We start from the raw sequence: 56,805 nt of genomic DNA, 5'->3' as shown, positions 1-56,805 counted from the left end.
TCATGATGGGGAAAGGCCCTTTGTCCGTGAAGATATACTTGCCCGTGGTGCCGACCGGCGGGTTGACGCTCAACTGCGTGCCCCAGGGGCTCTGCACACGCGTGGGAACCGGTACGCTGGCCGCTGTAGACTGGCCGACGCCCGGTATCAGTCCGCGATAAACGTTATCGCCGCTCGGGGCCAGCATGATTGACAGACGCGGGTCTTTGGCCCCGTTCAGCACGGTGCCATCCAGTAGACGAAGGATAAACGCTGACTGGCCAAATGCCTGGAGGTTCTGCCGTAGCGGTCCGAAGAAGCTGCCATCTGCCGTGCTGAGGCCGTTGAACGTAAACAGGGCGTCATCGGCGTTGCCGGTGAAAGCGCTGTCTACATAAGCAATAACCTGGTCAGGCTTGTAGAGGCTTTTCTTGTTGGCCAGACGATGGGCGTTGACGGCAAGCAGGCCATAGGCGAAACGTTTCCATTTCAGCCGGTCGCCTTTGTAGATCAGGTCCCCGCGCTGAAGCTGCACCTGCGAAACCTTCCCGTCGGCCCGGTTCAGGTTTTTGATGCCTTCGGTCAGCAGACGCTGGACTTCCGTATACACTTTGTCCTGGGTATCGTAGTCAAACGTCCGTTTGTTGGGGTCATTCGGATAAGCCTCCGACAGGATAATCTCCCCGTGCACGTCGGTCAGCATCTGCCAGCCCCACGCTTTGGTGACCTGACCCACGCCGAGGTAATCCCATTTCTGGCCCTTCTCCGCGTCCGCGAGCAGGTTTTCGAGGTTTCGGCCCCCTTTAAAATAAACGTTCCGCCAGATTTCGCCACCGGCATCCGAGTTGGCTACGTAACCGTGCAAATCCCAGGTATCCCCACCGCCGGCCGCCTGCCAGTTCTGAACATACCGGCCAATGTAGCGGGCGTCGAACTGCACACCCAGCACGAAGCTGTTGTGGATCGGCGGGAGCAGCAGGGCCGCTTCCACCTCGTCCGGGTTGTTGGGGTTTTTATTGATATCGAGGTACTTGTCGCAGCCACTGAAGGTCAGGGCGAGTCCGGCGAGCAGAATACCACCTATGAATTTTTTCATGAGTCAAGTTTGTCTTTCAAAATCCTAAATCACAGTCCGATGCTGATGCCGACGTTGTAGGCGCGGGGCAGCGGCAGGTTACCGAAGTCGATGCCGTAGCCGCCTGAGCCACCCACTGTAGCGGTCGTAGCGTTAACGCCCGGGTCGCCGCCGGTGTAGTTGGTCAGCATGAACAGGTCCGTTCCCGTAAAGAACACACTCGCCGATTTGAAAATCTTGCTGTTGCCAAAGGCGCTCGTCGGCAGGTTGTAGCGAACGGTTACGTCTTTCAGGCGCACCCAGTTCACATCCCGCTCGATGAAGTTTTCGTCGGCCGGCGCGGTGTAATAGCTGTTGTTGTAGTACGGAATCACCTGGATGGTGTTGGGGGTCGGCGTGGCCGTGTTTTCCAGACCATCTTTCAGCACGCCTCTGAAAATGCGCGGCGTTTCGCGGTCGAGCGTCCGCTTGCTGAGGCCGCGGTTGTAGAGGAACAGTTCCGTGGCATTGTATACGTCGCCGCCCTGCCGAACGTCAAACAGGAAGCTCACCGCCAGATTTTTGTAATTGAACTGGTTGCTCCAGCCAATGACGAAATCCGGGTTCCGGTCGCCCACAATGTTCCAGACCGTTTCGGTGATCGGCAGACCCGTCAGGGGACTGATGAGGATGTCGCCCTGCGTGTTCCGCTGGTAGGAGTTACCCGTCAGCGTCGTCAGCGGGCCACCCGGACGGGCACCGTTCCGGATGTTGCTGTATACCCAGGTGTCCGACATGTAGAATTCGGGCAGACCCGGCATCAGGCTCACGAGGCGGCTGTTGGTCTTCGTAAAGTTGACGATGGTGTTCCAGGAGAAGTTGGCCGCCCGGATGGGTTCCGCGTTCAGCGAAAGTTCGACCCCGTTGTTCCACATTTCACCGCCGTTGACCACGTTCAGGACGAAGCCCGTGCCGTAGCTGGCCCGCAGGTCGCGGATGATCTGGTCGCGGCTGGTCGTTTTGTAGTAAGCGGCGTCGATGCCGAGGCGGTTGTTGAAGAACTTCAGTTCGGTACCTACTTCAAACGAATTCACCTTTTCGGGTTTCAGGTTCGGGTTCGGTCCGGTGAAGCCGTAACTGAATCCGCCGCCCGTGGTCGTCTGGCTTTCGTAGGCCTGTGAGGTCGAGTACGGGGGAGCTTCCTTACCCACCTGCGCCAGCGACGCCCGGAGTTTGCCGTAGCTCAACACATCCCGCAGCGCGCCTTCCTTCACCAGTTCCGTGAAGACAAAGCTCAGCGAGGCGGAAGGATAGAAGAACGAACGGTACGCTTTGGGGAAGGTCGAAGACCAGTCATTACGGCCCGTTACGGTCAGGAACAGCGTGTTGTTGTAATCGACCGTTACGTCGCCAAACGCCCCGACCAGGCGGCGCTGCTCCATGCGGGACAGCGATTTCTGCGTCAGCGGGTCGGTGTTGTTGATGGATTCAAATTCCGGCACCAGGAACTTCTCACCGCGCGTCGACAGAACTTTGTACTGGTTGTCGTAGAGGGCGCTGCCGAGGCGCATGGTGCCCGTAAACTTACCCACTTTGTGCTTCAGCGTGGCAAAATACTGCATCGTCAGGTTGCGGGAGTTGTCGGTCGCCTGGTCGATGGAGCCGCCGATCACGCCGCCCGAACGGTTGGATTCCGGGTGGAATTTGATCAGGTACTGCGTTGACGACACGTCGACCCCCACGCGTCCGGAAAGCGTCAGCCAGCTGGTCGGCACATAATTGAGGCCCACGTTGGCAATCACGCGGTTGCCGAGGTCGCGCAGCCGGTTTTTATTGACATCAAAATACGGGTTTTCAATCTCGCTGCCCGTCGTGACCTTCTTGCGCAGGCCCGTTGCCGGGTCGATGTACACGCTCATGTCGTCGGTCATGGGCCACTGCAGCATGCCCAGCATGAAGCTGTTCTGGCCTTTGGAGACCTTCTGGTTGCTGGTGTTGATGTACTGCATGGTGGCTTCCGAGGTCAGTTTGTCGCTCAGTTTGGCCGTTCCGCTCAGCGTCAGGTTCAGACGGTCGTATTTAGTGGTCGGAATCACGCCCTCGCGGGTCGAGTAGCTGCCCGACAGGCGGTAGGTATACCGGTCGGTACCTCCTTCAAACGAGAGGTTATGACGCTGGCCCATCCCCGTTTGCAGGAAGTTGTTCATGTTGTCGTAGAACGTGGTCCCTTCGGCGTATTTGGGCCCAAAATAGTTGAACGTGGCGTTCTGAGCGATCCCGTTGTTGCCCTGGCTGTAGACCTGCTGGAGTTCGGGCAGACGGCCTACTTTTTCAAACGTAAAGTTGTTGCTGTACGTAATGCGGCCCTGGCCCGAGCGGCCTTTCCGGGTCGTGATCAGAATGGCGCCGTTGGCCGCCTCGACGCCGTAGAGCGCCGCCGCTTCGGGTCCTTTCAGGATCGTGACGGTTTCGATATCGGCCGGGTTGAGGTCCGAGGCGCGGTTGGCGAAGTCCACGGTCCGGTTGGCAAAGGAGCTGGACGAGTTGCGCTCGGCCACGAAGTTGGCACTCTGGGCCGTCCGGTTGTCGATCGGCATGCCGTCGATGACAAACAGCGGCTGGTTGTTACCGCTGATGGAGTTGACGCCCCGGATGATGACCTGCGAAGAGGCACCCGGCATGCCGCTGGTGGTGGCGATGTTGACCCCGGCGACACGGCCCTGCAGACCGTTCAGGAAATTGTCGCGCTGCGTCTGGGCGAGGTCCTGGCCGCCCAGTTCGGTGACCGCGTAGCCCAACTGGCGTTTTTCCCGTTTCACGCCCAGCGCCGTCACCACGACTTCGTTCAAATTACCCGCTTCCTGTTCGAGGGTGATGTTGATGACGGTTGCGTTGCCCACAACGACGTCGCGGTTCTTGGTGCCGATGAAGCTGAAGCGGAGGGTCTGGCCGGTGCTGGCCGCGATGCGGTAATTGCCCTGGGCGTCGGTGGTAGTCCCGCGGGTGGTTCCCCGCACGATGACACTGGCTCCCGGAATTGGACTGCCATCCTCGGCGGAGGTGACTTTCCCCGTGATGGCGTTATCCTGCGCCCATGCACCGAGTACGGTCAACCCGCTCAAAATGACCATAAAGAGCCATTTCTGTAGAGAGTTGCTCATTATTAAGTTAGCTTTGGTTAAAGAAAAATCTAAAATACAATCTCAAATCTGGCTTATTTTGAAGACATAATCAACAGGGTCACAGTAGAAATAGTAATACAAACCGGGATGGCACGGCTATGCATTGCATATAATTGGTTTATTTTGTGCAATAAAATTTGGCCCCTGCCCCGATTCTCCTGTTGATTTATCTGTCCTGTGGAGCAAGGCTTATAGGACCTTTTCTGTGAAGTTTTTAAATTTTTTTATAAAACATTAAATGTCTGTACTTATTTCTGCGGTTTCCGACTCATTGCCCCGCTTTCTGAACGATCGTTCGTATTCGTCCGTGGCGGTGCTGGTCGACGCAAATACCCGCAAACATTGTTACCCGTTGGTAAAAAAATTATTACCGAAACATATTCTTATTGCCATCCCCGCCGGCGAAGAACACAAGCATCTGGCTACCTGTGAAACCGTCTGGCAGGCGCTGACGCGAGCCAATTTTGACCGGTACGGCCTGCTGATTAACCTCGGAGGCGGGGTAATCGGCGATTTGGGCGGGTTTTGTGCGGCCACCTACAAGCGCGGAATCGATTTTGTGCAGATTCCCACCACCTTACTGGCACAGGTTGATGCCAGCGTGGGCGGAAAGCTAGGTATTGACTTTCACGGATTTAAAAACCATATTGGGGTGTTCAAACTGCCGGAAGCCGTCCTGATCGACACGGCTTTTCTTCAGACGCTTCCGGAACGCGAACTTCGGTCGGGCTTTGCTGAAATCATCAAGCATTGCCTCATCGCTGACGCGGGCAGATGGGACGACATTCGCCGCCGTGACCTGCATGAACAAGACTGGGAGGCCCTGGTGGCGCATTCCGTCGAAATCAAGAAAAAAGTGGTCGAGCAAGATCCAACCGAGAAGGGAATTCGTAAGATTCTCAACTTCGGTCACACGCTGGGCCATGCCATTGAAACGCACTTCCTCAACATACCCAAAAAACGCCTGCTGCACGGCGAGGCCATTGCGGCAGGCATGCTGGCGGAGGCCTGGCTGGCCTTCAACCGGAAAATGATCGATGAGCGGCTGCTGGGTCAGATCGAAGAATACCTGTTTTCCATATACGGCCGGGTGGCCCTGTCGGACGCCGATATCGAGCCTATTCTGGCCCTGACGCGGCAGGACAAGAAGAACCGCGGCGGCCAGGTCCGCATGGCGCTGCCCAACGGACCGGGCAGCTGCGCCTTCGACCTGACCGTCACACCGGCTGAAATGCGCAAAGCGCTTGAGTATTACCGGGCTTAGCCTGTTCGTACGGAGAAGGCCGGTTTTAGTTTGGAGTCGTATTTTTTTGTAAACCTATCGGTAACAAAAACAGTTTGTCCTAACGAAATCAACTAATCAGTCCAGCTAAAAAGTGTCGTTTACGTATGAAGCATTTTGTCGGTGTTTTGATTGTCGCGGCCCTCGCGGGTTTGGCAGGGTGTATGCCCGGGAAGTTATTCGTAGAACATGATTACAGCTACGAAGGTCATTTCAAGAATTACGAATCGTTTAATTTCCTGGAGTGTGAGTACGTGGATTCGACGCTGCTGTGTTCGGACATTCAGGACGCTATCCGTCACCAGATGGAAGCCCGGGGCTATCAGGTAGCCAACCGCAGCCCGCACCTGTTGATTTCGTACAACATCTTCCGCAACGACCTGCGGTTCCGGGGCTACCAGCAGCCGGTCATCAAGGATTGGGTCGTGAGCGAAGATAACGATGCCACCTACAAACGCATTGATTACAACCTGGATGAAGGCACGCTGATGATCTCGCTCATCGACGCCGAAACGTATCAGGTCATCTGGAAAGGGTATGCCTCACGCGTGACTAAACACCCGAACTATAAGAACAACTACTTCAAAGGAATCGTCCGGTCGATCTTCGACCAGTATCCACTGATGGCGCAAGCCCGGAAGTAATTAAAAGTTAAAAGTTAAGAGTTAAAAATAAGCTCCGCTGAGGGTTAAAACCTGAATCAGCGGAGCCTATTTTTAACTCTTAACTTTTAATTCTTAATTTCCTTTGGTGAGTTCGCGAAAGAGGCCTTCGAGGCTGTTTTCCTGCTGTTTCAGACCGACCAGCGTCAGGTTTTTGTCGGCCGCGAGCCGGAAGATGGCCGCGCGCACGTCGGCGTTCCGGTCGGCCACGATCCGGTAATGCCCGCGCCCCAGCGGTTCGACCTGCCGGACACCCGCCAGTTCGGTCAGTACGTTTTCTCCTGTCAACTCTTCTTCAAATTCGGCTACGATCGTGACCGTATCGGCCGAGGCTCCGCGCAGTTCGTCCAGCCGTCCGTCGGCGACCAGCCGTCCCCGGTTGATAATGACAACCCGGTCGCACAGGGCTTCCACTTCCTGCATGATGTGGGTCGAAAAAAGGACCGTTTTTTCCCGGCCCGCCTCCCGGATGACGTTGCGGATTTCGGTCAGCTGGTTGGGGTCCAGACCCGTCGTGGGTTCGTCCAGAATCAGTACGGGCGGATTGTGCAGCAGCGCCTGGGCCAGACCCACCCGCTGGCGGTAGCCTTTGGATAACTGGCCGATGCGTTTGTGCTGTTCAGGTCCCAGGCCCACCCGCTCGATAATCCCGCTGATTCCGTTGGCTAATTCGGGCCCCTTCAGGCCATTCAGCGAACCCGCAAAGCGCAGGTACTCCTTCACGTACATGTCCAGATACAGCGGGTTGTGTTCGGGAAGATAGCCGGTGCTGCGCCGCACGTCCATCGACTGGGTCCGGACGTTGAAGCCCGCTACTTCGACGGTGCCGCCGGTGGGAGGAAGGTAGCCCGTGGCGATCTTCATCGTCGTGGATTTTCCCGCGCCGTTGGGACCGAGAAACCCGACAATTTCGCCCGGTTGAACCGAAAAGGAAATATCATCTACGGCCCGCTGGCCCGTGCTGTACTGCTTGATTAAGTTCTGTACGTGAATGGACATGGTAGCATAGAAACGCTTCAAATTTGAAAAGTATTTCTATTTTTAGCATCACAAATCAACAAGTATCCGTATTCATCGTACTAAATGACCAAAAACTACCTGCTTTTGAGCGTGGCTCTGCTGGGAAGTCTGGCGGCGGCCGCTCAAAGTGCCAGCCCGTCTGCCTCCCGGCCCGACTGCTCAAATCCCCAGACGCAATCGGACATGAACTACTGCGCAGCCCTTAGCTACCAGAAGGCTGACAAGGACCTGAATGCGGTCTACAAAAAGCTCACCGGACTGATGACCGCCGGCGAGAAAGCCGTCCTGGTTCAGGCGCAGCGGCAATGGATTCTGTTCCGGGATGCCCATTGTAAACTTTACGAAACCCGCTACGCCGGCGGCTCCATGATGCCCATGATGGTAGCCACCTGCAAAGAGGAAATAACCCGCTCGCGGATCAAAGAACTAACCGTATTAATCGAAGAAACAAAATAGTCGTACGCCGTCAGTGGCTCCGCCGGACTCTGTGGGAGGCGGACCATTCACCCGTACGGACTTACTCCCAGTTTTATGTCTGACTCCATTTTCAGAAGAAAAAGCGTTAACCAGGCCGTAGGCGATGCCGACGACAGCAACTCCTCCCACCTTGTCAAAGTGCTGGGTGTCCGCGACCTGACTTCCCTCGGCATTGCGGCCATCATCGGGGCCGGAATCTTTAGTACCATCGGTCGGGCCAGCGTCAACGGCGGGCCCGCCGTTTCGCTGCTTTTTGTCTTTACGGCCATCGCCTGCGTTTTTACGGCGCTCAGTTATGCCCAGTTTGCCTCGACGGTGCCGGTGAGCGGAAGCGCCTACACGTACGCTTACGTTTCGTTCGGGGAGATTTTTGCCTGGATCATCGGCTGGGCGCTCATTCTGGAATATGCCGTCAGCAACATGGTGGTGGCAATTTCGTGGTCCGAGTATTTTACGTCCATGCTGACGGGCTTCGGCATCCAGTTTCCGGGCTATTTATCGACCGACTACGGATCGGCGGCCGCCGCGTTCGAGAAATCACAAACCGCCGGGGCCGTCTTGACGGGGGGAGAGCAGCTGCTGGCCCAGGCTTACGCCGCCGCGCCGACATTTGGTGATTTGCGGCTGATCATGGACCTGCCGGCTGGTCTGATCACGGTGCTCATTACAGCATTGGTCTACATCGGCATCAAGGAGTCCCGGACGGCCAGCAACATTCTGGTCGTGCTGAAACTGGGCGTCATCCTGCTGGTCATTGCGGCGGGTGCCTTTTTTGTCAAACCGGCCAACTGGTCGCCGTTCGCTCCAAACGGAATTTCGGGCGTCCTGAGCGGGGTGGCATCTGTTTTCTTCGCTTTCATCGGGTTTGATTCGATTTCGACGACGGCCGAAGAGTGTAAGAATCCGCAGCGGGACCTGCCCAAAGCCATGATCTACTGCCTCATCATCTGTACCATCCTGTACGTGCTGATTACGCTCGTACTAACGGGAATGGTCAACTACAAGGAACTGGGCGTAGACGACCCGCTGGCGTATGTGTTTCAGAAGGTGGGCATGGATTTTGTGGCGGGCGTTATCTCCGTGAGTGCGGTGGTCGCCATCACGAGCGCGCTGCTGGTGTACCAGCTCGGCCAGCCACGCATCTGGATGACCATGAGCCGCGACGGACTGCTGTGGCCCGCCTTCTCCCGCATTCACCCGCGTTACCGGACGCCTTCCTTCGCGACCTTCGTGACCGGGGCGCTGGTGGCGATTCCGTCGCTTTTCCTCGACATGCAGTTTTTCATCGACCTGACCAGCGTCGGGACGTTCTTCGCCTTTATTCTGGTCTGCGGCGGCATTCTGTATCTGGATGCGAAGGGCATTTCGGCGCAATCCAAGTTCAAAGTGCCGTACGTGAACGGGAAGTTCCTGGTAGGGCTAGGCTTCGTCGGTACGCTGGTCTGGGCGTATGCGTCGGGAAATCTGTTTTCGGCGATGGAAGAAAAGCCGCTCCAGATTGTGTTCTGGCTCGTCTGGGCAACGCTCTCGGTCCTAAGCTTCCTGCGTAATTTCTCGCTGCTCCCCGTGCTGGGCATCCTGACGAACCTGTATCTGATGACCGAACTCGGCCTGAGCAACTGGCGGATTTTTGGCATCTGGCTCGTGATCGGGCTGGTGATCTACTTCCTCTACGGCTACCGAAAAAGTAAACTGTCCTGAACCGGGATTGACGGTGATTTTTAAGGATTAACAGGATTGGCTTCGCTTCCAGATAAATCATAGTTAATCCTTAAAATCACCGTCAATCCCGGTTCGGACATCAGTTGCGCTTCTCCCGCGTCATGAACTGCGACGCTCCGGTGCCGCGCCGCTGCTGCATGTGCTGAAGTCGACGGGCGTCGTCCTGCGACATCAATTGCAGGGCCGAGTACTCCGTCTTGCCGGTAATCATCGGGAAGCCGGCCACCCGCTGCGCGCCCGAACAACGGACGCAGGTCTTGGTATTCGGAAGGGCCTTCAAACGACCTTCGGGGATCTCGTTACCGCACTTGACACAATACATATCTTTTCCGCTTGCTGGTACATCAATAAAACACCCGGCAAGCGAGGAAAGTGCCCGTTTTGTTTCGATTGGTTAGGTTGTATTGTCTTGATATTCAGAGTGATAGGGGTTATTTTTTGAAAAAGATAATGTGTTGCTGAGGCAGCGTTCTGGCTACTTTTTCAAACATGAGGCCCACCGCTTTCATCTCCCGGGTAGCCTGCCGAACGCTCATTTTGTGCAGGGGTTTGATGGGCACGCTGGGGTCTTCGGCGCGGTATTCCACCAGCACCACCCGGCCGCCGGGGCGCAGGGCTTTCACAATTTGACGCATCATTTCGTAGGGATGCGAAAACTCGTGGTACGCATCCACCATCAGCGCCATATCGATGCTGTTCGGAGGAAGTTTCGGGTCCGTGATGGTGCCCAGCACGGGCTGCACATTGGACGCCTTCTGCTTTTTCCGGTTTTCGTTCAGGTACTCGATCATTTCCGGCTGAATATCGACGGCCAGCACGCGGCCCTGCGGTACGGCCGGGGCCATGCGAAACGTAAAGTAACCGGTGCCGGCGCCAATATCGGCCACAACGTCGGTCGGTTTCAGGGCAAGGGCGTCGAGCAGCAGGTCGGTGCGCTCTTCCTGCTCACGTTCGGGGCGGTCGAGCCAGTCGGCCCCCAGATGGCCCATCACCTGCGCAATCTCGCGACCCTGGTACTGTTTGCCGATGCCGTCGCGGGAGGCATCCCGGTATTGATACAGCGAATCGGCCGTTTGGGAAGCGGTGCTTTCCCGTCCCGTCGACTGGCCACAGGATAAGTCAGTTAGTAAACCAAAGAGCGCTAACGGTAACAGAATCAGCTTCATAGAAGGCGGTTTTTTTTCTGATGTATGAACAACCGTACAGGCAATCTGTTTAACATTGCACGCAAACAATCCTATCTGTCTATGAATTTCATCCTTCATTTGCTGCTCGATGCGGCCATCATCTTCGGCCTGGCTTACCTGATGCCCCAGATTGATGTTAAAAACTTTGGAACAGCCATCCTGATTGCCTTCCTGCTTGGAGTCCTTAACTTCTTTATCGGCTGGATTATCAGCTTCCCACTCAACTTGGTGACGTTTTTCCTGCTGACCGGCCTGGTAAGACTGGTCGTCACGGCGTTGATCCTGAAACTGATCGATAAGATGATGTCCAGCTTCACCATTCACGGGTTCTGGCCCGCCCTACTGATTGCCGCCGTGATCGCCTTCGTCGGCGGACTGATCGACCAGCAGCATGCGCCCAACCCCCGCGTAGAACAGATGCAGGAATCGGTCGCGCTCCGGTAGTCATTGACCCGTACAAAAAAAGAAAGGCCCGGTTCGAAAGCCGGGCCTTTGCTATGAAAAAGAGTGAGATTAGTTGTTGCGGCGGCTGCCCATCAGAATGCTGACGTAGTACAGCAGCGTAGCCAGAGAGCCCAGAGCCGCTACGACGTACGTCATGGCCGCCCACCACAGGGCATCTTTTGCGTATTCGTGTTCCTGCCGGTTCACCACACCCCGAGTATCAATCCAGGCCAGGGCCCGGCGGCTCGCGTCGAACTCCACCGGCAGGGTGATAAAGCTGAACAGCGTCGTGATGGCAAACAGGGCCACCCCAAGCGCCAGCGGCAGAATCGTCGTGTTGATCAGGAAAATCCCGATCAGGATAATCCACTGCATGTACTGCGACGAAATGGTCAGGAACGGCACCATCGCCGAGCGGAACTTCAGCGGGCCGTAGGCCGTAGCGTGCTGCACGGCGTGACCGCATTCGTGGGCCGCCACCGCCGCCGCCGCTACCGAGCGACCGTAATACACGTCCGCGCTCAGGTTGACGGTCTTGTCCTGCGGATTGTAGTGGTCGGTGAGCATCCCTTCCACGGACAGGACGCGGACGTCATGAATACCGTTTTCCTGCAGCATCCGCTGGGCGATTTCTGCCCCGCTAAGGCCGTTTTGCAGGCCAACCTGTGAGTACTGGTTGAATTTACTACGCAGCCGCCAGCTTACTGCGGCGCTGATTAAGGCAAAAAGGATGAAGATAATCCAATATCCGGGCATCGTTCAGTCAAAGTTTAGTAAGGAAGATTCAGTTGCGAACTTCCCTAATGAAACAATTTTTGTCAAGGGAAGGGTTCGGTTTTTGTCTAAAACTATGACCGTTTAACGCGGCAGGCCGCCATTTGTCCCATGCGGTTACTGATAAGCCTGCCGGATTTTCTCAATCAGTTTGGTTGTCGAATACCCCGGCACCAGCGCTACCGTCTGCACGCTTCCCCCGTTCTGAATAACGAAATCCGCCCCGACGATGTTTTCTACGCTATAATCATCGCCCTTGACGAGAATGTGGGGACGAACGGCCTCAATGAGTTCGAGCGGGGTCGGTTCGCCGAAGAGCACTACGGCATCTACAAATTCCAGCGCGGCCATGAGGCGGGCGCGGGCGTATTCGTTGACGACCGGCCGCAGCGGACCTTTGATGCAGCTAACGGAAGCGTCGGTATTCAGGCCAAGAACGAGCCGGTCGCCCAGCGAACGGGCTTTTTCCAGATAATCGATGTGGCCGAGGTGAACGATGTCAAAACAGCCGTTGGTAAAAACAATGCGCTGTCCGGCGGCCCGCCAGGCTTCGGCCTGCTGCACCGCTTCGGGGCGGGTAAGAATTTTGGATTCGGTCATGCGGCGAAGATACTACGTACGGTCTTTTATCCGTGCCCTGACCCGGAATCGGGGCACGAATGGCGTGGCACAAAACTTACCGGCCCAGGTTGACGGGCTCCGTGGCGGCCGTCTGCGCAAGCGGGCTGCGATTCTGGCGGAACAGCACAATCAGGAAGCTCAGGCCGCCCAGCAGCAGCGTCACCAGCGTCTGCACGGCGTGCATAAACGTGGCCAGCACGATTCCGTCCTGCTGCGTCAGTCCGTACAGCACCAGCGTGTTGCCCACCAGCAGGTGAAACGGCCCGATGCCGCCCTGAACGGGGGCCGCCATGCCAATCCCGCCCATGATCAGAATGGTCAGACCAGCCAGCATATCCAGCCCCGACGTCTGAGGCATCGAAAAGAACAGGACATACGACATGAAGTAGTACGTCACCCAGATCAGCACCGTATGGAGGGCGAAGGCCCCGGGATTTTTCAGCTTCCGGACGCTGAGCAGCCCTTCGAGCAACCCGTCCGTAAACTTTCTGATTTTCTGGAAAAACGGCTTTTCGCGCAGCACTTCCTTGTACTTGTTGTAGAAAAACCAGACCAGCACCAGCCCGCCGAGCAGCGAACCCGCCAGGATGATGAGCGGCCAGGAGTTATCCTTCAGGCCCGGAACGTTCAGTTTTGACGAAAAGAAATCGAGGAAAAAAGTGCTCAGCCGGTCGAATTCGAGCAGGAACGTACCGGTAATGAGCGTCAGCAGGACCAGAACGTCGAAGACGCGTTCGGCTACCACCGTGCCGAAACTCACGTTCACCGGAACCCCTTCCAGCCGGTTTAGCGTGCCGCAGCGCGTCACTTCGCCCATGCGGGGAATGATGAGGTTGGCAAAATAACCCGTCAGCACCGCCAGGGTCGTATCAAAGGCCGACACCCGCCGACCGACGACCGGCTCCATGAGCAGGCTCCAGCGGTAGGCCCGGCTCCAGTGCGCCAGAATGGTCAGCAGACCCGAAGCAATGATCCAGCGATAATCGGCTTTGCGGAAGGCGTCGAACATCGCCGCCAGATTGATGTCCTTGAATACGTACCAGAGAAGTCCGGCGGCAATTCCTAGTGAAATGGTGTACTTGATGATGTTCTTCATGCAGTTGGTGACTCCGAAACGACGGTTTCAGAAACGAAGAGAGTCAGTTTCCGTACCAAAAATAGCGGAAACTGACTCTTACCGAAATGAAATTTTTATTAATCCTATTTGACAAGCCGGTTTTCGGCGTCCGGAAAGACGACCGTAGGCTTAAACGTGCCGGCTTCTTCCTGCGACATCATGCCGTACGCAATGATGATGATGATGTCGCCAACCTGAGCCCGCCGGGCTGCGGCGCCGTTGAGGCAGATGATGCCCGAACCGCGTTCTCCTTTGATGACGTAGGTAATCAGGCGTTCGCCATTGTTGTTGTTGACGATATGAACCTGCTCATTTTCAATTAGTCCGGCGGCGTCCATCAGGTCCTCGTCGATGGTGATGCTGCCGACATAGTTCAGTTCGGCCTGCGTCACCCGGACCCGGTGGATCTTCGATTTCATTACAGTAATGAACATGGGCGATTTCTATAGGCTATCTGGTTACGATAGGGGCGCAAAGGTAATGATTCCGCCCCAGTTATCCAGTCAGCGAAAGAACGTTGGGGGAGCGGGAGAAGTTCAGCGAGCAGTTATCAGTCGTCGGTTGCGCTGCCTCCATTCGAAACCTGCGAAGCGACTGACCACTGCCTGACTGACGACTTTTTAAAACACCAGATTGTCGATAAGCCGCACTTTCCCGAGCTGCGCGGCGATGAGCAGGGCGGTGGTGCCGGGCGCCTGGAGGTCGCCGACCGGCTGGAGCGTGTCCGCGTTGGCGATTTCGAAGTATTCGAGGCGGAATTGCGGCAGGTCGGCAAAGTGCTGCGCTACCGCTGCCCGGGTGGCGTCCATGGGCGTTTCGTCGGTGAGGAGCGACTGCGCCCGCGTGAGAACCCGGTAAAGTTCGGTGGCCTGCCGGCGCTCGTCGGGCGAAAGAAGCCGGTTGCGCGACGACATGGCGAGGCCGTCCGCTTCGCGCAGGGTGGGGCAGCGGACAATCTCGACCGGAAAGCTCAGGTCGCGCACCAGCCGCTTGACGACGGCTACCTGCTGCAGGTCTTTCTGGCCGAAATAAGCCCGGTCGGGCTGCACCAGGTGGAAAAGCTTGGCCACCACGATGCCCACGCCGTTGAAGTGGCCGGGCCGGAAAGCTCCTTCCATCACCGTTTCCAGATCCCCGAAATGAATCTTCAGCACCGCCGGGACGGGGTACATTTCGGCCACGGAGGGCGCAAAAACCGCGTCGCAGCCCGCCGCTTCCAGTAGCGCCAGATCGGCTTCGAGCGTACGCGGATACCGGGCCAGATCGTCGGGATTGTTGAACTGCGTCGGGTTGACAAAAATGCTGCACACCGTCAGGGCGGGCTCCTGACCGAAGTCGCCGCCGAGATGCCAGAGGTCGGTGCGGGCCGCCTCGATCAGCGACAGATGGCCTTCGTGCAGCGCCCCCATCGTGGGCACAAAGTGAACAGGTCGTCCGGCCCGCCGAACGGTATTCAGGTAGCGGCGAAGCTCGGTGGCGGTTGAAAAGATGTGCATCGGGGGAATGATTGAATGATTGATTGGCTGAATGACTGATTGGAAGTTTCGGCGGAGCGGTTCAGTTATTCAGACAATCAATCATTCAATCCTTGAAATAAACCTGCAATGATACAAAAAGAGTAGATTTATGACGCAAATTCTATTGAAATCTGAGATTTTTTTGTATAATTTTGCAAGTTTTTTAGGAGTTCAAGAATGAACTACCGTCCACTACTATAGCCCCCGATCGTTTTATGAGCAAACTTCGGATTCTCTACGTTGCCAGCGAAATTAACCCCTTCCTTCAAACCTCTGATGTAGCCGATTTTGTTCGGAAGCTTCCGCAGGAAATGCAGGAACGCGGCATGGAAATTCGTATTCTTGTGCCCCGTTTCGGCCTTATTAACGAGCGGAAAAACCGGCTGCACGAGGTGGTCAGGTTGTCTGGTATTAATATCACAGTGGGCGATGAGGAAAAGCCCCTGATTATCAAGGTAGCGTCGATTCCGAATGCCAAGCTGCAGGTGTATTTCATCGATAACGAAGATTACTTCCAGCGGAAGCACGTCTTCTTCGATAAAGAGAACCGCTTTTACGAAGATAACGACGAACGGGCGATCTTTTTCTGCAAAGGCGTCCTCGAAACCGTGAAGAAACTTGGCTGGTCGCCCGACATCGTACACTGCAACGACTGGATGACGGCCCTGATTCCGCTGTACCTGAAAACGACCTACAAGAACGACCCGATGTTCAAGGATACAAAATCGGTCTTTTCGGTGTACAATAATTCGTTCACCCACCGTTTTACCGATGACATCGTCGAGAAGGCCAAAGCGATGGACATCGACGAAGAAATGCTGTCGCACCTGAAAACAGGCGATTTTGAAGGATTCGTGAAAATCGGCTGCGCCTACGCCGACGTGGTCGTGAAGGCCGATGAAGACTTCAGCGACAGCTTAACCAGTATTTTGAATGACCTGCCTGAGAAAAAAATTGAACTTACGGAAGAAGACGAAAATGTCGCCGAACGGTATTACACCCTCTACACCGAGCTGGTTGGCTAAGGTCTTCGCGATCACCTGGCTGGCGGCTGCCTCTCTGTGGCTCACGGCCTGCGAAGAGCCGAAGGAAATTGGATTGACCCCGACAACGCCGGTCGGGGTTTACTATACGGACACCTTTACGGTCCGCACCTCCACCGTGCTGCTGGATTCGGTGCAGACCGACCGGACCGGCCGCCTGCTGATCGGCCGGTATACGGACCCGACGTTCGGCAGCCTGACGGCCCGGGCGTTTGCGACGGTCGATCTGGGCACGCTGCCCAACATCAACAGCGTGAAGCTGGACAGCGATGTCATCTGCGATTCGGTAAAGCTGATCGTCGATTACCGGCTTGCCTACGGAGATACCACCAAGCCCCAGACCGTGACGGTACACCGGCTTTCGCAGGAACTGGATTCTACCCGGCGGTACACCACGGCGAGCCCGGCCCCGCAGTTTGAAGCGCAGCCGCTGGCTACGCTCCAGATTCTGAGCGGGCCGACCACGACCGGAACGTCCATCGTTTCCAACCTGTCCAAGTCGCTTGGCGAGGAACTGCTGGGCCTGCTGAAAGGCGAAGGGTCCACCCGGTTCAACTTCCGGAAAGCCTTCAAAGGGCTTGCATTTATCCCGGGCAGCGGCAACACGTCGGTGGTATCGCTGGGAGCCAGTGGCGGAACGGGCATTATCCTGTACTACCGGAAGCCGGACGCCACCACGGCGCAAAGCATCAGCTTAATCATCGATCCGGTCACGTACCGGGCCAGTGCCTTTTCACAGGTAACGTCCAACCGGACGGGCACCCCGCTGGCGGCGCTGACGTCCACGCAGCCCCTGTCGCTGACGGCGGGCGGCGGACAGACCTACGTGCAGGGCGTCACCGGCGTCACGACGCGGATCGAACTGCCGACCGTCGCGGAGCTTAAGAAGCAGGGCCCTGTGGCCATCAACCGGGCCGATCTGATCATTACGCCGACCGGCACCGCTTCCGGAACCTCCCAGCCGTTTTATCTGACGCTGGGCGAGCGCGATGCCAGCAACCAACTGGCTTACACCATGCAAAGCACGACCCGGCGGTATCATTTCGTGCAAACCAGCGTCGGCGCGTTTCTGAGAGGCCCGCAGAGCTGGACGTCGCCGCAGTCGTCGGTCATCGGGGCCGAGAACCGGAACGCGTTTACGTTTGACGTGAGCGGTTATCTGCAATCCCTTTTGATGGATTTCCGTCCGAACAACGGGCTGGTTGTGGTGCCGCTCAGCAGTCCGAGCATCGTGACGACGACCCAGTCCGGAATTCCCGTTTATCAGGCTCAATCCGTCATAAACAACCAGTTAACGGCCACGACCCTGGGTCCCAAAAGCGTTCGTCTGGTGGTGTTTTATACCCGGCAAACGCAATAATCGCATTTTTAATAAAATTTAAAATTTACGGAAAACCAGCCAGTTACGGCTGGTTTTTTATTTTTGCTCATTCGTTAAATACAAAATGGGTTTTGCACGGTTTTACCAGAACACCTGTCTGTTCGCCGGATTGGTACGGCAATTGCGTATACGGTAGCACGTAGCAGGACGCTGGCGTTGCAGATGAACTGGTACTTATCCCGGCTTTTACCCCAAAACTTACCCAAAAATCCCAAAGCATATGTGCGGAATTGTAGCGTATGTAGGACACCGCGAGGCCTGTCCCCTGATTTTGAAAGGTCTGAAACGACTGGAATATAGAGGTTACGACAGTGCCGGTCTGGCGCTGCTCAACGGCGACGGCCTGAAAGTTTACAAGAAAAAAGGAAAGGTTACGGACCTGGAAGGCGAGCTGGCAAACAAGGAACTGCACGCTACCATCGGCGTCGGACACACCCGCTGGGCGACCCACGGCGAACCGAGCGACCGGAATTCGCACCCGCACTACTCGCACGACCGCAAGCTGGCCATTATTCACAATGGCATCATCGAAAACTACGCCGCCATCAAGCAGAGCCTGATGAAGAAAGGCTACGAGTTCCGGTCCGACACCGACTCCGAAGTGCTGATTCAGTTTATCGAAGACATCAAGAAAGAAACGGGCTGTTCGCTGGAAGAAGCCGTCCGGCTTGCGCTGCAGGAAGTGGTCGGCGCGTACGCCATTGTCGTGATCGACGAGGATGCCCCGACGCAGCTCATTGCCGCCCGGAAAGGCAGCCCGCTGGTCATTGGCATCGGCGAAGACGAGTTTTTCTTTGCTTCGGACGCGACGCCGATCATCGAATACACCAAAGATGTGGTCTACCTGAACGATTACGAAGTGGCCACCGTGCGCAACGGCGAACTGAAAATCGTGACGCTGGACAATACCAAAACCACGCCCTACATCCACAAGGTGGAGCTGGAGCTGGAAGCCATCGAAAAAGGCGGCTTCGACCACTTCATGCTGAAGGAGATCTTCGAACAGCCGCGGTCCATCGCCGATAGCATGCGGGGTCGCGTGCGGGCCGACGAAGGACACCTGCAACTGGGCGGCCTGCGGGATTATCTCGACAAAATGGCGGCGGCCAAGCGGATCATCATCATCGGCTGCGGAACGTCCTGGCATGCCGGGCTGGTAGCGGAATACATCTTCGAAGAACTGGCGCGGATTCCGGTGGAGGTAGAATACGCTTCCGAATTCCGGTATCGCAACCCGATCATTTCGGAAGGCGACATTGTGATTGCCATTTCCCAGTCCGGCGAAACGGCCGATACACTGGCAGCGATCGAACTGGCGAAGTCGAAAGGCGCGACGATCTTCGGCGTGTGCAACGTAGTCGGCTCGTCCATTGCCCGGGCGACGCACGCGGGCGCTTACACCCACGCCGGTCCGGAAATCGGGGTGGCCTCGACCAAAGCCTTCACAGCCCAGGTGACCGTGCTGACGCTGATGGCGCTGGCCGCCGCTCACCGCAAAGGCACCATTTCCGACAGCCTGTTCCGGCAATTGCTGGCCGAGCTGGAAGCCATTCCGTCGAAGGTGGAAAAGGTGCTGCAAAGCGCCGGGAAGATCAAGGAAATCGCCTACATCTTCACCTACGCCCGCAACTTCATCTACCTCGGCCGCGGTTTGAACTTCCCCGTCGCGCTGGAGGGTGCCCTGAAACTGAAGGAAATCAGCTACATCCACGCGGAAGGGTATCCGGCCGCCGAAATGAAGCACGGCCCGATTGCGCTGATCGACGAAGATATGCCGGTGGTCGTGATCGCCGCCAAAGACAGCTCGTACGAGAAGGTAGTTTCCAACATTCAGGAGGTGAAGGCCCGCAAAGGCCGCGTCATCGCCGTGGCCACCGAAGGCGACACGCTGCTGCCGGAGATGGTCGATTTTGTGATCGAAATTCCGAAGGTCCACGAAATCCTGATGCCGTTGATTTCGGTCATTCCGCTGCAACTGCTGTCGTACGACATTGCCGTGATGCGCGGCCGCAACGTGGACCAGCCGCGGAACCTGGCCAAGTCGGTGACGGTCGAGTAGAGCTGATTTTATAAAATTTGGGTGGTGCCGCGAATCAAGTCGTGGTCCCACCGCGAAGGTCTGTAAGCGCATAGTCTTGCAGACCTTTTTTATGGCTGAAGCCTATTTTTTACTTTTTTATTCCCTTCAGGCAACCCCTTCCGCACATTCCGCATTTCTGTCAATAGAAACGCACGTATGGACCAAAACCTCATTGAGCAATGCCAGCGCGGCAACGCTTTCGCACAGAAGCGGCTTTTCGACCGGTACGCCAATCGCCTGTACCGGGTCTGCCTGCGGTATGTGCGGCATGAGCCGGAAGCGGAGGAAGTGCTGATGAACGGTTTTCTGAAAATCTTCCGGTCCATCGACGGCTTTCGGTACCAAAACGAAAACGCGCTGGAAGCGTGGCTGCGGCGCATTATCGTCAACGAGGCGCTGCAACACCTGCGGGCCCGTCGGAGCCTGCCGACGTTCTATGCCGAGGACGCCCTGGCGGCCGAAGCAGACCCGCTGCCCTTGCCCGATGCGGGTCTGGATGCGGACCGGATTACCGAACTGATCGCCCAACTCCCGCCGGGTTACCGGACGGTGTTCAACCTATACGTGGTCGAAGGCTACAACCACCGGGAAATCGCGGAGCAGTTGCGCATCACGGAGAATACCTCAAAATCGCAGCTGAGCAAAGCGCGGGCAATGTTACAGGACCTTTTACTCAAAAACGGATATGAAGCCGAACGCCGACGAACCCATTGACCGGCTGGTCCGAGAGGCACTCGCCAGAGAGGCCGACCGCCCCGTCCCCTCCTTCAACCCGGACCGGACCTGGGCGCGGCTGACCCAGGAGTTGCAGCCGGAAAAAAACCGTCGGCGGCCGGTTGCCTGGCTGTGGGCCGCCAGCCTGACCGGACTGCTGTTGGTGATTGGAGCGGGCTGGTATCTGCGCGGACAGAAACCGATTGTTTCCGGCCCGACTTTCGTGAAAACGAAACCCGTCCGTCCGTCGCAACCAGCCCCCGTTGTAAGCCTTGAAAAGCCGGAAGAGTCAGGATTTGCGGAGCAAAAGCAGCCGGGGCGGCTTTCCCGCCATGCCGGACCTGTTCGCGGCGTACCGGCCAGACTCCTTCCGCCGCCGACCGGGTCCGTACCGGAGCGGGTCGATACCAGCGCCCCGTCGCAGCCGGAAGTCGTTCAGGTGGCCGGTGGACCGGAGAGCCCTACGGTGGTTCCGGCGGCCGCCAGCGGGCCGAAACGCCGTTTTCAGGTGATGCATATCAACGAATACCAGGCCGAGGAAGACGCCCAGCCCCGGCTGTACCGCACGGAAAGCATGGTTCGCTTAGGCAGCCCGCCCTCGCCGGACGGAGCCGTTGCGCCCCCGTCCGTTCAAATCATCCTGCCCCAACGTCATAAATCCAACTAAGACCAATGAAATACCTTGTGTTAATGGCCTTGCTCCTGATGAGCCTGGCGTGGGACGCCGTTGCCCAGCAAAATCAATCGCACATCCGGTCGAGCCGGCATACGGGAGGCGCTTTTCTGGGGCGCAGCCATATCGAAGTGGATCTGGGACAGCGCAATACGCTGCTGATCGGATTTGATTCGTATGCCCAGGTACGCGCCCACCGCAACATTGATTCGGTGCTCCGGCTCTTTGCCGCGGATTACCGCAAAGTTGCGGACCCGGCCGAAGCGGGCACCCAGTCCTTTTACGCGTTCTTCCGGCTTGCCGACACGGACCGGACGCTGGACCTCCGCCCGTATCCGCAGCCCGCCGCTTCCTTCCGCCTGAGCGACGGCGGCCAGCCGGTGTTGCTCAAGACCCGACAGGATACGCTTCATATCGTGTGGCGGACGCGCGAAACCGCCGTCAATGCTCCGGCGCAATCCTACGATTTCCACGTCTACCTGTTGCTCAACAGTCTGGCCGATGCCGAGCGGGTGGCCCGACAGGGCGTCAACGCCCGGCTGCAACAGGCACTGCAAGCCGTTGAAAATTACAAAGCCCACGACCTGACCAGTCCCAAAATGGCCTTTGACCTGGTGCAGCAGGAAGGCAAAGCGCCTGATTTTATCAGTCCGGGGCTGGCCCGCAGTCCGTCGCTGATTATTTCGCCGGGTATCGGGGTGGGGCTGGTGCGCAACCAGTGGGTGCCGTCCGCGGCACTGGACCTGCAGTTTGTGCCCAGCCGGATGCGCAACGTGGCGTACTCGGTGGGCTATCTGTCCAATTTTTTCTTTCAGACGCCCTCCGACGGCAGTTACCGGAGCCTGCGCAACGATTTCGTGAACGTAGGCGTGACCTTTTATCGGAACGACCGCGGCAACGTCCGGTCATCGTTCAGCCGGGTTCTGGCCGGATTTTACGTCGGGATGCCGGTCTACCGGCGCGGCGGCTATTTCGACCGGAACACCATTCGGCTCAGCGGGACGGTGTTTCACCACGGCCTGATCAAGATACAGCCCGAACTGTACATGAAAGGCGCTTTCCGGAATGTGTTTCCGGGCGTGCGCGTGTCGGTAGGACTTTGAACTTCTGTAGAGACGCCGGATTAGGCGTCTCTCGTTTCTTTACAGTAGGCGATACCGCTTCGCATCGGCCCATTCGTCCACGTCCGACAGCGTTTCCAGCAGTCCGTACTGGACTTTCTGGGTGTCCAGCTCGGCCAGCGTCTGGCGCAGGAGGGTGGGCTGGCTCCAGGGTTTGTTTTCAAAAATGCCGGGAATGAAACGGCTCATTCCCATCAGATAATAACCGCCGTCGGTGGCGGGGCCGAAGACCACTTCGTTGTCGGCCAGTTCCATAAACGCTTCCTGCACGTGGCGGACCTTCAGGTCCAGGCAATCGCTGCCGATGATGAGGACGCGCTCGGCCCCGGCCTCAAACTCCTCCCGAAACGCCTGCTGCATGCGGGTGCCGAGGTCGCCATCGGCCTGGAGTTTTTTGTCAAAGCCGTTCCAAAGGTCATTTTCATTAACAAAATCCGCATAACAGACCGTACGGCGTAACTCCGTCGGCAGCGGAAGGGTCAGGGCGGCGACCACCTGCTGGGTGTGGGTGAGCAGATGCCGGTAGATGTCCGTCGCCTTCTCCGGACCGATCCGGCGGGCAAGGCGGGTTTTGACCTGACCTTCAATGGGGTTACGTACAAAAATAAGCAGTGAATAACGCATGAACGGGACAGAAAAGGAGCGACGCGTTTGGTACGGGCCGGAAAATCGGCGACTTTTGCACCCAAAACGCATCTGAAAGTTACTCTACCCCGGTGAAAATGAATAAAAAAGTTATTTACGCCGCCAGTGCCCCCGCACCCATTGGTCCCTATAGTCAGGCGATTCTTGCCAACGACACGCTGTACGTTTCGGGGCAAATCGCCTTCGAGGAATCCCAGAAAGGGGATATCAAAGCCGAGACGCGGAAAGTGATGGAAAACATCGGTGCCATTCTGAACGCCGCCGGTATTTCCTACGAAAATATTGTCAAAGCCAGCATCTTCGTCAAAGACCTCAACCATTTCGCCGCCATCAACGAGGTGTACGGCGGCTTTTTCTCGACCGAGCCTCCCGCCCGCGAAACCGTCCAGGTAGCCCGCCTGCCGAAAGACGTCAACGTGGAAATCTCGGTCATCGCAGTTCAATGAGTGATTGAGTGATTGAGCGATTGAGTGGGTAATGCTGATCCCCTTAATTGCTCAATCACTCATTCGCTCAATCACTCAATAAAATCTATGTCTCAGGAAATTCGTGTCCGTTTTGCGCCCAGCCCGACGGGTCCGCTGCATATTGGCGGCGTTCGGACAGCCCTTTATAATTATCTTTTCGCCCGCAAACATGGCGGCAAAATGCTGCTGCGGATTGAAGATACCGACCAGAACCGGTTTGTGCCGGGAGCGGAAGAGTACATCCTCGAAGCTCTGCGCTGGGTAGGGATCGAAATCGACGAAGGCGTCGGCGTCGGAGGCCCGCACGCGCCTTACCGCCAGTCCGAACGGAAGGACATTTACCGCAAAGAAGCCGAGCGTCTGGTCGCCGAAGACAAGGCGTATTACGCCTTCGACACGGCCGAAGAACTGGAGGCCATGCGCAAACGGATGGAAGCGGCCAACGCCCCGGCGGCCCAGTACAACTCCATCACGCGTCTGCAGATGACCAACTCGCTCACGCTGTCGGCCGAGGAAGTGGCGCGGCGCATCGAAGCCGGCGACCCGTACGTCATCCGCCTGAAAGTGCCCCGTAAGGAGGACATTCGCCTGAACGACCTCATCCGCGGCTGGGTCGTGGTGCATTCTTCCCAGATCGACGATAAGGTGCTGCTGAAGTCGGACGGCATGCCGACCTACCACCTGGCCAACATCGTGGACGACCATCTGATGGGCATCACGCACGTCATCCGGGGGGAAGAGTGGCTTCCGTCGGCGCCGCTGCACGTGCTGCTGTACCGCTACCTCGGCTGGGAAAGCACCATGCCGCAGTTTGCGCACCTGCCGCTGCTGCTCAAACCCGACGGCAACGGCAAGCTCAGCAAGCGCGATGCCGACCTGGGCGGTTTCCCGGTATTCCCGCTGCAGTGGACCGACCCGTTCAACGGGCAGGTGGCGCGCGGTTTCCGCGAAGACGGCTACCTGAAAGAGGCGCTGGTCAACTTCCTGGCGTTTCTGGGCTGGAATCCGGGCACGGAGCAGGAACTGTTTTCGATGGACGAACTGATTCAGGCTTTCAGTCTGGAGCACATCCACAAAGCCGGGGCGCGGTTCGATATTCAGAAAGCGAAATGGTTCAACCACGAATACCTGCGCCGACTTCCGGAAGCGGAACTGGCCGCTACGATCCAGCAGCAGGCCGAAGCCGACGGACTGGAGTGTTCCCTGGAAAAAGCCGAAAAAATCGCCGGGCTGATGAAGGAGCGGGTTTCGTTCGCGCACGAAATTTACCCGCAGTCGGCGATGTTCTTCCGGACGCCCGAGAGCTACGACGAAACGGTGCGGGCGGCGAAGTGGAACGACGATGCCCGAAAAGCCGCGCAGGTGGTGCGGGACGCGTTTGCCGGACTGGATACGTTTACGGCCGAAACCGCAAAAACGGCCATTGCGGAGTCGCTGGCCGCCGCGGGCATCAAGCAGGGCAAGGTGATGCAGGCCCTGCGCCTGGCCCTGTCGGGCGTGGGAGCCGGTCCGGATCTGATGATTACGCTGGAGATCATCGGCCGGGACGAAGCCGTAGCCCGCCTCGACAAAGCGCTGACACAACTTTAACTTAGTTATGAATTATGAGTTAAGAGTTATGAGTTAGTTCATAACCTGCCTTAACTCATAACTCTTAACTCATAATTCATAACTCTTTTTGAAGGTATGGCCAAGAAACCGATAAAACCGGAAGACCCGCAGGAGGACAAGCCCCGGGTGCATAAAGAACTGGAAGGGTTCGACATTAAAATCAATACGTTCGGCGAAATCACGACGAGTTTCGACATCGACCGGATCAACGAGTTTCTCAACAAAACCGTCGACGACAAGAAGCTCCGCCACCGCAAAGACCTGAAGGACCCCAAAGGCCGGAAGGACGAGGAAGGAACCGACGAAGAGGAGTAATCCGGGAAAATTGAAATGAAGAATGAATAATTAAGAATGAAGGAGATGCGGACGTTTTGCAAATCCGTGCAAAACTTGTAATTCGTAGCCAGATATTCTTATCCTTCATTATTAATTGTTCATTGTTTTATGCGTTCCCACGAAATTGACTACAAAATCATCGGCGAAGACATCCAGGTCGTCGAGATTGAACTTGACCCGAACGAAACCGTCATTGCTGAGGCCGGCGCCATGCTGTTCATGGAAGACGGCATCCAGTTTGAAACCAAGATGGGCGACGGCTCTGCGACGAGCGGCGGTTTCATGGGGAAGATTTTTCAGGCCGGTTCGCGGCTGCTGACGGGCGAGTCGCTCTTCATGACCCACTTCACCAACCGCGGCTACGGCAAGCGGAAGGTGGCCTTTGCGGCTCCCTACCCCGGAACGGTGATGCCCATCGACCTGAGCAAGGTGTACGGAAATCAGCTCATTGTGCAGAAAGACGCTTTCCTCTGCGCCGCCCTGGGAACGCAGATGAACATTCACTTCAACCAACGGATCGGGGCGGGTCTGTTCGGCGGAGAGGGCTTCATTCTGCAGCGGCTGCAGGGCGACGGTCTGGCGTTCATTCATGCCGGTGGCGTAGTCATCGAGCGGCAACTGAACAACGAAACCCTGCGGGTAGATACGGGCTGCGTGGTCGGGTTTGAACCCAACATCAGCTTCGACATCCAGCGCTCCGGCGGGCTGAAATCGATGATCTTTGGCGGCGAAGGCCTGTTCTTGGCAACCCTGCGCGGCACGGGCAAGGTCTGGATCCAGTCGATGCCGATCTCCAAACTGGTCGACCGGCTATCCATCGGCGGCGGGCAGGCCAACAAAGAAGGCGGCTCCATCCTCGGCGGGCTGGGGAGTATGTTTGAGGATTGAGAAGGGGGGTAAAGTTTATAGTTTAGGGTTTATGGTTTAGAGTTGCTCTGCCTCGCTTTGATGATGAGAAGCAACTATAAACCCTAAACTATAAACTTATTAGCAATGATTTTTTTCCGAACTTTGTTTGATAATCAGCGCAATCAGTAAAATCAGCGTAAATCAGAGTTCAGACAATATGGAAGTAATTTGTGTCAACGACCTTTTCCCGCCCCCGGTGCTGGCGTTTTATGCGGAGTTTGGGGTGAAAACGCCGTCGAAAGACAAGATGTACACGGTCCGGGCGGCCAAGCGCCACACGACCGGCGAAACCGGCCTGCTGCTGAGCGAAATCCAGAATCCGGACGTGCCGGTGAAACACCCGGTGCTCGGGGAGGTCTGGGTCGAGCCGACCTTCAACATCAACCGCTTCCGGACGCTGCTCGGCGAGCCGGTACGGGAAGAAGAACTCGAACTGGTCAATTCCTGACCGAAAGCGGAGCCCGGCTCCGCTTATTTTTTGGTGTAACCAGAGCCGAAAGACGGAGCCTTTTTCGCTCTGATGGATAGAAATAAACGGCGCTGCCCTCCGTTTTACATAGTATGAAGTTATTCCGCTTTCTGTTACCCGTACTGGCCGCGGTGGCGTTGGCTGCCTGCGGGGGGGCCGATACCGAAAATTATACGCCGAAACCCAAAGGCTATAACCGCCTTGATCTGCCGGCGCACACCTACCAGTCTCTGACCGAAACGCATCCGTACACGTTTGAATACTCCCGGCACGCCCGCGTCCTGCCCGATTCGTTCCGCGGAGCCCAGCCGCACTGGATTTTCATTTATTATCCGGAGTTCAAAGCGAACGTTCAGCTGACCTACCACCCGGTGCTGAACAGCCCCAAACGGCTGGAAGGCATGATCGGCGATGCCTACAAACTGGCGGCCAAGCACAACGAGAAAGCGTATGCGTTCAAGGAGCAGATGGTCGAAATGCCGAACGGACTGCGGGCCAACCTCATCGCCATTTCGGGCGAGGTGCCCAGCCAGTTGCAGTTCTACACCACCGACACGACCCGGCATTTTCTGCGCGGGGCTCTGTACTTCAACACGGCCACCCAGAACGACTCGCTGGCCCCCGTCATTGAGTACGTCCGCAAGGATGTGATGCACATGCTCAACACCCTCCGCTGGCGCTAAAAAGGAATAAAAAACGAATGCCATTTCATTCTGAAATGGCATTCGTTTTTTATTCCTTTTTAGCGCCAGCATTGTCTTCGTCCCGGGAATTTTGTATCTTTATTAGCTGTTTTTCAGATACTACAACGCATTTTCTGAACACGCCGCTGCCCTCGCGGAAAGCGGTATGCAAGCACTATGAGACGAGGAAAATTTAACGCTAATCAGTTACAGATAGACTTCCTTTCGGCATACCGGCAACTGCTGGTAAGTCTGGGAACGGCCCAGAATCTGCCGGTCAACGAAGCGGTGTTTGTCAAGCTGACGGACCACTGGGAAAGCACCCGGCAGATGCCGACCGACCTCTTGTTTCAGAAAAGCCCGGTCGAGGCGGTGATCTACCGGCTGTCGAAGCAGGATGCCCGGCTGGCGTTCCCGGCCGAAATGATTGCCGGCGACCTGCGGGGCGTACCGGGGCTGACGGGCTTCGCCGCCCGTTTCCGCGAACAGGGGTGGGTGATTCTGCCCTTCGAACTGGCGGGAGCCTACAAACAGGTTTTTCTGCACATTCTGGTGGCGGCCATCGGTCTGGAGCATTTGTACGCCGATAAGGCCGAACTGCTGGACGAAGCCGAACGGGTAGCCTTGGCGACGCTGATGCCCGAAGCCGAAATCAACAGCTTCTTTGGGGTCCGGCTGTCGCGTTTCCCGGATAGCTTCCGCTTGGACGTGTCCAACTATTTCAATCTGCCGTTTGAGTTTGTGCTCAAGCGGGCGCACCAGCTCGGCGTGATTACGGATGAGGTGCTGGAAAGTGCCAAAGGCAATCCCGTGCGCTCAACCCGCCGCCCGCAATCGAGTCGCGCGGCGTAGGTCGGGCCGCGTAGGCTGGGTCGCGCAGATCGTGCTACTCAGGCCGAGTAATAATTTATTCAGTAAGGTCGGATAAGGTCGCCATGGCGACCTTATTTGTTTTTGGGAGCCGCCGTTGCAGGTCAAGAGTCTGAAAGACCGTGAAACGCAGAATGTGAAAGTCTACGAACGCATTTCCCGCACTTTGCTGCTGAAACAAGTTCAGGTAGCCGGTTTGGAGCGTGAAGCCGCGCCCAACCGGACAGGAAATGCCGATGAAAAACTGATTCTGGTCGAAATAATTGTAGACAATCTCCTTCCCGGCATTGACCAGAATTTCGTTCTGCACCACCAGATTCGGCGTCAGGCGACCGGGTGCGGGCTGGCGCATCGGCCACTGAATGCCCAGCTGGTATCGAAGCCGGTGATTGAAGCGGTAACCCTCCGTTAATTTGTTACCGTCACTGCGGTGGACAAAGCGCTGTTCGGCCCGGAAACGCTGGTTGAGGACCAGCCTAGGAAAAGGCTGACTAAAGCCGATTTCTGCCCAGGTCCGGTGTTCGGGCCGCGCGGGCCCCACGTTGAAGGCATTCCGGTTGACTACATAGGCGTAGTTGGCCGATAGGCGGGCGGCAGCGTTGGGAAAGTAACTAAGGCCAACCCGGTTGATCTGCGTCCCGGCAAAATCCACGAAATGTCCGCTGCGCCGCAGATGCGACTCCAGAATTCCGCCCCAATGGGGTGAAAAGCGAAGCTGAAGCTGGTACATCAGCCACGTCTGCTGCTGGTAGCGAAGGGTCTTGGGAGCGGTCTGGGCCCGCAAAGTCAAAGAGCTTAAACCGATGGTAAAAAGTAGAAAGGCGTTACGCATGTATGGCCAATAAAGGCACAAAGTTGCACAAAGTTTTGTAAAATGCTTTTATTGCCGAAAGTCAAGCGTCTGAAAAAGAAACAAACGGGCCACGTGATTATTGGCAAACCGGTTACCCGCCGGAAGCTGCTGGAACAGGTTCATGTAGCCCGCCTGCAGGGTCAGACTTTTGGAAAAAGGATACGAGAAGCCCACAAAAAAGCGGTTCTGGTCAAAGTAATTGTAGGTAATCTGTTTCCCGGCGTTGAGGTGTAATTCATTCTGAAAGACAAAATTCGGGACGCCCGGCTGCATCTGGGGCTTTGTCAGCGGGATTTGCAGAAAAAACATGTACCGAAAGCGGTGATTGAACGTGTACCCGTCCTGCAACTGGCCGTTGCTGGTTCTGCGGTTGTAACGCTGCTCGGCCCGAATCCACTGATTCAGATAAAAACGACCCAGCCGACCGCTCCACGCCAGTTGCTGCCAGGGTCGGTGTTCGGGGCGAACGTCGCCATCCGAGGTGGCCGGGTAGTGCCGGACGTAGGCATAACCGGCCGTCAGCCGGACCTGATCGCTTAAAAAATAGGTTACGCCGGGGCGAAAAATCTGCGTATTCCAGCGGTTGGCAAAGTCGTCGCCGATGGTCCGGGCGTGCAGGTCGAGCCACAGACCCCAGCGATCGCTGAGACGCGTCTGGTTGAAAAACGCCAGCCACAACTGCCGCTGAGGAGTGATTTCCTTCACTACATTCTGCGCAAAAACCGGGAAGGAAATCAGGAGAAAAAGGACAGGAACAAAGTACTTCTTGTACATTTCAAGATGTTATATGATAAAAGAGAGAAAATTTGGTCTTTCTGAAAAAATAAGCGGCATTCATTTGGATAGGCCGGAAAGTTAAAACTTTTTTTGCATAAAAATCTATAAAATCAATAGGTTATAAATACTTATAGTCTGTCTACTCTATCGCAAGTACGGACTAATAGCCTGTTCTTTCCTGAAACCAATGTTCCCGAACGAAGACCACGAACTGCTATGGAAACGTTAGACGAGGGTTTGGTAGCGCAGCGCCCGAAAACCGTTTACAGCCTCCGTCAACTGACGGCTTACTTTCTGAAACTGGGTGCCATCGGCTTTGGCGGCCCGCCCGCGCTGGTCAGCGCCATGCACCGGGACCTGGTGGTCAGCCGCCAATGGATTGAGGAAAACGATTACCGCGAAGGGCTGGCGCTGGCGCAGCTGGCACCCGGACCACTGGCCGCGCAACTGGCCATTTACATCGGCTACGTCCATTACCGAATCGTCGGGGCTACGCTGGTGGGGCTGGCGTTTGTGCTGCCGTCGTTTCTGATGGTGCTGGCGATTGGCTGGGCGTATGTGCAGTTTGGCGGCCTGCCGTGGATGCAGGCGCTGTTCTACGGCGTGGGTGCGGCCGTGATCGGCATCATCGCCAACGGAACGTACAAGCTCACCACCAAAACCGTGGGAAACGATGGTCTGAGCATAAGCCTGTTTGTTCTTTCCGCCCTCGCCACGGCCATCACCGAGTCGGAACTTCTGTGGCTGGTGCTGCTTTCCGGCCTTGTTTACTGGCTGGTCAAGGCGCCACCGCTGTGGCTGCGGTCGGGGAATGTCGTGGCTCCCTTTCTGTTGCAGGCCGTGACGCTGCCGCAGGATTCGATTCTGTGGAAACTGGCTCTTTTCTTTTTCAAGGCCGGGGCGTTTGTCTTTGGCAGCGGTCTCGCCATTGTGCCTTTTCTGTACGGAGGCGTCGTGAAAGAATACGGCTGGCTGAACGAGCAGCAGTTTCTGGACGCTGTGGCGGTGGCCATGATCACGCCCGGCCCGGTGGTCATTACCGTGGCTTTCATCGGCTATCTGGTGGCGGGTTTGCCCGGAGCGTGCGTAGCGGCGCTGGCCACGTTTCTGCCCTGTTACCTGCTGACCATCCTGCCTGCACCTTATTTCAAAACGTACGGTCGGCGGCCGGGAATCAAGGCGATGGTGGACGGGATCACGATTGCCGCCGTCGGGGCCATTGCCGGGGCGGTGGTCGTGCTGGGCAAACGCCAGCTGACGGACCTGCCGTCAGTGCTGCTGGCCGTCGGAACGCTGCTGATTCTGTTACGGGTCAGGAAGGTATCCGAATGGCAACTCATCGCCGCCGCCGCACTCATCGGCCTGGTACTGAAGTTTTGGCTTTAACCCAAAGAGAAATTAAAAGTTAGAATTTAAAAAGAGTTAAGAGTTAAAAGAAGGCTCCCCCGGTCTGGAATCCGGACTGGGGGAGCCTTCTTTTAACTCTTAACTTCTTAACTCCCCTACTGGCTCCATTCCGTCGGGGTACGGTCCCAGCGGTGTTTTTTCAGTTCAGTGAGCAGTTCTGTCGGCAGGCCGCTGCCGTCGCTGGTCGCCATGTTGGCTTCCACGTTGCGAATCTGGCGCATGCCGGGGATGGTCGTTGCCACGTCCGGATTGCTCAGAATGAAGCGGAGGGCCATTTCGGGCATTGTCATGCCGTCGCGCAGCAGCGGTCGCAGGGCGTCGGCATGGTCGACGCTGGCGTTCAGGTTCTCGGGCACGAAATACGTAGAGCGCCAGTCGCTGGCCGGAAAGGTGGTTTCTTTCGTGAACGTGCCCGTCAGCGTCCCTTCGTCGAACGGCACCCGGGCGATGACGCCGATGTTCAGCTCGCGGCAGAGCGGAAAGAGGCTGTCTTCCGGGTTCTGGTCGAAGATGTTGTAAATCACCTGCACGGCGTCGATCAGGCCGGTCCGGAGCGTTTGGAGGCAATTGTCCGGCTCCCAGCGGTTGACGGACACACCCCAGGCCCGGACTTTCCCGTCCTGCGTCAGCTTCTGGATGGCTTCTTTCCACTCGTCCCGATCGGCCCATTCGTCTTCCCAGACGTGAAACTGCTGGAGGTCGATGGTTTCGATGCCCAGGTTTTTGAGGCTCCTCTCGGTGTATTCCACGATGTAATCCGCGGGGAACACGTCGTCGATGCTGAAGCCGCGGCGGGAGGGCCAGATGCGGTTTTTGGGCGGAATCTTGGTGGCGGCGTACAGGCGTTTGCCCGCATGGCGCTGGATGAGCCCGTTGAGGATCTGCTCGCTCAGACCGTCGCCGTACGCCCAGGCGGTGTCGAAAAAGTTGCAACCCAGTTCGACGGAGCGTTCGAGGGCGTGTTCGACCTGTTCACGTTCGGAGCCGGTCCAGCCCGCCAGTCCCCACATGCCGTACCCGATTTCGCTGACCTGCCAGCCGGTGCGGCCGAATTGACGATAATTCATTTTCAGTTAAAAATTAAAAGTGAAGAGTTAAAAGTAAGCGATAGGGCAGCTACTTTTAACTCTTCACTTTTAATTTTTAACTGAAAAATGTTGATTCGTATTGTCCGAATGACGTTTGAGGAAGGCAGCGTGGACGCCTTTCTAACCATCTTCGAGGCGTCAAAGCATAAAATCCGCAGCTTCCCCGGCTGTCAGCATCTCGAACTCCTCCGCGACCTCGACCAGCCCAACGTCTACCTGACCTACAGCTACTGGGAAAGCGCCGAAGCCCTCGAAGCCTACCGCCACTCGGAACTGTTCCGCACGACCTGGGCCGCGACAAAGGTGTTGTTCGGCGGTAAGCCGGTAGCGTATTCGGTGGAGAGGGTGGAGTTTTAATGATTGAATTTTGAATGATTGAAGGATTGAATGATTGAATGATTGATTGATTGATTGATTGATTGATTGATTGATTGACTGGCTTCGCTATCGTTCGTAAAGCAGCGGAGCCAGTCATTCAGTCAATCAATCATTCAGCCATTCAAAATTCAACCATTCAATCATTCAAAATTCCACCTATTCTATCTCCAGGAGTTTCCGCAGTTCTGTCGCTTCCTGAGGTTTCAGGCGGTTGGCGAGGACGAGGCGGAGCTGGCGGCGGCGGAGGGCGCTTTCGTAGAGGGCTTTTTCATCCTCTGTTTCGGCAATAACCGGCGGAACTTCGATGGGTCGGCCGCTCTGGTCCACGGCGACGAAGGTGTAAAACGCCCGGTTGGTGCTGACGCGGTGGCCCGCCGGGATGTCTTCGGCCCAAACCTCGATGAACACTTCCATCGACGAGTTGAAGGCGCGCGTAACTCTGGCCTGCATGGTCACGATATTGCCCAGTTTGATCGGTTCGGCAAAAGATACGTTATCGACGGAGGCCGTCACCACGATGCGGTTGGAGTGCTTCTGCGCGGCGATGGCGGCGGCAATGTCCATCCAGTGCAGCAGACGGCCTCCCATCAGGTTGTTGAGCGTGTTGGTATCGTTCGGCAGAACCATCTCGGTCATCGTGGTCAGCGACTCGCGGGCGTATTTGGGTTGTGGCATAAATCAGTCTGTAAAGTCGTAAGTCTGTAAGTCGTAAGCGGTCCGCCGCTGCGGTCGTAAGTCGTACGACTTGGCGAAACCGCGAATTTCGACATTTACCCGTAAACGAAAAAACCGGCGACCGCCACCGCAAACCGCTTATTACCTTATGACCCCGGCGGCGGACCGCTTACGACTGTCAGACTTATTTTAAACACCGCAGACTCCGGCGGTACTGGCGATTGGTCAGGGTCAGGTAACGTTTAAGCTTCAGCTGGGCGAGGATGTAGCTGTCGCTGCTGTTCGGATTGCCGCGCGGAAAACCGGGCTGGTTGGGCGATAGCCCCAGTTCAGGCCGACGGTCGGAGAGGGCACGGGCGAGGCTGGAGGGCAGGAGATCCGGGTCAGGATAAACCGTGCTGACATCGTCCAGATAATCACTCAGTGAGTAGGTATAACTCAGGTCAGCCTGCAGCGCGTATTTCGGCGAGAATCGGTACGTGAGCACCAGTCCGAAGGGAACAACGCCGGCTACCTGCGTGTACGAAACCCCTTCCGTACGCAGGGGTGGCAGCAAAACCCACCCGTTCTGCGAAGGGGCTTTTGGGCTAAGATGCGTCAGGCCAATTCCGGTATAAAGTCCCGCGTTGAAGCCCGCAGGTCGGTTGGCGGGCAGGGCGCTGAGTTCCACGCCTAGCCAGGCATCGGGGTTTGTCGAGCGGAAAGAAAGGTTATTCGTAAAATTAGGCGTCCCGACCTGGCTGCCGAAGAGCTGATAAATCCGGAATTCGCCCCGGGCCGCCACGTGGGGCAGAATCTGGTAATTCACCCCCAGCGACACCGCCGGACGGCTGTACCGTGCCGTATTTTCGTTCAGGTCCCCCGAATAGTTAGCCACGCCCAGCCCGGCATGCACCGACAGGTTCTGGTTCTGAAACCGGCTGCGCTGGGCCCAGCCTTCTGGTATGAGAACCAGACAGAGGCCGATTTCAAAGGTTATCTGAACGAAAAATTTCATAGCAGGACAAGTCAGCAGGCAAAGAGTGTACAAGGTACTACAATCCTGTCGCCTGATAAAACAAAACCCTTCCCCTCCTGGAAGGGTTTTGAGAAGTGGCTTGTTTATGAAGGGATTAGTTCACCGTCCGCACGGAGCTGGCTCCCGACGTATTCGACTGCACGGAAGGCGAACCTTTGTAGCGGATGCTGCTGGCGCCGCTGGCGTCGGCCTGGAGGCGGCTCGTGACAAACAACTGGGCGTTGCTGGCTCCGGAGGCTTCTACCGCAGCGCTTTCGAGCTTCAGATCGTACGCTTTCAGGCTGGTAGCGCCCGAAACGTCGCCCTTCAGCGTCCGGGCTTTGCCGGCGAGCGTGACGCTGGAAGCGCCCGAAACGTCGATATGCACGTCCGTGGCGTCTACGTCGATGGTCGACGACGAAGCTCCCGAAATGTCGATATCAAACACTTTCTGGTTGCGGAAGCCCGCTACGGTCGATTTGGACGCCCCGCCGAAGCTGACCCCGCTCAGGCTCGGCATCGTAATCGTGAACGTGACCCGTTCGCGGCGGTTGTTTCGCCAGTCGCTGCTTTTGTAGCGAATGCGCAGTGTTTTGTTGCCGACCACGGCGGCCTCCAGATCGTCGAGGTCTTTCTGACGGCCGGTGGCGCTGATTTTGTAGCTGCTTCCCTGCGAAACGTTGATGACGAAGGCGCTGCCCATGTCCAGCCGGTCAAAATTCGAGAAGTTGAACGTGCGGGTGCCGTCCTGGGCAGAAACGGTCAGCGTCGCGGTCAGAAACACGAGACACAGGACAGCAAGGTGACGAAAAGGGATACGATGACGCATAATAGGGTTGATTAATGGATTAGGATATAGACCGGAAAGATAGCAAAACGTTGCATGGTCCGGCAAAGAAACGGGGACCCTTTTTCTGGAAGAGTCCCCGTTTTTACTTACGTAAACTTACTGCGGCATCGGCTGGCTGGCTTCCTGTCCGTGAACCTGGCTGGCCCCGCTGGTGCGGCTGTTTAGGTCGCGTACCTGACCGAAATCGGCGCTGCTGGCCCCGGACGCTTCGACGTCGGCCTTACCGACCTGCGCTTCCGTGGCGTCGAGTTCACTGGCTCCCGACAGGTCGGCGTCCAGATTTTCCATCCGTCCGCGCAGAAACGCCTTGGAGGCACCGTTCACTTCCAGCTTCAGCGTCCGTACTTTCATGTCTACCTGCGCCTTGCTGGCCCCGCTCAGGCCCAGATCCAGGGTTTCCACGTTTTCGAAGCCGGCCACACTCACCTGCGTAGCTCCCGAAAACTCGGCCTCCCGGATGGTCGGCATGGTGATCGTCAGGCCGATGCGTTTGCGGTCTTTCAACCGGAAGAGGCTGTTGTCGCGAAACTCTACCGACAGCTCGCCGCCGTTAGCTTCGATGCGCAGGTCGTCGAGGTCTTCCTCGCGGCCATCGGCCACAACTTTGATGGTGTCGCCCCGGCGAACCCGGACCACAAAAGCTCCACCGATATTCATTTTATCAAAATTACCGACGTTGAACTGGCGGCTGAATTCGCCCCGCTGGTCAAAATCGCTTCCAAATTCATCCCGCAGGGCCTGGCTGACGGCATCGTCGGTATCGAAGTCATCGTCGTTTTCGTAGCGGTCGAGGTCACGCGCCCCGCCTACATTGACGAGCCCGTCGGCTTTGGTAAATTTCCAGAGGCTGGTTTTCATGCGTTCGATTTCGCGCTGGCCGAATTCGTTGCGGATAAAGCGGGCAAATTCCTCATCCATCCGGAACGGCTTTTCGTAGGGAATCAGCACCGTAACGTCCACATCCTGTCCCCGGAATTTTGAGCCGGGCTTCAGTTCATATTCCGAATCAAAACGCACCGTCGAATCCTGCACCGAGAAGTTGTAAATCGCCAGGCTGGCGTACTGCTGCGCCTGCTGCCGCGAAGGACCCTGCGAACGCAGCCGCTTGACAACCTGCATCACCGTTCCGTCGTAGCCTTCCAGTTCGATCGAAGGCCGGAACGACGTTCCGCCATCCATATCGTTCAGTATAAAAGTGGGGACGGTCGCAATGGCCAGCGGGCTTTTCTGTTCGACAACACCCGTCCGGCGGAAGTCGGCCACCAGCGGCGGAATGGCGATAGCCAGACCCAGCACGCTCAGGAACCAGAGGGCGAGCATGCCCAGGCCGATGTTCCGGGAGAAGAAAGCCCGCCGCGACACCAGCGTAGCGCCCAGGACGCCCAGGGCCAGTCCCGGAATAAACATCGCGACGAAAGCGGCCAGGAGCATCGGACCCGAAATGTCCTGCTGAAGAAGTTCAATCGGGAAATCACCCGTTTCAATGCCTACGTTCTGCATGCCCAGCGCAACCCCCAGCAGGGCCAGGGCCGCAATGGCGATGGAGCCGCCCGTGACGATCAGCAGCAGGCCGATAAAGACCCGCACCACCGCGCCAAAGCCGCGCAGCAGAGGCCCCAGCACCCGCCCCAGTCCGTTGACGACCGCCGCGATCAGGCGAAAGGGAAACAGCAGGACTTTGGTCAGCGTGCTTTCCTGCCCCGACGTTTCGTTGATATTCAGGCTCCGCTTCACGTTGTGCTCGATGTTGGTCAGCGTGATGGGTTGCCCCTTCATCTCCATTTTTTCCGTCATGCTTTTGGCCTCCGGCGAAATGATCCACAGAATCAGGTAGGCCAGCAGACCCGTTCCGAACAGAAAGATGGTCAGGACGAACAGCAGCCGGATGACGCCCGGGTCGATGCCGAAGTACGCGCCCAGGCCGGAAGCTACCCCGCCCAGCACTTTGTCGTCGGGGTTCCGGTAAAATTTCTTCACGCTCTTGTCGTCGTCCAGCGTAACCGAGCCGGGAAACGACACCCACATGGCGATGTACAGGATCAGCGTAAGGCCGGAGATGCCCGCTCCCACTTCCTGCCCGATCGGCGGCAGGGCGAAAAACAGGGTCAGGAAAATCAGCCGGACCCAGACCGGATCGATGTTGAAGTAGTTGGCAATGCCCGAAGCTACGCCACCGAGCAGTTTGCGGCGCAGGTCGCGGTACAGCTTCCGCGGGGCGCTGTAGGTCTGGTTCGGCGGGGGCGGAGGCGTACCGGCCGGATTGCTGCCGGAGCGGGCGCCCTCGGAGCCGTACGCCTGTTTGGCGCTGTTGGCCCCGGCACCCACCAGGATTTCCTCTTCCTCGACGGCCACAAAGTCGGCCACGGTGCCCATCGAACGGATGAGTTCGTTCACGTCGTCGAGCGTAACGGCCCCTTTCTGGTCGGTTTTGAGTTTATTGTGCAGCTTTTCAGCGATGCGGTTTTCGATGTCGGTAATGATTTCCTGACTGTCTTCGTAGGTGGAGAAGTACTGCTGAATCGACGTCAGGTAATTTTTCAGCTTGTCATAGCCGTCCTCCTCGATATGGAAGATGACGCCGCTGATATTGATGCTGATGGTCTTTTTCATGGCTTTATGCAGAAATGTCTTGACGAGAGTTTAGGTTATTCGTTCGGTTCCGGATGTCCGTTGGCGACCGTTTTGTGCGGAGTCACCTTCCCGATAATCTGACTAACCGAATCCGAAAGGTCAAGCCAGGTGTCGTTCATCGCTTTCAGAAACTCCTGGCCTGATCCGGTCAGGATGTAGTACTTGCGCGGTGGCCCGGAGGTCGATTCCACCCATTTGTAGTCGAGCAGTCCGGCATTTTTGAGCCGGGTCAGCAGCGGGTAAAGCGTTCCTTCCACAACCATGATGCGGGCCGACGTCAGTTCGTCCAGCATGTCGGAGGCGTAAACTTCCCCCCGCGAGATAATGTGCAGTATACAGAATTCCAAGATTCCCTTCCGCATCTGCACCTGGGCGTTTTCAATATTCATTGGCGTAAACGGCTAAATTCTACTTTGAAATGACTGACTTTCGAGGGACCGGCAGGGGGCGCTTCTGAGCAGAACCCGCCTGTGCTTTGTGTCACCCTTTTTCAATCCTTACAATACAAAGGTATATAAAAGGTACTATGCAATGCAAGGTACTTTGGAAGTATTTTCGCTCGGAACGGATGAATGGATATTTATTTTCTCAAAAGGCAATTAGTCAGGACGAGCGGGAGGCGTTTTTTTCCTACCTTCCAAACCGGAATTGCTTGGCTAAGCATGATACGTTTTTTTGCCGTTCTGATTTCATTTCTGTCGGTGAACTGGACCCTGGCGCAGTCTGCCCGCTACGGCAATGAATGGATTCAGTTTGACCAGTCGTATTACCGGATTCCGGTCGCGGAAAAGGGCCTGTACCGGCTCACAACGGAGGATTTGCGCCGCGCCGGCCTACCAATCGCCTCCCTCGACCCGGCCACGCTGCAACTTTTTCACCGCGGCGTGGAGCAGCCAGTCATCGTAACGGGCGAAGCGGACGGGCGGCTCGACGCCGCGGATTTCCTGCAGTTCAGCGGCGAAGGCAATGACGGGGCGCTGGATTCGCTGCTCTACCGCCCGGCCGGAACGCAGCCGCACCCGTTTTACAGCATGTTTTCCGATACGGCCGCTTATTTTCTCACCTGGAGCAGAACGGGAACGAAAGGTAAACGCCTGATAAATCGTCCGGAGCCGCCGTCCGGTCCGGATTCGCTCGCAACCCGACGCCTTTTGCTGACCCAGGAGTACAGCTTCCGGGATTTTGCTCCGCCCACCAACCGCCACGAGGTTTATTTTGAACCGGGCGAAGGTTGGACGGGGCCGATTCAGCAGAAAGGCATTCCGTTTGTGCAGCGCCTCCGGCTCGACGGCTGGGTGGCGTCGGATCCCAGAAAACCGGAACTGGCCCTGCTGCTCAACGGCCGGGACAACTCGGCTCACGAAGTGGCGATCTACGCCGGGAAGGCTCGCCGCCTGCTGGGCCTCGTGCGGTTTTCGGGTTTCCGGACGCCGACCTTTCGGGCCGTGCTCGAACCGGACGATCTGGACGCCGACAGTACGCTAACCGTTTCAACGGTTTCGCAGGGGCCGGACGCCACCGACCGGTACTCGGTCAGCTACCTCCAGGTCCGCTACCCGCACGGGGCCGAAGCGGCTCCCCCGGCCGAACCCCGGACGCCCCGCCTCGAACGGGTCCATTTTCGCCGGCTGGCGGCGGCCCGGCCCAACTACCTCATCGTTTCGCACGAAAGCCTGATGCAACCCGTCGGGGTGGTGCCCGATGCGGTGCGGGCGTACGCGGCCTACCGGGCATCGGTCGCGGGCGGCCGGTACGATACGCTGGTGGTGACCTTTCGCGAACTGATGAACCAGTTCAGCTACGGGGAACGCAGTCCGCTGGCCCTTCGCCGCTTTGCCGATTACATGCTAAGCGCCGATTCGGCGACCCGCCGCGAGCGGTTTCTGCTGCTCATCGGGCGGAGCAACGCCTATTTTCCGGTGCGCCGAAATCCCGCGCAGGACCGCCTCGACGCCCTGCCGACGCTCGCTTACATGCCCGGTTCCGACGTTTCGCTGACGGCCGGGCTGGCCGGTTTCCCGGATTACGTCCACGCGATACCCACGGGCCGCCTCAACACGCTGAATCCGCAGGAGGTTTTGCATTACCTCGCCAAAGTGCAGGAGTATGAACAAACGCCCGCCACGGCGGCGTGGCGGAAACAACTGCTGCACCTGAGCGGCGGGCGCAATGCGTTTGAGCAGGAAATCTTTCGCCGCATCACGGACGCCGCCGCCGCGACCGCCGCCGGGGCGTTTCTGGGGGCGTCGGTCACTACCCGGTCGAAGCAGACGAACGCGCCGGTCGAAAAGGTGGAAGCGGCGGACGTGGTCAACCGGGGTGTGGGTCTGCTGACGGTGTTCGGCCATTCGTCGCCGGTCATCACCGACACGGACCTGGGCTACGTTTCGCAGCCGGCCAACGGCTACCGAAACCGGGGCCGCTATCCGCTGCTGTTTTTCAACGGCTGCGGAATCGGCAACATATTTTTCGGGGCAACCAACAACCTGAGCACGGACTGGCTGCTGGCCCCGGACAAAGGCGCGATTGCCGTCCTCGCCCACGGCTACACGGGCTTTGTGGGCCAGCTCGACAATTTCACCCGCGTTTTTTACGAAACCCTGCTGGGCGACAGCCTCTGGATGCCCCGGCCCATCGGCCTTGTCCACCAGGAAACAGCCCGGCGGATGGTGCAGCGCTTTCCGAACGAACTGGACCTGGCGAATGTGTCCCAGATGATTTTTCAGGGCGATCCGGCGCTGCGCCTTTTTCCGCTCGCGCGGCCTGATTTTGTACTCCCGCCCGAAGGTCTTTTTTTCGGAAAAGCGGATAACGCCCCGGATTCGGTTCGCCTGCACCTGCTGGTCGCCAACGCCGGACGGTTCCACCCCTCCGACAAACCCGCGATGGAGCTTCGGCAGGAGACAACGCCGGGAAACTGGCAAGCCGTGCTGAAACGGCCCGGCCGGGCGGTGGCTTTCCGCGACACGCTGTCTCTGGCTTTCCGGCCGGAGCCGATTGGCGGGCGAACCGCCTACGAAATCGTCATCGACCCGGAAAACCGAATTTCCGAACTGGACGAAACGAATAATCGGCTTTGGTTTGAGACCGTTTTCGAAAACGGGAAGCTGAGCCTGACACTGCCCGATTCCGGCCAGCGCTTTCCGCCCGACCGCCTCAATCCGCTGCTGGAAGTGACGATTGACGGGGCACGCCTCCCCGATGGGGCGCTGGTCTCGCCCGAACCGCTGATTCAGCTTGTGCTCTGGGACAACGACCGCTACCGCATCCGGGCCGATACGGTCGGGCTGGATATTCTGCTCAAACGCCCCTGTCCGGGCTGCGAATTTGAACGGGTCCGGCTCGGCGGACCACAGGTGAACTGGCAACCTGCCGGACCCGACAACCGCTTTCGGCTCGACTATCGCCCCGGTCCGCTCACCGACGGGCTGTACACGCTCCGGGTTTCGGCGGCGGATGTAGCCGGAAACCCGGCGGGCACGCAGCCGTACCAGATTCGGTTTCGCGTCCGGACCGCAGACAGTCTTTCCACCGTGCGGGCGGTTCCCAATCCGTTCCGGTTCCGGACCCGGTTCAGCTTTGCCCTGACGGGCCCCAAAACGCCCGAATCGGCCACGTTGTTTTTGTATTCGGCTGATGGTCAACTGGTCCGGCAGATCAGGCAGTCGCTGCGGATTGGCGACAACGGCATCGACTGGGATGGGTCCGACGCGGGCGGGGCGTTGCTGCCAGCCGGTCGTTACTGGTTCCGGCTGGTGCTGGACGACGGCCGCCAAAAGGGCGGGAGCGTCTTCTTCCATCGGTGAGACGGCCGCAGATTTCTGACCGGAATTCAACAAAGAGAAACACTTTGGTAAGCTTTTTGCCAAATAATTTCATATGATTTGCGATTAATGACATAGGCGCGAATCAATGATTTTTTGTTTTAGAATCGCAAAAGTTTACAGCACCGGACCACGCATGTGCTGACACCGTAACGTATTGGTATGAATAATAAACTGGTCAGCCTGGCGCTCTGGTGCCCGGTTGTACTTTATTTTGGCTATCTCCTCTTCTTTGCCGTAAACGTCCCGCAGCTTGACGATTTTGGGGCCATTTTCGTGTCGGTCATGGACTTGAAGCGGTCGGCCTCGTTCCGGGAGTTCTGGTATGTGTTGCTCAATTACCACAACGAACACCGGATTGCCTACACCCGGCTGGTGGCCTGGCTGGTGAGTCTGCTTTCCGGCGGGGTCATCGATTTCCGCATGCTGATCGCCCTCGGAAGCCTGTCGCTGCTGGGAATCTGGTGGGTGTTCTACCGGGCTTTCTGCTGGATGCAGCGGCCGCTCTGGTATTTTGTGCCCGTATCTTTCCTGCTTTTTCAGCTTCAGTATTTCGAGAATACCTTTTTCGCTATGGCGTCGCTGCAAAACTTCGGCGTCTGGTGCTGGTCCGGGCTTTCGCTCTGCCTGCTGATTGTACCGGCCGAAACGCGGCAACTGCGTGCCCGGTTCTGGGCTGCTCTGGGGCTGGCGGTGCTGGCCACCTACACCAGCGGCAACGGACTGCTGGCGCTCGTGGTGGGCGGCGGGGTGCTGCTCTACCTCCGTCGGTATCGCGAACTGCTGCTCTGGATTCCGGTCGCGTGTTTTATCCTCTGGGCTTATCTGGCCGGAAACAAGCCTCTCCAGCAGGGAGCGGTCAGCGTGGCGTGGTCCGACCGGATTATGGCGGTTCCGGGCTTTCTGGGGGCTTTTGTCGGAAAATCCAGCGCGGGCCTGGCGGGTGTGGCCGTTGTTGGAACGGCCTTGTGGCTGTCGGTGGTAACATTGGGCGGCTTGCCCTTGCTGCGGACCTATCGGGAGGGACGGCCGGTAACGGACCAGACCCGCGCCCGGCTGTTACTGACGGCCCTGTTTGCCGTCATTTTCCTGACCGCTCTGGCGATTGCCCTCAACCGGCCCCCGGATGATATCGTCTCCACGAGCCGTTACAAAATCAGCAGTATTCTGGCCGTTATTGTCGCCTATCTGCTGCTGATTCAGTCGTTCAGGTCGGCGTGGCGGCCTGCGGTGGGGCGGCTTTTCCTGCTGGCCGGGGTGGGGTTCTGTAGCTTTACGTACTGGAAAAATACGCCGTTTGTCGCCGATCTGCGCTCGGTGCTGTTGCAGGATGCCGCCGAATTTGCGCAGAACCGGGCGGTGTCGAGCTGGAAGAAAGTGGCCCATTTTGCGCCCTATAAGCAGTGGCGGATGGCCGTCGGCAACGGATTGTATCTGCTGCCCTCCGGTTTGTTTGAAAGCGAAACGGACCGCGAACCCAGACGCCAGGCGATGCTGATGGATACCACCCGGCGGGCCTTTCCGGAAACCGTCTTCCGGCCCTCCGCAACGCCTTAATCCCAGCACTCCATCAGCAGCAGGTCGCCGCTCCGGTACCGGATGCGCACGAAGCCATCCTCGGCGGCGGCATTGCTGGAACTGGTGCGGTAGCCCAGCGTCAGGGATTCGTCGTGCAGGTTGTACGCCAGTCCCTCGGTCTGCACTCCTTCGACCGTTCCGACGGGGAAGAGAGAAATCGGCGTGTTTTTGGCAAACCACTTTTCAAACGGCCCCGTCAGCGGCGTGATTTTGGAATAATCATCCAGCATCACCATCCGAATCTGGTCTTTGTACCGGACAATATCGGTCATATTCGCCAGCGTGTGGTCGGCCCGGCGGCCGGTGGCCCAGACGATGTTGACGGCCGGAAAACCCCGCTCAATCAGGAATTCAAGGCCCTTGTGAAGGTCGGTTTTGTTCTGGTCGGGCGTGTGGACAATCTCAATCGGGTACTGCCGCGCCCGAACGGCCTCGAAATCATGGGCGTCGTCGAAATCGCCGAGCCAGGCATCGACCTTGATACCCAGATCCAGCACCCGCCAGATGGCATTATCGAGCACCACCACAAACGGACTCCACTCCAGCAACTGACCGAGCAGCTCGGGGTCGCAGCTTTCGCCGTTGGCAATCAATAAAGCGGGTTCCTGTTTCTCGCGGACGATGTGATGGGAAGACATTTCGGGAGTTAAAAGTGATGAGTTAAGAATTTTGAGTTAGCGGTGACGGCCTGGGACTCGGTCAACTCTTCACTCATAACTCATAATTAATAAAGCGTTTTATCCCCTTTCTCCATCCAGGCTTCAAAGACCGTCCAGGCTTCGTCGCGGTGGGACTGGTGCATGGGGATGGAGCGCTGTTCGCGGGGTTTTTCGATTTGCTGGTAAATAAAATGGTCGTCGAAGCCCGCTTGGGCCGCGTCGGAATGGAGGCAGGCGTAGACGATGCGGGCGGGGCGGGCCCAGTAAATGGCTCCCAGGCACATGGGGCAGGGTTCGCAGGAGGTGTAGAGCGTACAGCCTTCGAGCTGGAAAGTGCCCAGATGCTGGCAGGCGTCGCGGATGGCCACCACTTCGGCATGGGCGGTGGGGTCGTTGGTGGCCAGAACCTGGTTGCAGCCCTGACCGATAATCTGACCATCCTTGACAATGACGGCCCCAAACGGACCGCCCTGCCCGGCTTCCATGCCTTCGCGGGCCAGCCGGATGGCTTCGCGGATATAGTGTTCGTCGTTCATCGGTGTCGGTGTATGTGGGCGCAAGATAAAACAGAATCCAACACACCGAACCGGGGTATAAACGTGTTTCTCGCAGATTACCGCTGATTTTAAGCGCAGATTAACCCGGACAATTACGTCCCTGCGTTAATCCGCGTCTAAAATCAGCGGTAATCTGCGAGAAACAAACAACGGTCAATACCCTGGATTCTGCTGAATCTTGGTCTTGTTGATGTCAATCTGACTTTGCGGAACCGGGAAAATCAGGTTGTTGGCCGTCAGGGCTGTTTTGATGCCGATGGCCTGCGCCTTGGCCTGAAGCACGGGCAGCGCCCGGCCCGTCCGGAGCAGGTCGAACCAGCGGTGCCCTTCAAAAGCCAGTTCTACCCGACGTTCCTGTTCGAGGGCGGTCCGCATCTCGGCCTGCGCCGAAATGGTTTTGTTCGGCAGTCCGGCCCGGCGGCGCACCTGGTTCAGAAAAGGCAGGGCCGCGGCGGTCTGTCCGCTTTCGTTCAGCGCTTCGGCGTACATCAGCAGCACGTCGGCATAGCGCAGCACCGGCCAATTGTCTTCCGAATCGCCGTTGGTGATGGGCTGGTCGGCATATTTCCGGACGAAATTGTAGTCGATGCGCCGCCCGGCGGAGTTGACGTAGCTGGTCGCCAGCGAAACGTCCCGGCGCAGATCGCCCGGTTCGTAGGCCTGGATCAGGTCGGCTGTGGGCTGGTTGTTGCCGCCCCCGCCAAACTGAATGACGGCATTGCCCGAGTTCTCGGGCGCGTAGGCGTTAGCGAACCCGCTGCCCTCGCCGATGCTGCCTTTTTTGTACTGCACATCAAAAATCGACTCCCGGTGGTTTTTGCCGGAGGCCCGGAACACGTCCGCGTAGTTGGGCAGCAGTTCATACGTACCGGCGTCGATCACCTCTTTCAGCTTGGCGGCGGCTTCCGGGAACTTCCGCTGCGTCAGCAAAACCTTGCCCAGCAGAGCCTTGGCGGCTCCCCGCGTCGCCCGGCCGACATCCGCTCCCGTATACCGCTCGGGCAGGGCGGCTTCGGCCTCGGTCAGGTCCTTGACGATCTGATTGTACACTTCGGCAACCGGGCTGCGGCCGTAAGCATAGCCTTCCTGCGGATCAATAATTTCCTTAACGACCAGCGGCACGTCGCCGAAGACCCGCACGAGGTTGAAGTACATCAGCGCCCGCAGGAACTTGGCTTCGCCGACCACCCGCTTTTTGAGGTTTTCGTCCATCGTCACACCTGCCGACCGGTCGATGACGGCGTTGGTCCGGTAGATACCCCGGTATCCGTCGCTCCAGCGGGCCGCCAGAAACGGGTTGGTGGTCCGGAGGTAAAACTTGTCGAACTCGTCCTGGTCGGTCACCGAACCCGACAGCACGGGCGTCGTGTCGTCCGAGGGAATTTCGGAAATGACGTAGAACTGCCCGTACTGCCCGTTGAATTGCAGGGCTCCGTAAGCTCCGTTCAGGGCGTTGAGCAGGTCGCCGCCGGTTTTGTAAAAAGTGGCCGTACTCGCCTGCGAAACCGGCGACAGGTCGAGGAAGCCATCCTGGCAGGCCGTCAGCGCAAGGCTTAAAGCGGCCGTAATGAGGTATGTTCGTTTCATGAAAATGCGTTTTTGAGAAGTTTCAAGTTCAGGGCTTAGCGTCTATGGTTTGGTGCGGCGCGTTTGCTTCTCCGTTTTCGCACAAAGGTTTTGAACCCTAAACCTTAAGCTCTAAACTTTAAGCTCATTTAAAATCCGAGGTTAATGCCTATCGTGTACGTCCGGGCGAGCGGGTAGCTGCCGTAATCGACCCCGCCGGTCAGCGGTCCTTCGTAGCCGCTCACTTCCGGGTTGTAGCTCAGGTATTTTGAAAGAGTAAAGGCGTTCTGTACCCCGCCGTAAATCCGGACATTCTGCACTTTGATCCGCTGGAGGACGGCCTTCGGCAGGTTATAACCAATGGTGATGTTCCGGACGCGGAAATAGCTGCCGTCTTCCACCCAGCGCGACGACACGGCGTTGTTGTTGCCCGTCGTGCGGGTGTTGGCCCGGGGCGTTTTGCCGTCGCCGGGCTGCTCGGGGGAGCGCCAGCGGTCGAGCACCGTCGTCAGGGCGTTGGCGTTGCCTTCGAGGTTTTCGTAAAAACGCCGCGACAGGTTCAGGATTTGACCACCCTGCACGCCCTGAATGACGATGCCGACGTCAATTCCCCTGAACGAGAAGCTGTTGGTGATGCCGTAGATGAAATCCGGCTGGTTGTTGCCGATCAGCGTGCGGTCGTTGGCGTCGATCTTGCCGTCACCGTTCACATCCTCGTATTTCACGTCGCCGGGCTGGGCGTCGGCGAAGCGAGGGTAGCTGTCGAGGTCGGCCCGGTCGCGGAACACGCCGAGCTGGCGGTAGCCGAAGAAGCTGCCGAGCGGTTCGCCGATCATCGTGATGTTGGTTTCGCCCACGCCCGTACCGCTGCGGATGGGGTCGCCCGTGGGCCCGAGGGCCAGCACTTTGTTCCGGTTGAACGACAGGTTCAGGTCGGTCGTCCAGCTAAAGGCCCCGGTCAGGTTGCGGGTGTTCAGCGCAAATTCGAAGCCCTGGTTTTCGACCTTCCCGATGTTCTGCACGGCGGAGGAGAAGCCCGTCAGCGTCGGTACCTGTACGGCCAGCAGCAGGTCGGTGGTCAGGCGGCGGTAGTAATCGGCGGTGAAATAAATCCGGTTGTTGAACAGACCCAGATCGAAACCGGCGTCGAGCTGGCGACTTTTCTCCCAGGTCAGGTTGTCGTTGCCGATGGTATTGACGGCCAGACCGTTCGCCAGCGCGTTGCCAAACACGTAGTTGTCAGCACTGAGCAGGCCGATGGCCGGGTAGTTGGTCGAGAAGGCATTGTTCCCCGCCAATCCGTAGCTGGCCCGCAGCTTTAATTCCGAAATAACCGGAACGGCTTTCAGGAACGCTTCTTCGGACACGCGCCAGCCCAGCGAGGCCGAGGGGAACGTACCCCAGCGGTTGTTGCGCCCGAAGCGGCTCGACCCATCGCGGCGGATGGACGCGTTGAACAGATACCGGTCGCGGAAGGTGTAGCCCACCCGCCCGAAATACGACGCCAGCGACCACTGGTCCCGGAACGAGTTGCCGCCCGTAATGGTCCCCGCGTTCAAGGTCCGGACGTTGTCGTTGGGGAAGTTGTTGGCGTTGATGCGGTTGCGTTCAAAATCGTTCTTCTGACTTTCCAGACCAGCCAGCGCCTCAATCCGGTGCGGACCCACCTCCCGGTTATAGGTCAGAATGTGATTGGTGACCCAGTTGATGTTCTGGAAGGTTTCCGAGAAAGCCGAGGCGGCGGTCGGCGGCAGCAACTGGTTCAGCGGCAGGGCCGACGTCTGGTAGTTGTTGAGCCGCGAGTGCTGAATATCGCCGCCGATGGTCCCCCGATAACGGATGCTGAGCGGAAGCTGCAGTTCGACGTAGGCGTTGCCGAGCAGGCGCGTGATGCGGGCCAGGTTGTCGGCTTCGTAAATGTTGGCGACGGGGTTGGTGATGCCCGGCCAGTTGTACGGCGCGGCATAATACGCCTGCGAATTGTACACCGTCGTGCCCGGCTGATAGATCGGAATGAACGGCGGCAGGCTTAGGGCGGCGTTGATGATGCCGTTGCTCGCCCAGTGGCCGTCCGTGTTGACGCGCTGCTCCACCGTCAGCGACGGACTGAAACTGACGCCCATTTTCAGGAACGGCAGCATCTGCGCGTCCACGTTGGTCCGCAGCGTGTACCGGTCGATGCCCGACCGCTTGACGACCCCGTCCTGATTGAGGTAGTTGCCCGACACCAGAAACTGCACCTTATCCGTCCCGCCCGAGGCCGTCAGCTGGTAGTTGCTGATGGGCGCGTTCTGGAAAATCAGGTCCTGGTAATTGTAGGACTCCAGACTGGCCGGATCGTCGAAATTGACCCCCGTAAACTCCCCGCGCGGATACCGGTAGCGCTGCCCCGCCGGACGGAGATCGTTGGGGTCCGTGATTTTGGCACCGGGAACCCGTTCCAGATAGGCATTATTGAACGCTTCTTTGGAAAATTCGGCAAACTGGGCAGCATTGAGCATGTCCATTTGCTTGGTCACCTGCTGAACGCCGGTATAATAATCCAGATTCAGGCGGGTTTGTCCGGCCTTGCCTCGCTTGGTGGTGATGACCACGACCCCGTTGGCCCCGCGGGAGCCGTAGATAGCCGTGGCGTTGGCGTCTTTGAGGACGTCGATTTTCTCAATATCGTTCGGGTTGAGCAGGTTCAGGCCGCCGCCGTTGGTGAGCGCCCCGGCATCGAGCGGCTGGCCATCAACCACCACCAGCGGACCGTTGCCCGCACTGATGGAGCCCAGACCCCGAATCTTGATCGACGGACTGTTGCCCGGCGCGCCCGTATTCTGCTGAATCAGCACGCCCGGCAGGCGTCCCGACAGGCCTTCCACGATGTTCGGTACGGGCTGGTCGCGGATGTCGCGGGTATTGATGGAGGAAATGGCGGCCGTCACATCCCGGCGCTGCTGGGTGCCGTAGCCGACCACCACCACTTCCGAAAGCGAGCGGTCGTCTACTTTCAGCTGCACATCCAGCACCTGCTGCGTGGTGATCGGAATCTCCTGCGTGGCGTAGCCGATGAACGAAAAGACCAGCGTGGTGCCGCCTTCCGGAACCGAAAGCCGGTAATTGCCCTCGCCGTCGGTCGTGGTGCCGCGGCTAGTGCCTTTCACGGCGACGTTGACACCGGGCAGCGGCTGGCCGTTTTCTCCATCGGTGACCCGGCCGCGCAGGCTGATGTCCTGACTGACGGCCTGCTGGCGAAAGCTGAGCGCCGCCAGCGTCTGAACGGGTCGGCTTTGTTCGGGAAGGTCCGAAAACGAGCCGGTTTCCCGGATGTTGGCGGGGTCGAGGGCGGTCGTGGAGCGGTCTTTCCGGCTCGAAATGACGTACGCCCCGTCTTTGATGCGCCGGTAGCGCAGCCCCAGCGGACTCAGCAGATTGGTCAGATTGCGTTCCAGGCCAACGTTCAGATTGACCACGCCCACCGGAACGCTGAACGATTCGACGAGCCGGTCGCTGTACACCAGATCGACCCGGTAATGGGATTTCAGTTCGCTGAGCACATCGCCCAGTTTCCGGACCGTGGGAGTCGCCGAAACCGTCCGGGGAGCCTGACGGGCGAGGGCCAGCGTCTGACTAAATCCCGAGTGGGTGACGACCAGCAGCGGCAGCAGCAGCCAGCAGCCCTTGGGTGGAGTAGAGAATTTCATAGGTCATCGTGAGGATTGAGGATCAATAAAAAATTAAAGGACTGAGGTTTCAGAAACAAGGACGGTTCGCCCCCGGCGGCTGAATTTCAGGTCCAGCGCTTCGCCCAGAATCGTGAGCAGTTCGTCGGCGTTGCTGGCCGTAAACGAACCCGAGATGGTTTGCCGGGCGAGCGTCTGGTCCGAAAAAACGAGCCGGAGACCGTAATTTTCCCGGAAAAGATTGGTCAGCTCCTGAAGCGACGTCTGTTCGAAAACGAATCGGTGTTCCTTCCAGGCGGAAAGCAGTTCCGGTCGGGCCACCCGGCGGAGTTCGAGCCGGCCGCGGTGGTCGAGCGTAACCAGATCGCCGGGCTTCATCAGCACCTGCCGCGCCCGGTTGCCGCTGTTTTCGTTGATCTGCACTTTGCCTTTGTTGAGCACCACCCGGGCGCCGCGTCGGCGGGCAAAAACGGAAAATTCCGTGCCCAGCACCACCACTTCAAACCGGTTGTCGGTCCGGACGCGGAAGGGCTGGTTGTCGGGCTGGTGGCGTACGGAAAAGACGGCCTCGCCGGACAGATGCACATCCCGGCTGCCCGAACCAAAACCGAAGCGCGGAATCCGCAGCAAGGAGTTGGCGTTGAGCGTCACCCGGCTGCCGTCCGGAAGCTCGTGGCTCTGGGTCTGCCCGAAGGTGGTTGCGTACGTCCGGTAGCGGATCTGGTCGCGGTACAGCCAGCCGGTCGTCAGCAGAAGCGCTACGGAAGCGGCCACGCCCGTCAGCCAGCCCCGGCGCAGCGTCCGGACGCGGACGGGCGGCTCGTCGGCCAGGCCGGTCGCGGTCTGCCGGTGCCGGAGGTAGTCGTGGTAGCGTCCGATAGCCGCCGGAACATCGACGGCGTACTGCGGCTGGCTTTTCTCCCATTCATCGAGCCACTGGTAAAAAAGCTCTTCGTGGACAGGTTCCCGGACCCATTCGTCGATCTGCCGTTTCTGCAAAGCTGAGGCGTTTCCGGCGAAATAGCTGAAAAGAAGTTCTTTCGTTATCGTCATGAGTGCTACAGTTGAGTGCCGAAAAAGAGCAGCAGAAGCCATTTGTCTTTCAGCAGTTGCCGGATAGCCTGCGTGGCGCGGTAGACCTGCACTTCTACGGTCCGGACCGAAAGGGCCAGTTCGTCGGCGATTTCCTGACATTTGCGGCCTTCAAAGCGGTGCATGAGGTAAATTTTCCGGCGCTGAATCGGCAGCGACTGGATGGCCCCGTCCACATCCTGGTACAGTTCTTCGTACTGCGTGATGTCGTCGGGCTGGGCGACGGACGAGGTCTGCGTTTCCCGAAACTCATCGAGCGGGGCTTTGCGGCTCAGTTCCCAGCGCAGGTAGTTGTAGGCCCGGTTGCGCACGGTTTTGTAGAGATACGCCCGGTACGAGGTGGTGATCTGCCGGAAAACTTCGTTGGAATAAAACTGGTAGAAGACATCCGAAACCAGGTCTTCGGCCACCTGCCGGGAGCCGACAAACCGCACGGCATGCGTGCAGAGCGGCTGGTAGTAGCGGCGGTACAGCAGTTCTACGCCCAGTTCGGGCGTATCGAGCAGGGCCGTTCGGATGAAAAGCTCGTCGTCGGAGGCGGTGGGCGGTGGCCCGGACACCTCCGGCGAGTCAAGGCAAATGCGGGGGGCCGGAGCCTCCGGCGGGATAGGGTATACCTGCTTCATGCCTGCCTGTTTTAGGAATTAAATCGTAATAAGTTAGATTTAATCGCTAACAGCACAGACAAGTACGCCTTAAAAATTACTTACAAGCCGGACGAAAAAAAAATTACAGTCGGCTCAGAATCCGTTCCCGCTCGGCCGGGTCGTTGGCATTGGCGAACTCCCGGACATCGGGCGCGTCGAGTAGCTGCACGTCCGAGTTGATGAGCGCTTTTCGCGGGCAGGAGAAGCCCATCGCCAGAAATTGCAGCAGGGTAGGGTAGGCGCGGGGCTCCCACAGACTGATGAGCGGCTCCGGAAACCGGTGGTCGCTGTCGTAAAACGCCGTCGCCATTTTGGACGGATTTCGCTTTTCGACCAGAACGCGCAGCGTTTTTTCGGACAGAAGCGGCAAATCGCAGGCCACCACCAGCCAGGCGGCGTCGGGCTGTTGGCGGAAGGCCGAAAGAATGCCGCCCAACGGCCCTAGGTCCAGAAACGTGTCCGGAACAAGGTTCAGCGGGCTGTCGGCCAGTTCGGCCCTCTGCTTTTCGTTGACCGATAAAAACACCTTTTCGCAAAGCGGACGGAGGAGGTCCAGCGCGTACTCGCGCTGCGGTTTGCCGTGGTAATCGAGGCGGCCTTTGTCGGTCCCCATCCGGCTGCTTTGCCCGCCCGCCAGCACCAGTCCATAGACCGGCGGCCGGGCGTTTTCGACAAATTCCCGGACAAAAGAAACCACGCGGTCGGTCTCCTCAAACCGGAAAACGGGAACGGTGGCCAGCTGCTCGCCGAGATGGTTCTTCAGAGAATCCGGAAGGGTGTCGGTGTCTTTTAGCAGAATGAGCCTGACACTGGTCAGCCGGTCGAGTTTTTTCTCCAGTGACTTGGCCGGGTCCACCACCACGATCTGCGCTTTGGCCGCAAAGTGGTTGCCGTTGACCAGCACGAGGTCGTAATCCTGAAAGGCGGGCCTGCGCTGGAAATCGTTGAGCGGCCGGACGGTGTCGAAACGCTGAAAGGAAATTTTGTCGGTATACACCTGCGCGGCCCCGGCGTGGAGGGCGGGGATGGTCTCGGGCGTGTCTTCGCCCTTGTGATCGGCATCCACGTAGGCAACCGTGACCTGGTCTTTCAGGGCCGAAATCAGCGCGTAGGCAAGGGTTTTGATCTGGCCGCAGGGCGTACCGAGCAGGGCGAGCTCGGTCCGGGCGAAGGTCCCGAGGTCGGGGCGGGTGATTTTTCCGTGTTTTTCGTGCTTATCCATGCCGTTGAACGTCACGTTTGCCGCCGGTCTTTTCCAGCAGGCGTGTTTCCCGGATTACCAGATCGTGCGAAAAAGCTTTACACATGTCGTACACCGTCAGAGCCGCCACGGAAGCCCCGACGAGCGCCTCCATTTCCACGCCCGTTTTCGCTTCCAGACTCGTCGTGCATTCGATAATGACTTCTTTCCCTTCCGTTCGGAAAGAGAATTTGCAGCTGTCCAGGCCCAGCGGATGGCAGAGCGGAATCAGGTCCGAGGTCCGTTTGGCGGCCATCGTCCCGGCAATCAGGGCTGTCTGGAAAACGGCCCCTTTTTTGGTCTGAATGTCGCCGCCGCTCATCTGCTGCATGATCTCGTCGGTCAGGACAACAATGCTCTGGGCCGTGGCGGTTCGGCGGGTGACGGTTTTGGCGCCCACATCGACCATCGACGGGTTGTTTTCGGAATCCAGATGAGAGAATTCAGCCATGAGTGCTGGTTGATGTTTGAAATATTTCTCGCAGATTTTAAGCGCAGATTACCGCAATTTTTCAATATTAATCTGCGTCAGTCTGCGCTTAAAATCCGCGCAAATCTGCGAGAAATAAAACAACTGCGAGAAAAAACAAAGATACCGCTTAAAACCACAACGTAAACACACTCCCCTGACCCGGCGTGGAGGTGACTTTCAGGCTGCCGCCGTGGAGCTGCATGATCTGGCGGGAGAGACTCAGGCCGATGCCAGAGCCGGTTTTTTTGGTGGTGAAAAACGGGATAAAAATCCGTTCCAGCGCCTCAGGCTCGATGCCGGGGCCATTGTCGGCCACGCGGATGCCCGTCCGGCCGTCGGCGGTTTCGGCTTCGAGGCGGATTACCGGATGCTCATGGTCTTCCAAGCTCTCGGCGGCGTTTTTGATAAGGTTGATCAGCACCATTTCGATCTGACCGGCATCGGCAAAAATGGTCAGGTAGGCGGGTGCCGGGGGCGTCAGCAGCGTGATGCGGCGGTGCTGCAGATCGTACTGGACCAACTGCACAATGTGGTTCAGCAACTGCATGACGGACACTTCGGCGATGCGCGGCTGCGGAATCGCCGTAAAACTCCGGTACGCCTCCACAAAGCGCATGATGCCCCGGCCGCGGTGTTCAATCGTGCGCAGGGCCTCCTTGAGGTCATCGACGGATTCGGTGGGCGCGTCGGCCAGTTCGTGTTCGGCAATCTGCTGCATCGTGCCGACCAGCGAGACAATCGGCGTGATCGAGTTCATGATCTCGTGGCGAAGCACCTTGGTCAGGTTTTGCCACGCATCCAGCTCTTTCTGCTGCAGTTCCGAACGGATGTTCTGCAACGACGCCACCGTGACCGGGCGGCCGCGGAGGCTGACCGTCGAGCGGCGAACGGACAGTTCCTGCTCGCTTTTGGTCTGGTAAACGGTCGGCGTGCCGGGTTTGGCCGTTTTCATCAGCTCGGCCAGACCGGGATGAACTCCTTCCAGCTCGCCCAGCGTCCGGAGGCGGTAAATGCCCAGCTGGCGGAGGGCGGCCTGGTTGATGAGTTCCACGTTGCCCGAGCCGTCGAAGGAAACCAGCCCGACGCCCACGTGCTGAACGATGGTGTTGAGGTAGTGCAGGTTCGCCTCGCGCTCGGCCCGCGCCTGCCGGAACGCTTCCAGGACTTCGTTGAACTGCGTGTTGAGACCGGCAAAGCTGTCGCCGAGCGGATTGTCGGCCTTGAACGTCACCGCAAAGTCCGAATACCGGACCGATTCCAGAAACCGCGTCAGTTTGCGGTTCAGGCCGGTGACGTATTTGTAAAGATTAATGAATAAGGTACAGTGAATAATGAACAGCACGAACGCCGGCAACGGCTGGTGCAGGGAAAGCCAGACGTACCCCATTGCCCACGACAGCAGGGTAAGCAATACCAGACGCCAGCCGATGCCAAGGACGAAACGGTTCATCGGATTCAGGCAATCCAGCTGAATGGGTATTCCAGGGTCGGAATCCGCGTGCGGTCGGCAATGCGGCGCAGACGGGCGGGCAGGGCCACCAGGTAGTCGCGGGCGCGTTGTCCGGCATCGTTGAGATCGGTGACCGTTTCAATCTGCCATTCGTTCAGCAGCGACTCCATGATTTCGATGTAGTCGATGGTCGTGTAAACGCCGAGCCGCTGGGCGGCATCCGAAAAGTGACTGAACGTTTCGCCGATCTTGGTCCCCGTTTCGCGCAGGAAGTGGGCGGGCATAACGATCTTTTTGCGCATCATGTCTTCAAAGGCAAGCATCATCTCCGAAGGGTCCACCGCAAAAACTTCGCGGATAAAGGCGCTGTATGCCTTAGCGTGGCGCATTTCGTCGGAGGCGATGACGCCGCAGATTTTGGAAAGCTGCGGGCAGCCCGCCTGTTTGGCCAGCGTGGCCGTGCGGCGGTGCGAAATGTTGGTCGCCAGCTCCTGAAACGAGGTGTACACGAAGTTGCGGTACGGGTCGCGGCCGGTGCCGATGTCAAAACCGTCGGAAATCAGGTACTGCGTCGATTGTTCCATCGCCCGCATGTTCACCCGGCCCGAGAGGTACAGAAACTTGTTCAGCAGATCGCCGTGGCGGTTTTCTTCGGCCGTCCAGGCGCGCACCCACTTGCTCCAGCCCTGGTCGTAGTCGGCCTGGTTGACGCCTTCGACCTCCATGAGCCAGGATTCGTAGGTCGGCAGCGCTTCTTCGGTAATCGTATCGCCGATGAGCACGGCCATGTAATCATAAGACAGTTCACGGGCGCTTTCGCGCAGCAATTTCACCTCTTCCAGGAAATTCTCCTGCGTGGGGTCCGGCAGCAGATCTGCAGGCTGCCAGTACGTTTCGACAGGCTTCAGAAACTCCTTCATGTACCCCTCGACCTTCTCGCCAACAAAATGCATTACTTCCAGACGACTTCCGGTTAAAATCATAAGACTGTAAAGTGGAGCGCCGCTCCGCTTGAATTTTTATGGATTACAAATTAAAACTGCCGAATTACGTGCGTTCAGCCGATCCCTTACCATCGACGGGCCTTGCGCAAAGGGTAGCTCTCACCTTCTGTTCCGTTCTGAAACACGAAAACCTGTGGTTTTGTCCCGGGCGGCGGGACGGGCAACAAACGGCAATATACGCCTAAAACCCGCTGTCGCCGCATTCTACCGCTTTTCTTTACGCCGCAAATCCCGGCAATTCGTACTTTTGTCGGTCGAAACCGCCACCAGCGGTTCTCCGCGGACCCCTTATGAAAAAAATCTTCGATTATCTTCTGAGTGCAGTTTACCTGCTTTACTTCGGTTTGATTCTGGTCATTTTCCACCTCGGTCAGGTAGTGGCTTACAACGTTTTCGGCCGAAAAGCCCAGAAAACGGTGGTCGACTGGCTGAACGCGAGCATCACCTTCGGCTGGCTGCTGACGGGCAGCACCGTCCGCTTCCGGAATAGGCACCATCTGCCCACCGACCGGCCCATTATCTTCGTTGCCAACCACCAGAGCATGTTCGACATTCCGCCCATCATCTGGTTTCTGCGCCGCCACTGGCCGACGTTTGTTTCCAAGATCGAACTGGCAAAAGGCATTCCGAGCATTTCGTATAACCTCCGCAAAAGTGGCGCGGCGCTCATCAACCGTAAGGACGGCAAGCAGGCCGTGGTCGAAATTGCCCGCCTGGCGAAGCTGATTCAGAGCGAAAACCACTCGGCCGTCATCTTCCCCGAAGGAACCCGTTCGGCCACGGGAACGATGAGGCCATTCGCCGTCGGCGGCGTCAGTACCCTGCTCAAACGGGCCCCCAAGGCGCTGGTCGTGCCTATCGCCATCGACGGTACCGGCCGCTTCAACCCCAAAGGCGTTTTCCCGCTCCGTTCCTTCACCCGCATGACCTTCACCGTCCTCAGCCCCATCGAGCCCGCCGACCAGCCCATCGAGGAAGTGGTGAAGCGGGCGGAAGAAGCCATAAGGGGAGTTAAGAGTTATGAATTATGAGTTATGAGTTAAGCTTCGCTGTTTGCCTTGTAAATGGCGAAGCTTAACTCTTAACTCATAATTCATAACTAAATTTAAAGTCCATACTTCTCCAGCCGCCGGTACAGGGCCTGCCTTGACAGGCCAAGTTCGCGGGCGATCTCGGTGATGTTGCCGTGGTGCTTCTGCATGGCCTGCTGGATGAGCTTTTTCTCCATATCTTCCAGCTGCATGGATTCGCGCAGGGCCGTTTCGGGCGAGGGCGGGACCATGCCAAAGGCGGGGGTGGTGCCAAAATAGAAATCACTCGGCTCCAGCATCGTGCCCTGGGCCAGGATGACG

At 57.8% G+C, this 56,805-nt stretch carries 53 protein-coding genes (2 of these 53 only partly in view); 23 read left to right on the top strand and 30 right to left on the bottom strand.

Annotation, left to right across the window (positions count from 1 at the left end; genetic code table 11):
• Both ORG26_RS08510 and ORG26_RS08505 read right to left on the bottom strand, forming a co-directional pair.
• Positions 1-1,075, bottom strand: the 5' portion of a protein-coding gene (locus ORG26_RS08510) for a SusD/RagB family nutrient-binding outer membrane lipoprotein (RefSeq protein WP_266368431.1). 464 nt of this gene lie to the left of the window's left edge; the window shows 1,075 of its 1,539 coding nt (coding positions 1-1,075); the start codon lies at positions 1,073-1,075; its stop codon lies beyond the left edge, outside the window.
• Between the two features lie 29 nt (positions 1,076-1,104).
• Positions 1,105-4,194: a SusC/RagA family TonB-linked outer membrane protein gene (locus ORG26_RS08505; RefSeq protein WP_266368430.1), complete on the bottom strand. Its 3,090-nt coding sequence runs from the start codon at positions 4,192-4,194 to the stop codon at positions 1,105-1,107.
• Between the two features lie 259 nt (positions 4,195-4,453).
• Here ORG26_RS08505 and aroB point away from each other — a divergent pair, with 259 nt between their 5' ends.
• Positions 4,454-5,479 (top strand): 3-dehydroquinate synthase, encoded by a 1,026-nt coding sequence (gene aroB, locus ORG26_RS08500; protein WP_266368429.1) that lies wholly within the window; start codon positions 4,454-4,456, stop codon positions 5,477-5,479.
• A 125-nt stretch (positions 5,480-5,604) separates the two neighbouring features.
• Positions 5,605-6,141 carry a DUF4136 domain-containing protein gene (locus ORG26_RS08495; RefSeq protein ID WP_323134389.1) on the top strand — a complete coding sequence of 179 codons (537 nt, stop codon included), beginning with the start codon at positions 5,605-5,607 and terminating at the stop codon, positions 6,139-6,141.
• A 93-nt stretch (positions 6,142-6,234) separates the two neighbouring features.
• Here ORG26_RS08495 and gldA read toward each other — a convergent pair whose 3' ends face one another.
• The gene (gene gldA, locus ORG26_RS08490) at positions 6,235-7,158 is read right to left on the bottom strand and encodes a gliding motility-associated ABC transporter ATP-binding subunit GldA (protein WP_266368428.1); all 924 of its coding nucleotides are present in this window, start codon (positions 7,156-7,158) and stop codon (positions 6,235-6,237) included.
• Positions 7,159-7,242: 84 nt separating this feature from the next.
• Between gldA and ORG26_RS08485 the strand changes: the two genes are divergently transcribed.
• On the top strand, positions 7,243-7,635 hold the full coding sequence (locus ORG26_RS08485; RefSeq protein ID WP_266368426.1) for a lysozyme inhibitor LprI family protein: 393 nt from the start codon (positions 7,243-7,245) through the stop codon (positions 7,633-7,635).
• Positions 7,636-7,710: 75 nt separating this feature from the next.
• Positions 7,711-9,357, top strand: coding sequence for an amino acid permease (locus tag ORG26_RS08480; protein ID WP_266368425.1), 1,647 nt, complete (start codon positions 7,711-7,713; stop codon positions 9,355-9,357).
• 100 nt (positions 9,358-9,457) lie between these two features.
• On the opposite strand, the gene ORG26_RS08475 is transcribed toward ORG26_RS08480, so the two are convergent.
• Both ORG26_RS08475 and ORG26_RS08470 read right to left on the bottom strand, forming a co-directional pair.
• On the bottom strand, positions 9,458-9,700 hold the full coding sequence (locus ORG26_RS08475) for a TraR/DksA C4-type zinc finger protein (RefSeq protein WP_266368424.1): 243 nt from the start codon (positions 9,698-9,700) through the stop codon (positions 9,458-9,460).
• Between the two features lie 109 nt (positions 9,701-9,809).
• Positions 9,810-10,544: a class I SAM-dependent methyltransferase gene (locus ORG26_RS08470; RefSeq protein WP_266368423.1), complete on the bottom strand. Its 735-nt coding sequence runs from the start codon at positions 10,542-10,544 to the stop codon at positions 9,810-9,812.
• A gap of 81 nt (positions 10,545-10,625) precedes the next feature.
• On the opposite strand from ORG26_RS08470, the gene ORG26_RS08465 reads away from it, so the two are divergent.
• Positions 10,626-11,009, top strand: coding sequence for a phage holin family protein (locus ORG26_RS08465; RefSeq protein ID WP_266368422.1), 384 nt, complete (start codon positions 10,626-10,628; stop codon positions 11,007-11,009).
• A gap of 69 nt (positions 11,010-11,078) precedes the next feature.
• Here the strand turns inward: ORG26_RS08465 and ORG26_RS08460 are convergent, their stop codons facing one another.
• The 5 genes from ORG26_RS08460 to panC form a co-directional block, all read right to left on the bottom strand.
• On the bottom strand, positions 11,079-11,765 hold the full coding sequence (locus tag ORG26_RS08460; RefSeq protein WP_266368421.1) for a zinc metallopeptidase: 687 nt from the start codon (positions 11,763-11,765) through the stop codon (positions 11,079-11,081).
• Positions 11,766-11,900: 135 nt separating this feature from the next.
• A complete protein-coding gene (rfaE2, locus tag ORG26_RS08455) occupies positions 11,901-12,383 on the bottom strand; it encodes a D-glycero-beta-D-manno-heptose 1-phosphate adenylyltransferase (RefSeq protein ID WP_266368420.1) in 483 nt (160 codons plus the stop codon).
• Positions 12,384-12,459: 76 nt separating this feature from the next.
• A complete protein-coding gene (locus ORG26_RS08450) occupies positions 12,460-13,500 on the bottom strand; it encodes a lysylphosphatidylglycerol synthase transmembrane domain-containing protein (RefSeq protein WP_266368418.1) in 1,041 nt (346 codons plus the stop codon).
• Positions 13,501-13,604: 104 nt separating this feature from the next.
• Complete coding sequence (panD, locus tag ORG26_RS08445) at positions 13,605-13,955, bottom strand: aspartate 1-decarboxylase (RefSeq protein ID WP_266368416.1); 351 nt, start codon at positions 13,953-13,955, stop codon at positions 13,605-13,607.
• A gap of 186 nt (positions 13,956-14,141) precedes the next feature.
• On the bottom strand, positions 14,142-15,017 hold the full coding sequence (panC, locus tag ORG26_RS08440) for a pantoate--beta-alanine ligase (RefSeq protein WP_266368414.1): 876 nt from the start codon (positions 15,015-15,017) through the stop codon (positions 14,142-14,144).
• Between the two features lie 236 nt (positions 15,018-15,253).
• On the opposite strand from panC, the gene ORG26_RS08435 reads away from it, so the two are divergent.
• From ORG26_RS08435 to ORG26_RS08410, 6 genes are all read left to right on the top strand, one after another.
• Positions 15,254-16,063, top strand: coding sequence for a glycogen/starch synthase (locus tag ORG26_RS08435; RefSeq protein ID WP_266368412.1), 810 nt, complete (start codon positions 15,254-15,256; stop codon positions 16,061-16,063).
• The gene (locus ORG26_RS08430) at positions 16,056-17,441 is read left to right on the top strand and encodes a DUF4270 family protein (RefSeq protein ID WP_266368411.1); all 1,386 of its coding nucleotides are present in this window, start codon (positions 16,056-16,058) and stop codon (positions 17,439-17,441) included. The genes ORG26_RS08435 and ORG26_RS08430 overlap by 8 nt, the downstream gene beginning before the upstream one ends.
• 241 nt (positions 17,442-17,682) lie before the next feature.
• Entirely contained in the window at positions 17,683-19,521 is a 1,839-nt protein-coding gene (gene glmS / locus ORG26_RS08425) for a glutamine--fructose-6-phosphate transaminase (isomerizing) (RefSeq protein ID WP_266368409.1), read from the top strand.
• 177 nt (positions 19,522-19,698) lie between these two features.
• Positions 19,699-20,256 (top strand): RNA polymerase sigma factor, encoded by a 558-nt coding sequence (locus ORG26_RS08420; protein WP_266368407.1) that lies wholly within the window; start codon positions 19,699-19,701, stop codon positions 20,254-20,256.
• On the top strand, positions 20,228-20,923 hold the full coding sequence (locus ORG26_RS08415) for a hypothetical protein (RefSeq protein ID WP_266368406.1): 696 nt from the start codon (positions 20,228-20,230) through the stop codon (positions 20,921-20,923). The genes ORG26_RS08420 and ORG26_RS08415 overlap by 29 nt, the downstream gene beginning before the upstream one ends.
• Before the next feature lie 5 nt (positions 20,924-20,928).
• The gene (locus tag ORG26_RS08410; protein WP_266368405.1) at positions 20,929-22,032 is read left to right on the top strand and encodes a hypothetical protein; all 1,104 of its coding nucleotides are present in this window, start codon (positions 20,929-20,931) and stop codon (positions 22,030-22,032) included.
• A 39-nt stretch (positions 22,033-22,071) separates the two neighbouring features.
• On the opposite strand, the gene ORG26_RS08405 is transcribed toward ORG26_RS08410, so the two are convergent.
• Positions 22,072-22,674 carry a TIGR04282 family arsenosugar biosynthesis glycosyltransferase gene (locus ORG26_RS08405; RefSeq protein WP_266368404.1) on the bottom strand — a complete coding sequence of 201 codons (603 nt, stop codon included), beginning with the start codon at positions 22,672-22,674 and terminating at the stop codon, positions 22,072-22,074.
• A 98-nt stretch (positions 22,675-22,772) separates the two neighbouring features.
• Here ORG26_RS08405 and ORG26_RS08400 point away from each other — a divergent pair, with 98 nt between their 5' ends.
• The 7 genes from ORG26_RS08400 to ORG26_RS08370 all read left to right on the top strand — a co-directional run bounded on the left by ORG26_RS08400 (position 22,773) and on the right by ORG26_RS08370 (position 28,022).
• Positions 22,773-23,141: a Rid family detoxifying hydrolase gene (locus ORG26_RS08400; RefSeq protein WP_266368403.1), complete on the top strand. Its 369-nt coding sequence runs from the start codon at positions 22,773-22,775 to the stop codon at positions 23,139-23,141.
• Positions 23,142-23,228: 87 nt separating this feature from the next.
• Entirely contained in the window at positions 23,229-24,752 is a 1,524-nt protein-coding gene (gene gltX / locus ORG26_RS08395; RefSeq protein ID WP_266368402.1) for a glutamate--tRNA ligase, read from the top strand.
• 96 nt (positions 24,753-24,848) lie between these two features.
• Positions 24,849-25,088: a hypothetical protein gene (locus ORG26_RS08390; RefSeq protein WP_266368401.1), complete on the top strand. Its 240-nt coding sequence runs from the start codon at positions 24,849-24,851 to the stop codon at positions 25,086-25,088.
• 129 nt (positions 25,089-25,217) lie between these two features.
• Positions 25,218-25,997: a TIGR00266 family protein gene (locus ORG26_RS08385; RefSeq protein WP_266368400.1), complete on the top strand. Its 780-nt coding sequence runs from the start codon at positions 25,218-25,220 to the stop codon at positions 25,995-25,997.
• A 178-nt stretch (positions 25,998-26,175) separates the two neighbouring features.
• Positions 26,176-26,466 carry a hypothetical protein gene (locus ORG26_RS08380; RefSeq protein ID WP_266368399.1) on the top strand — a complete coding sequence of 97 codons (291 nt, stop codon included), beginning with the start codon at positions 26,176-26,178 and terminating at the stop codon, positions 26,464-26,466.
• 113 nt (positions 26,467-26,579) lie between these two features.
• Entirely contained in the window at positions 26,580-27,170 is a 591-nt protein-coding gene (gldD, locus tag ORG26_RS08375) for a gliding motility lipoprotein GldD (protein WP_266368398.1), read from the top strand.
• Positions 27,171-27,347: 177 nt separating this feature from the next.
• Positions 27,348-28,022, top strand: coding sequence for a hypothetical protein (locus tag ORG26_RS08370; protein WP_266368397.1), 675 nt, complete (start codon positions 27,348-27,350; stop codon positions 28,020-28,022).
• Between the two features lie 55 nt (positions 28,023-28,077).
• Here the strand turns inward: ORG26_RS08370 and ORG26_RS08365 are convergent, their stop codons facing one another.
• On the bottom strand, positions 28,078-28,872 hold the full coding sequence (locus tag ORG26_RS08365; RefSeq protein WP_266368395.1) for a DUF2490 domain-containing protein: 795 nt from the start codon (positions 28,870-28,872) through the stop codon (positions 28,078-28,080).
• Between the two features lie 48 nt (positions 28,873-28,920).
• Positions 28,921-29,667 carry a DUF2490 domain-containing protein gene (locus tag ORG26_RS08360; RefSeq protein ID WP_266368393.1) on the bottom strand — a complete coding sequence of 249 codons (747 nt, stop codon included), beginning with the start codon at positions 29,665-29,667 and terminating at the stop codon, positions 28,921-28,923.
• 219 nt (positions 29,668-29,886) lie between these two features.
• Between ORG26_RS08360 and ORG26_RS08355 the strand changes: the two genes are divergently transcribed.
• Positions 29,887-31,056 carry a chromate transporter gene (locus ORG26_RS08355; RefSeq protein ID WP_266368392.1) on the top strand — a complete coding sequence of 390 codons (1,170 nt, stop codon included), beginning with the start codon at positions 29,887-29,889 and terminating at the stop codon, positions 31,054-31,056.
• Positions 31,057-31,172: 116 nt separating this feature from the next.
• On the opposite strand, the gene ORG26_RS08350 is transcribed toward ORG26_RS08355, so the two are convergent.
• On the bottom strand, positions 31,173-32,144 hold the full coding sequence (locus ORG26_RS08350) for an aldo/keto reductase (protein WP_266368390.1): 972 nt from the start codon (positions 32,142-32,144) through the stop codon (positions 31,173-31,175).
• A gap of 87 nt (positions 32,145-32,231) precedes the next feature.
• Between ORG26_RS08350 and ORG26_RS08345 the strand changes: the two genes are divergently transcribed.
• A complete protein-coding gene (locus ORG26_RS08345; RefSeq protein WP_266368389.1) occupies positions 32,232-32,522 on the top strand; it encodes a putative quinol monooxygenase in 291 nt (96 codons plus the stop codon).
• Positions 32,523-32,699: 177 nt separating this feature from the next.
• Here ORG26_RS08345 and ORG26_RS08340 read toward each other — a convergent pair whose 3' ends face one another.
• From ORG26_RS08340 to ORG26_RS08320, 5 genes are all read right to left on the bottom strand, one after another.
• Positions 32,700-33,218 (bottom strand): acyl-CoA thioesterase, encoded by a 519-nt coding sequence (locus ORG26_RS08340; protein WP_266368388.1) that lies wholly within the window; start codon positions 33,216-33,218, stop codon positions 32,700-32,702.
• A 184-nt stretch (positions 33,219-33,402) separates the two neighbouring features.
• On the bottom strand, positions 33,403-34,215 hold the full coding sequence (locus ORG26_RS08335) for a hypothetical protein (protein ID WP_266368386.1): 813 nt from the start codon (positions 34,213-34,215) through the stop codon (positions 33,403-33,405).
• Between the two features lie 115 nt (positions 34,216-34,330).
• The gene (locus ORG26_RS08330; RefSeq protein WP_266368385.1) at positions 34,331-35,044 is read right to left on the bottom strand and encodes a head GIN domain-containing protein; all 714 of its coding nucleotides are present in this window, start codon (positions 35,042-35,044) and stop codon (positions 34,331-34,333) included.
• A gap of 117 nt (positions 35,045-35,161) precedes the next feature.
• Positions 35,162-37,675, bottom strand: coding sequence for a PspC domain-containing protein (locus ORG26_RS08325; protein WP_266368384.1), 2,514 nt, complete (start codon positions 37,673-37,675; stop codon positions 35,162-35,164).
• A 35-nt stretch (positions 37,676-37,710) separates the two neighbouring features.
• Positions 37,711-38,085 carry a PadR family transcriptional regulator gene (locus tag ORG26_RS08320; protein ID WP_266368383.1) on the bottom strand — a complete coding sequence of 125 codons (375 nt, stop codon included), beginning with the start codon at positions 38,083-38,085 and terminating at the stop codon, positions 37,711-37,713.
• Positions 38,086-38,358: 273 nt separating this feature from the next.
• On the opposite strand from ORG26_RS08320, the gene porU2 reads away from it, so the two are divergent.
• Positions 38,359-41,502: a putative type IX secretion system sortase PorU2 gene (gene porU2, locus ORG26_RS08315; RefSeq protein ID WP_266368382.1), complete on the top strand. Its 3,144-nt coding sequence runs from the start codon at positions 38,359-38,361 to the stop codon at positions 41,500-41,502.
• A 180-nt stretch (positions 41,503-41,682) separates the two neighbouring features.
• The gene (locus ORG26_RS08310; protein WP_266368380.1) at positions 41,683-43,077 is read left to right on the top strand and encodes a hypothetical protein; all 1,395 of its coding nucleotides are present in this window, start codon (positions 41,683-41,685) and stop codon (positions 43,075-43,077) included.
• Here ORG26_RS08310 and ORG26_RS08305 read toward each other — a convergent pair.
• The 10 genes from ORG26_RS08305 to ORG26_RS08260 all read right to left on the bottom strand — a co-directional run bounded on the left by ORG26_RS08305 (position 43,074) and on the right by ORG26_RS08260 (position 55,432).
• Complete coding sequence (locus tag ORG26_RS08305; RefSeq protein WP_266368379.1) at positions 43,074-43,736, bottom strand: thiamine diphosphokinase; 663 nt, start codon at positions 43,734-43,736, stop codon at positions 43,074-43,076. The genes ORG26_RS08310 and ORG26_RS08305 overlap by 4 nt on opposite strands.
• Positions 43,737-43,822: 86 nt before the next feature.
• The gene (locus tag ORG26_RS08300; RefSeq protein WP_266368377.1) at positions 43,823-44,293 is read right to left on the bottom strand and encodes a nucleoside deaminase; all 471 of its coding nucleotides are present in this window, start codon (positions 44,291-44,293) and stop codon (positions 43,823-43,825) included.
• A gap of 174 nt (positions 44,294-44,467) precedes the next feature.
• Positions 44,468-45,901 (bottom strand): RagB/SusD family nutrient uptake outer membrane protein, encoded by a 1,434-nt coding sequence (locus ORG26_RS08295; protein ID WP_266368375.1) that lies wholly within the window; start codon positions 45,899-45,901, stop codon positions 44,468-44,470.
• 128 nt (positions 45,902-46,029) lie between these two features.
• Complete coding sequence (locus tag ORG26_RS08290; RefSeq protein WP_266368373.1) at positions 46,030-49,569, bottom strand: SusC/RagA family TonB-linked outer membrane protein; 3,540 nt, start codon at positions 49,567-49,569, stop codon at positions 46,030-46,032.
• A 33-nt stretch (positions 49,570-49,602) separates the two neighbouring features.
• Complete coding sequence (locus tag ORG26_RS08285; RefSeq protein ID WP_266368371.1) at positions 49,603-50,601, bottom strand: FecR family protein; 999 nt, start codon at positions 50,599-50,601, stop codon at positions 49,603-49,605.
• 5 nt (positions 50,602-50,606) lie between these two features.
• Positions 50,607-51,266: an RNA polymerase sigma-70 factor gene (locus ORG26_RS08280; RefSeq protein ID WP_266368369.1), complete on the bottom strand. Its 660-nt coding sequence runs from the start codon at positions 51,264-51,266 to the stop codon at positions 50,607-50,609.
• Positions 51,267-51,369: 103 nt separating this feature from the next.
• Complete coding sequence (locus ORG26_RS08275) at positions 51,370-52,509, bottom strand: NTP transferase domain-containing protein (protein ID WP_266368368.1); 1,140 nt, start codon at positions 52,507-52,509, stop codon at positions 51,370-51,372.
• Complete coding sequence (gene moaC, locus ORG26_RS08270) at positions 52,502-52,978, bottom strand: cyclic pyranopterin monophosphate synthase MoaC (protein ID WP_266368366.1); 477 nt, start codon at positions 52,976-52,978, stop codon at positions 52,502-52,504. The genes ORG26_RS08275 and moaC overlap by 8 nt, the downstream gene beginning before the upstream one ends.
• A gap of 148 nt (positions 52,979-53,126) precedes the next feature.
• Complete coding sequence (locus ORG26_RS08265; protein WP_266368365.1) at positions 53,127-54,449, bottom strand: sensor histidine kinase; 1,323 nt, start codon at positions 54,447-54,449, stop codon at positions 53,127-53,129.
• A 5-nt stretch (positions 54,450-54,454) separates the two neighbouring features.
• The gene (locus ORG26_RS08260; RefSeq protein ID WP_266368364.1) at positions 54,455-55,432 is read right to left on the bottom strand and encodes an acyl-ACP desaturase; all 978 of its coding nucleotides are present in this window, start codon (positions 55,430-55,432) and stop codon (positions 54,455-54,457) included.
• 311 nt (positions 55,433-55,743) lie between these two features.
• Between ORG26_RS08260 and ORG26_RS08255 the strand changes: the two genes are divergently transcribed.
• Positions 55,744-56,484, top strand: a complete 741-nt coding sequence (locus ORG26_RS08255; protein ID WP_266368363.1) for a lysophospholipid acyltransferase family protein — start codon at positions 55,744-55,746, stop codon at positions 56,482-56,484.
• Positions 56,485-56,558: 74 nt separating this feature from the next.
• On the opposite strand, the gene ORG26_RS08250 is transcribed toward ORG26_RS08255, so the two are convergent.
• On the bottom strand, positions 56,559-56,805 hold the final stretch of the coding sequence (locus ORG26_RS08250) for a sigma-54-dependent transcriptional regulator (protein WP_266368361.1). It continues 1,133 nt past the right edge of the window; 247 of the gene's 1,380 nt are visible here — the last part of the coding sequence; the start codon falls outside the window, past its right edge — the gene reads right to left on this strand; its stop codon occupies positions 56,559-56,561.

Origin of the sequence: Tellurirhabdus rosea (assembly GCF_026278345.1) — a bacterium.
In the GTDB taxonomy this organism is placed as follows: Bacteria; Bacteroidota; Bacteroidia; order Cytophagales; family Spirosomataceae; genus Tellurirhabdus; species Tellurirhabdus rosea.
This window is presented reverse-complemented; position numbering and strand designations above follow the sequence as displayed.

Coding starts and splice junctions, on each gene's coding strand:
- ORG26_RS08505 (WP_266368430.1), bottom strand. CDS start 4,194: ATGAGCAACTCTCTACAGAAATGGCTCTTTATGGTCATTTTGAGCGGG.
- aroB (WP_266368429.1), top strand. CDS start 4,454: ATGTCTGTACTTATTTCTGCGGTTTCCGACTCATTGCCCCGCTTTCTG.
- ORG26_RS08495 (WP_323134389.1), top strand. CDS start 5,605: ATGAAGCATTTTGTCGGTGTTTTGATTGTCGCGGCCCTCGCGGGTTTG.
- gldA (WP_266368428.1), bottom strand. CDS start 7,158: ATGTCCATTCACGTACAGAACTTAATCAAGCAGTACAGCACGGGCCAG.
- ORG26_RS08485 (WP_266368426.1), top strand. CDS start 7,243: ATGACCAAAAACTACCTGCTTTTGAGCGTGGCTCTGCTGGGAAGTCTG.
- ORG26_RS08480 (WP_266368425.1), top strand. CDS start 7,711: ATGTCTGACTCCATTTTCAGAAGAAAAAGCGTTAACCAGGCCGTAGGC.
- ORG26_RS08475 (WP_266368424.1), bottom strand. CDS start 9,700: ATGTATTGTGTCAAGTGCGGTAACGAGATCCCCGAAGGTCGTTTGAAG.
- ORG26_RS08470 (WP_266368423.1), bottom strand. CDS start 10,544: ATGAAGCTGATTCTGTTACCGTTAGCGCTCTTTGGTTTACTAACTGAC.
- ORG26_RS08465 (WP_266368422.1), top strand. CDS start 10,626: ATGAATTTCATCCTTCATTTGCTGCTCGATGCGGCCATCATCTTCGGC.
- ORG26_RS08460 (WP_266368421.1), bottom strand. CDS start 11,765: ATGCCCGGATATTGGATTATCTTCATCCTTTTTGCCTTAATCAGCGCC.
- rfaE2 (WP_266368420.1), bottom strand. CDS start 12,383: ATGACCGAATCCAAAATTCTTACCCGCCCCGAAGCGGTGCAGCAGGCC.
- ORG26_RS08450 (WP_266368418.1), bottom strand. CDS start 13,500: ATGAAGAACATCATCAAGTACACCATTTCACTAGGAATTGCCGCCGGA.
- panD (WP_266368416.1), bottom strand. CDS start 13,955: ATGTTCATTACTGTAATGAAATCGAAGATCCACCGGGTCCGGGTGACG.
- panC (WP_266368414.1), bottom strand. CDS start 15,017: ATGCACATCTTTTCAACCGCCACCGAGCTTCGCCGCTACCTGAATACC.
- ORG26_RS08435 (WP_266368412.1), top strand. CDS start 15,254: ATGAGCAAACTTCGGATTCTCTACGTTGCCAGCGAAATTAACCCCTTC.
- glmS (WP_266368409.1), top strand. CDS start 17,683: ATGTGCGGAATTGTAGCGTATGTAGGACACCGCGAGGCCTGTCCCCTG.
- ORG26_RS08420 (WP_266368407.1), top strand. CDS start 19,699: ATGGACCAAAACCTCATTGAGCAATGCCAGCGCGGCAACGCTTTCGCA.
- ORG26_RS08415 (WP_266368406.1), top strand. CDS start 20,228: ATGAAGCCGAACGCCGACGAACCCATTGACCGGCTGGTCCGAGAGGCA.
- ORG26_RS08410 (WP_266368405.1), top strand. CDS start 20,929: ATGAAATACCTTGTGTTAATGGCCTTGCTCCTGATGAGCCTGGCGTGG.
- ORG26_RS08405 (WP_266368404.1), bottom strand. CDS start 22,674: ATGCGTTATTCACTGCTTATTTTTGTACGTAACCCCATTGAAGGTCAG.
- ORG26_RS08400 (WP_266368403.1), top strand. CDS start 22,773: ATGAATAAAAAAGTTATTTACGCCGCCAGTGCCCCCGCACCCATTGGT.
- gltX (WP_266368402.1), top strand. CDS start 23,229: ATGTCTCAGGAAATTCGTGTCCGTTTTGCGCCCAGCCCGACGGGTCCG.
- ORG26_RS08390 (WP_266368401.1), top strand. CDS start 24,849: ATGGCCAAGAAACCGATAAAACCGGAAGACCCGCAGGAGGACAAGCCC.
- ORG26_RS08385 (WP_266368400.1), top strand. CDS start 25,218: ATGCGTTCCCACGAAATTGACTACAAAATCATCGGCGAAGACATCCAG.
- ORG26_RS08380 (WP_266368399.1), top strand. CDS start 26,176: ATGGAAGTAATTTGTGTCAACGACCTTTTCCCGCCCCCGGTGCTGGCG.
- gldD (WP_266368398.1), top strand. CDS start 26,580: ATGAAGTTATTCCGCTTTCTGTTACCCGTACTGGCCGCGGTGGCGTTG.
- ORG26_RS08370 (WP_266368397.1), top strand. CDS start 27,348: ATGAGACGAGGAAAATTTAACGCTAATCAGTTACAGATAGACTTCCTT.
- ORG26_RS08365 (WP_266368395.1), bottom strand. CDS start 28,872: ATGCGTAACGCCTTTCTACTTTTTACCATCGGTTTAAGCTCTTTGACT.
- ORG26_RS08360 (WP_266368393.1), bottom strand. CDS start 29,667: ATGTACAAGAAGTACTTTGTTCCTGTCCTTTTTCTCCTGATTTCCTTC.
- ORG26_RS08355 (WP_266368392.1), top strand. CDS start 29,887: ATGGAAACGTTAGACGAGGGTTTGGTAGCGCAGCGCCCGAAAACCGTT.
- ORG26_RS08350 (WP_266368390.1), bottom strand. CDS start 32,144: ATGAATTATCGTCAATTCGGCCGCACCGGCTGGCAGGTCAGCGAAATC.
- ORG26_RS08345 (WP_266368389.1), top strand. CDS start 32,232: ATGTTGATTCGTATTGTCCGAATGACGTTTGAGGAAGGCAGCGTGGAC.
- ORG26_RS08340 (WP_266368388.1), bottom strand. CDS start 33,218: ATGCCACAACCCAAATACGCCCGCGAGTCGCTGACCACGATGACCGAG.
- ORG26_RS08335 (WP_266368386.1), bottom strand. CDS start 34,215: ATGAAATTTTTCGTTCAGATAACCTTTGAAATCGGCCTCTGTCTGGTT.
- ORG26_RS08330 (WP_266368385.1), bottom strand. CDS start 35,044: ATGCGTCATCGTATCCCTTTTCGTCACCTTGCTGTCCTGTGTCTCGTG.
- ORG26_RS08325 (WP_266368384.1), bottom strand. CDS start 37,675: ATGAAAAAGACCATCAGCATCAATATCAGCGGCGTCATCTTCCATATC.
- ORG26_RS08320 (WP_266368383.1), bottom strand. CDS start 38,085: ATGAATATTGAAAACGCCCAGGTGCAGATGCGGAAGGGAATCTTGGAA.
- porU2 (WP_266368382.1), top strand. CDS start 38,359: ATGATACGTTTTTTTGCCGTTCTGATTTCATTTCTGTCGGTGAACTGG.
- ORG26_RS08310 (WP_266368380.1), top strand. CDS start 41,683: ATGAATAATAAACTGGTCAGCCTGGCGCTCTGGTGCCCGGTTGTACTT.
- ORG26_RS08305 (WP_266368379.1), bottom strand. CDS start 43,736: ATGTCTTCCCATCACATCGTCCGCGAGAAACAGGAACCCGCTTTATTG.
- ORG26_RS08300 (WP_266368377.1), bottom strand. CDS start 44,293: ATGAACGACGAACACTATATCCGCGAAGCCATCCGGCTGGCCCGCGAA.
- ORG26_RS08295 (WP_266368375.1), bottom strand. CDS start 45,901: ATGAAACGAACATACCTCATTACGGCCGCTTTAAGCCTTGCGCTGACG.
- ORG26_RS08290 (WP_266368373.1), bottom strand. CDS start 49,569: ATGAAATTCTCTACTCCACCCAAGGGCTGCTGGCTGCTGCTGCCGCTG.
- ORG26_RS08285 (WP_266368371.1), bottom strand. CDS start 50,601: ATGACGATAACGAAAGAACTTCTTTTCAGCTATTTCGCCGGAAACGCC.
- ORG26_RS08280 (WP_266368369.1), bottom strand. CDS start 51,266: ATGAAGCAGGTATACCCTATCCCGCCGGAGGCTCCGGCCCCCCGCATT.
- ORG26_RS08275 (WP_266368368.1), bottom strand. CDS start 52,509: ATGGATAAGCACGAAAAACACGGAAAAATCACCCGCCCCGACCTCGGG.
- moaC (WP_266368366.1), bottom strand. CDS start 52,978: ATGGCTGAATTCTCTCATCTGGATTCCGAAAACAACCCGTCGATGGTC.
- ORG26_RS08265 (WP_266368365.1), bottom strand. CDS start 54,449: ATGAACCGTTTCGTCCTTGGCATCGGCTGGCGTCTGGTATTGCTTACC.
- ORG26_RS08260 (WP_266368364.1), bottom strand. CDS start 55,432: ATGATTTTAACCGGAAGTCGTCTGGAAGTAATGCATTTTGTTGGCGAG.
- ORG26_RS08255 (WP_266368363.1), top strand. CDS start 55,744: ATGAAAAAAATCTTCGATTATCTTCTGAGTGCAGTTTACCTGCTTTAC.